The 56,643-nt window shown below is 62.6% G+C and carries 54 protein-coding genes and 1 pseudogene (1 of these 55 only partly in view); 22 read left to right on the forward strand and 33 right to left on the reverse strand.

The window, feature by feature from the left end; translation table 11 throughout:
- Positions 1–89: 89 nt before the first annotated feature.
- The 7 genes and pseudogenes from ABIA96_RS19270 to ABIA96_RS19300 form a co-directional block, all read right to left on the reverse strand.
- A pseudogene (locus tag ABIA96_RS19270) lies at positions 90–857 on the reverse strand (LacI family DNA-binding transcriptional regulator); the annotation flags it as partial.
- A 252-nt stretch (positions 858–1,109) separates the two neighbouring features.
- A complete protein-coding gene (locus ABIA96_RS19275) occupies positions 1,110–2,480 on the reverse strand; it encodes an FGGY-family carbohydrate kinase (protein WP_354138628.1) in 1,371 nt (456 codons plus the stop codon).
- 119 nt (positions 2,481–2,599) lie between these two features.
- Entirely contained in the window at positions 2,600–3,715 is a 1,116-nt protein-coding gene (locus tag ABIA96_RS19280; protein ID WP_354138629.1) for an autoinducer 2 ABC transporter substrate-binding protein, read from the reverse strand.
- Positions 3,716–3,761: 46 nt separating this feature from the next.
- Entirely contained in the window at positions 3,762–4,754 is a 993-nt protein-coding gene (locus tag ABIA96_RS19285) for an ABC transporter permease (protein WP_354138630.1), read from the reverse strand.
- Positions 4,751–5,737 (reverse strand): ABC transporter permease, encoded by a 987-nt coding sequence (locus ABIA96_RS19290; protein ID WP_354138631.1) that lies wholly within the window; start codon positions 5,735–5,737, stop codon positions 4,751–4,753. The genes ABIA96_RS19285 and ABIA96_RS19290 overlap by 4 nt, the downstream gene beginning before the upstream one ends.
- Positions 5,734–7,278, reverse strand: a complete 1,545-nt coding sequence (locus tag ABIA96_RS19295) for a sugar ABC transporter ATP-binding protein (protein ID WP_354138632.1) — start codon at positions 7,276–7,278, stop codon at positions 5,734–5,736. The genes ABIA96_RS19290 and ABIA96_RS19295 overlap by 4 nt, the downstream gene beginning before the upstream one ends.
- A 2-nt stretch (positions 7,279–7,280) precedes the next feature.
- The gene (locus ABIA96_RS19300) at positions 7,281–8,093 is read right to left on the reverse strand and encodes a DeoR/GlpR family DNA-binding transcription regulator (RefSeq protein ID WP_354138633.1); all 813 of its coding nucleotides are present in this window, start codon (positions 8,091–8,093) and stop codon (positions 7,281–7,283) included.
- A gap of 184 nt (positions 8,094–8,277) precedes the next feature.
- On the opposite strand from ABIA96_RS19300, the gene ABIA96_RS19305 reads away from it, so the two are divergent.
- On the forward strand, positions 8,278–10,374 hold the full coding sequence (locus ABIA96_RS19305) for a bifunctional rhamnulose-1-phosphate aldolase/short-chain dehydrogenase (RefSeq protein ID WP_354138634.1): 2,097 nt from the start codon (positions 8,278–8,280) through the stop codon (positions 10,372–10,374).
- Positions 10,371–11,669, forward strand: a complete 1,299-nt coding sequence (gene rhaI / locus ABIA96_RS19310; protein ID WP_354138635.1) for an L-rhamnose catabolism isomerase — start codon at positions 10,371–10,373, stop codon at positions 11,667–11,669. Before ABIA96_RS19305 ends, rhaI begins: the two co-directional genes overlap by 4 nt.
- Before the next feature lie 229 nt (positions 11,670–11,898).
- Here the strand turns inward: rhaI and ABIA96_RS19315 are convergent, their stop codons facing one another.
- The 11 genes from ABIA96_RS19315 to ABIA96_RS19365 all read right to left on the reverse strand — a co-directional run bounded on the left by ABIA96_RS19315 (position 11,899) and on the right by ABIA96_RS19365 (position 22,029).
- Entirely contained in the window at positions 11,899–12,156 is a 258-nt protein-coding gene (locus ABIA96_RS19315) for a hypothetical protein (protein ID WP_354138636.1), read from the reverse strand.
- A 64-nt stretch (positions 12,157–12,220) separates the two neighbouring features.
- A complete protein-coding gene (locus ABIA96_RS19320; RefSeq protein ID WP_354138637.1) occupies positions 12,221–12,487 on the reverse strand; it encodes a twin-arginine translocation signal domain-containing protein in 267 nt (88 codons plus the stop codon).
- Complete coding sequence (locus ABIA96_RS19325; protein ID WP_354138638.1) at positions 12,484–13,068, reverse strand: HdeD family acid-resistance protein; 585 nt, start codon at positions 13,066–13,068, stop codon at positions 12,484–12,486. The genes ABIA96_RS19320 and ABIA96_RS19325 overlap by 4 nt, the downstream gene beginning before the upstream one ends.
- Before the next feature lie 163 nt (positions 13,069–13,231).
- Positions 13,232–16,360 carry an efflux RND transporter permease subunit gene (locus ABIA96_RS19330; protein ID WP_354138639.1) on the reverse strand — a complete coding sequence of 1,043 codons (3,129 nt, stop codon included), beginning with the start codon at positions 16,358–16,360 and terminating at the stop codon, positions 13,232–13,234.
- On the reverse strand, positions 16,357–17,601 hold the full coding sequence (locus ABIA96_RS19335; RefSeq protein ID WP_354138640.1) for an efflux RND transporter periplasmic adaptor subunit: 1,245 nt from the start codon (positions 17,599–17,601) through the stop codon (positions 16,357–16,359). Before ABIA96_RS19335 ends, ABIA96_RS19330 begins: the two co-directional genes overlap by 4 nt.
- A 35-nt stretch (positions 17,602–17,636) precedes the next feature.
- Positions 17,637–18,122, reverse strand: a complete 486-nt coding sequence (locus ABIA96_RS19340) for a DUF992 domain-containing protein (RefSeq protein WP_354138641.1) — start codon at positions 18,120–18,122, stop codon at positions 17,637–17,639.
- Entirely contained in the window at positions 18,123–18,722 is a 600-nt protein-coding gene (locus ABIA96_RS19345; RefSeq protein WP_354138970.1) for a hypothetical protein, read from the reverse strand. It lies immediately after the preceding gene.
- On the reverse strand, positions 18,709–19,839 hold the full coding sequence (locus ABIA96_RS19350) for an AI-2E family transporter (RefSeq protein WP_354138642.1): 1,131 nt from the start codon (positions 19,837–19,839) through the stop codon (positions 18,709–18,711). Before ABIA96_RS19350 ends, ABIA96_RS19345 begins: the two co-directional genes overlap by 14 nt.
- A gap of 41 nt (positions 19,840–19,880) precedes the next feature.
- Entirely contained in the window at positions 19,881–20,120 is a 240-nt protein-coding gene (locus ABIA96_RS19355; protein ID WP_354138643.1) for a hypothetical protein, read from the reverse strand.
- A 27-nt stretch (positions 20,121–20,147) separates the two neighbouring features.
- A complete protein-coding gene (locus ABIA96_RS19360; RefSeq protein ID WP_354138644.1) occupies positions 20,148–21,587 on the reverse strand; it encodes a basic amino acid/polyamine antiporter in 1,440 nt (479 codons plus the stop codon).
- 202 nt (positions 21,588–21,789) lie between these two features.
- Positions 21,790–22,029 carry a DUF6894 family protein gene (locus ABIA96_RS19365; protein WP_354138645.1) on the reverse strand — a complete coding sequence of 80 codons (240 nt, stop codon included), beginning with the start codon at positions 22,027–22,029 and terminating at the stop codon, positions 21,790–21,792.
- Between the two features lie 193 nt (positions 22,030–22,222).
- Here ABIA96_RS19365 and ABIA96_RS19370 point away from each other — a divergent pair, with 193 nt between their 5' ends.
- A complete protein-coding gene (locus tag ABIA96_RS19370) occupies positions 22,223–22,933 on the forward strand; it encodes a Bax inhibitor-1/YccA family protein (protein ID WP_354138646.1) in 711 nt (236 codons plus the stop codon).
- Positions 22,934–22,938: 5 nt separating this feature from the next.
- Here the strand turns inward: ABIA96_RS19370 and ABIA96_RS19375 are convergent, their stop codons facing one another.
- Positions 22,939–23,442 (reverse strand): DUF1269 domain-containing protein, encoded by a 504-nt coding sequence (locus ABIA96_RS19375; protein ID WP_354138647.1) that lies wholly within the window; start codon positions 23,440–23,442, stop codon positions 22,939–22,941.
- Between the two features lie 316 nt (positions 23,443–23,758).
- On the opposite strand from ABIA96_RS19375, the gene ABIA96_RS19380 reads away from it, so the two are divergent.
- Positions 23,759–24,004 carry a DUF3551 domain-containing protein gene (locus tag ABIA96_RS19380; protein ID WP_354138648.1) on the forward strand — a complete coding sequence of 82 codons (246 nt, stop codon included), beginning with the start codon at positions 23,759–23,761 and terminating at the stop codon, positions 24,002–24,004.
- A gap of 165 nt (positions 24,005–24,169) precedes the next feature.
- Here the strand turns inward: ABIA96_RS19380 and ABIA96_RS19385 are convergent, their stop codons facing one another.
- From ABIA96_RS19385 to ABIA96_RS19415, 7 genes are all read right to left on the reverse strand, one after another.
- Complete coding sequence (locus tag ABIA96_RS19385; protein WP_354138649.1) at positions 24,170–25,942, reverse strand: complex I subunit 5 family protein; 1,773 nt, start codon at positions 25,940–25,942, stop codon at positions 24,170–24,172.
- Positions 25,942–26,283: an NADH-quinone oxidoreductase subunit K gene (locus tag ABIA96_RS19390; protein WP_354138650.1), complete on the reverse strand. Its 342-nt coding sequence runs from the start codon at positions 26,281–26,283 to the stop codon at positions 25,942–25,944. The genes ABIA96_RS19385 and ABIA96_RS19390 overlap by 1 nt, the downstream gene beginning before the upstream one ends.
- Before the next feature lie 2 nt (positions 26,284–26,285).
- On the reverse strand, positions 26,286–27,224 hold the full coding sequence (locus ABIA96_RS19395; protein WP_354138651.1) for an MnhB domain-containing protein: 939 nt from the start codon (positions 27,222–27,224) through the stop codon (positions 26,286–26,288).
- Entirely contained in the window at positions 27,221–27,514 is a 294-nt protein-coding gene (locus ABIA96_RS19400) for a cation:proton antiporter (protein WP_354138652.1), read from the reverse strand. The genes ABIA96_RS19395 and ABIA96_RS19400 overlap by 4 nt, the downstream gene beginning before the upstream one ends.
- Complete coding sequence (locus tag ABIA96_RS19405) at positions 27,511–27,801, reverse strand: MrpF/PhaF family protein (protein WP_354138653.1); 291 nt, start codon at positions 27,799–27,801, stop codon at positions 27,511–27,513. The genes ABIA96_RS19400 and ABIA96_RS19405 overlap by 4 nt, the downstream gene beginning before the upstream one ends.
- The gene (locus tag ABIA96_RS19410; protein ID WP_354138654.1) at positions 27,794–28,315 is read right to left on the reverse strand and encodes a Na+/H+ antiporter subunit E; all 522 of its coding nucleotides are present in this window, start codon (positions 28,313–28,315) and stop codon (positions 27,794–27,796) included. Before ABIA96_RS19410 ends, ABIA96_RS19405 begins: the two co-directional genes overlap by 8 nt.
- 233 nt (positions 28,316–28,548) lie before the next feature.
- Positions 28,549–28,746 carry a DUF3551 domain-containing protein gene (locus tag ABIA96_RS19415; RefSeq protein WP_354138655.1) on the reverse strand — a complete coding sequence of 66 codons (198 nt, stop codon included), beginning with the start codon at positions 28,744–28,746 and terminating at the stop codon, positions 28,549–28,551.
- Positions 28,747–29,211: 465 nt separating this feature from the next.
- Here ABIA96_RS19415 and ABIA96_RS19420 point away from each other — a divergent pair, with 465 nt between their 5' ends.
- The 10 genes from ABIA96_RS19420 (at position 29,212) to ABIA96_RS19465 (ending at position 41,382) form a co-directional block, all read left to right on the forward strand.
- A complete protein-coding gene (locus ABIA96_RS19420; protein WP_502918840.1) occupies positions 29,212–30,282 on the forward strand; it encodes an efflux RND transporter periplasmic adaptor subunit in 1,071 nt (356 codons plus the stop codon).
- Positions 30,279–33,365, forward strand: coding sequence for an efflux RND transporter permease subunit (locus ABIA96_RS19425; RefSeq protein WP_354138656.1), 3,087 nt, complete (start codon positions 30,279–30,281; stop codon positions 33,363–33,365). Before ABIA96_RS19420 ends, ABIA96_RS19425 begins: the two co-directional genes overlap by 4 nt.
- Before the next feature lie 227 nt (positions 33,366–33,592).
- Positions 33,593–35,026: a basic amino acid/polyamine antiporter gene (locus tag ABIA96_RS19430; protein WP_354138972.1), complete on the forward strand. Its 1,434-nt coding sequence runs from the start codon at positions 33,593–33,595 to the stop codon at positions 35,024–35,026.
- 25 nt (positions 35,027–35,051) lie between these two features.
- Positions 35,052–36,299, forward strand: a complete 1,248-nt coding sequence (gene arcA / locus ABIA96_RS19435; protein WP_354138657.1) for an arginine deiminase — start codon at positions 35,052–35,054, stop codon at positions 36,297–36,299.
- 109 nt (positions 36,300–36,408) lie between these two features.
- Positions 36,409–36,984 carry a hypothetical protein gene (locus tag ABIA96_RS19440; protein WP_354138658.1) on the forward strand — a complete coding sequence of 192 codons (576 nt, stop codon included), beginning with the start codon at positions 36,409–36,411 and terminating at the stop codon, positions 36,982–36,984.
- Between the two features lie 188 nt (positions 36,985–37,172).
- Positions 37,173–37,985, forward strand: a complete 813-nt coding sequence (locus tag ABIA96_RS19445) for an outer membrane beta-barrel protein (protein WP_354138659.1) — start codon at positions 37,173–37,175, stop codon at positions 37,983–37,985.
- A 14-nt stretch (positions 37,986–37,999) separates the two neighbouring features.
- Positions 38,000–38,257 (forward strand): hypothetical protein, encoded by a 258-nt coding sequence (locus tag ABIA96_RS19450; protein WP_354138660.1) that lies wholly within the window; start codon positions 38,000–38,002, stop codon positions 38,255–38,257.
- 421 nt (positions 38,258–38,678) lie between these two features.
- Complete coding sequence (locus ABIA96_RS19455) at positions 38,679–39,845, forward strand: sensor histidine kinase (protein ID WP_354138661.1); 1,167 nt, start codon at positions 38,679–38,681, stop codon at positions 39,843–39,845.
- 117 nt (positions 39,846–39,962) lie between these two features.
- Complete coding sequence (locus tag ABIA96_RS19460) at positions 39,963–40,592, forward strand: response regulator (protein ID WP_354138662.1); 630 nt, start codon at positions 39,963–39,965, stop codon at positions 40,590–40,592.
- 154 nt (positions 40,593–40,746) lie between these two features.
- Positions 40,747–41,382, forward strand: a complete 636-nt coding sequence (locus tag ABIA96_RS19465; RefSeq protein WP_354138663.1) for a response regulator transcription factor — start codon at positions 40,747–40,749, stop codon at positions 41,380–41,382.
- A 362-nt stretch (positions 41,383–41,744) separates the two neighbouring features.
- Here the strand turns inward: ABIA96_RS19465 and ABIA96_RS19470 are convergent, their stop codons facing one another.
- On the reverse strand, positions 41,745–42,503 hold the full coding sequence (locus tag ABIA96_RS19470) for an SDR family NAD(P)-dependent oxidoreductase (protein ID WP_354138664.1): 759 nt from the start codon (positions 42,501–42,503) through the stop codon (positions 41,745–41,747).
- 165 nt (positions 42,504–42,668) lie between these two features.
- Between ABIA96_RS19470 and ABIA96_RS19475 the strand changes: the two genes are divergently transcribed.
- From ABIA96_RS19475 to ABIA96_RS19500, 6 genes are read left to right on the forward strand one after another with little or no spacing between them, the layout of a single operon-like run.
- A complete protein-coding gene (locus tag ABIA96_RS19475; protein ID WP_354138665.1) occupies positions 42,669–43,934 on the forward strand; it encodes an extracellular solute-binding protein in 1,266 nt (421 codons plus the stop codon).
- A gap of 2 nt (positions 43,935–43,936) precedes the next feature.
- Complete coding sequence (locus ABIA96_RS19480) at positions 43,937–44,878, forward strand: carbohydrate ABC transporter permease (RefSeq protein WP_354138666.1); 942 nt, start codon at positions 43,937–43,939, stop codon at positions 44,876–44,878.
- Positions 44,871–45,719, forward strand: a complete 849-nt coding sequence (locus tag ABIA96_RS19485; protein ID WP_354138667.1) for a carbohydrate ABC transporter permease — start codon at positions 44,871–44,873, stop codon at positions 45,717–45,719. Before ABIA96_RS19480 ends, ABIA96_RS19485 begins: the two co-directional genes overlap by 8 nt.
- Positions 45,720–45,741: 22 nt before the next feature.
- Positions 45,742–46,839, forward strand: coding sequence for a Gfo/Idh/MocA family protein (locus tag ABIA96_RS19490; protein WP_354138668.1), 1,098 nt, complete (start codon positions 45,742–45,744; stop codon positions 46,837–46,839).
- 10 nt (positions 46,840–46,849) lie between these two features.
- A complete protein-coding gene (locus ABIA96_RS19495) occupies positions 46,850–47,494 on the forward strand; it encodes a ThuA domain-containing protein (RefSeq protein ID WP_354138669.1) in 645 nt (214 codons plus the stop codon).
- The gene (locus tag ABIA96_RS19500) at positions 47,491–48,540 is read left to right on the forward strand and encodes a LacI family DNA-binding transcriptional regulator (protein ID WP_354138670.1); all 1,050 of its coding nucleotides are present in this window, start codon (positions 47,491–47,493) and stop codon (positions 48,538–48,540) included. Before ABIA96_RS19495 ends, ABIA96_RS19500 begins: the two co-directional genes overlap by 4 nt.
- A gap of 81 nt (positions 48,541–48,621) precedes the next feature.
- Here ABIA96_RS19500 and ABIA96_RS19505 read toward each other — a convergent pair whose 3' ends face one another.
- From ABIA96_RS19505 to ABIA96_RS19530, 6 genes are all read right to left on the reverse strand, one after another.
- Positions 48,622–49,854 (reverse strand): Zn-dependent hydrolase, encoded by a 1,233-nt coding sequence (locus ABIA96_RS19505; protein WP_354138671.1) that lies wholly within the window; start codon positions 49,852–49,854, stop codon positions 48,622–48,624.
- Positions 49,847–50,632: an ABC transporter ATP-binding protein gene (locus ABIA96_RS19510; protein WP_354138672.1), complete on the reverse strand. Its 786-nt coding sequence runs from the start codon at positions 50,630–50,632 to the stop codon at positions 49,847–49,849. Before ABIA96_RS19510 ends, ABIA96_RS19505 begins: the two co-directional genes overlap by 8 nt.
- The gene (locus ABIA96_RS19515; RefSeq protein WP_354138973.1) at positions 50,629–51,402 is read right to left on the reverse strand and encodes an ABC transporter permease; all 774 of its coding nucleotides are present in this window, start codon (positions 51,400–51,402) and stop codon (positions 50,629–50,631) included. Before ABIA96_RS19515 ends, ABIA96_RS19510 begins: the two co-directional genes overlap by 4 nt.
- 72 nt (positions 51,403–51,474) lie before the next feature.
- The gene (locus tag ABIA96_RS19520; protein ID WP_354138974.1) at positions 51,475–52,419 is read right to left on the reverse strand and encodes an ABC transporter substrate-binding protein; all 945 of its coding nucleotides are present in this window, start codon (positions 52,417–52,419) and stop codon (positions 51,475–51,477) included.
- A 106-nt stretch (positions 52,420–52,525) separates the two neighbouring features.
- A complete protein-coding gene (gene hutC / locus ABIA96_RS19525) occupies positions 52,526–53,254 on the reverse strand; it encodes a histidine utilization transcriptional repressor HutC (protein ID WP_354138673.1) in 729 nt (242 codons plus the stop codon).
- The gene (locus ABIA96_RS19530; protein ID WP_354138674.1) at positions 53,251–54,609 is read right to left on the reverse strand and encodes a formimidoylglutamate deiminase; all 1,359 of its coding nucleotides are present in this window, start codon (positions 54,607–54,609) and stop codon (positions 53,251–53,253) included. Before ABIA96_RS19530 ends, hutC begins: the two co-directional genes overlap by 4 nt.
- Before the next feature lie 99 nt (positions 54,610–54,708).
- On the opposite strand from ABIA96_RS19530, the gene hutI reads away from it, so the two are divergent.
- A complete protein-coding gene (gene hutI / locus ABIA96_RS19535) occupies positions 54,709–55,923 on the forward strand; it encodes an imidazolonepropionase (protein ID WP_354138675.1) in 1,215 nt (404 codons plus the stop codon).
- On the forward strand, positions 55,920–56,643 hold the 5' end (the start) of the coding sequence (hutH, locus tag ABIA96_RS19540) for a histidine ammonia-lyase (RefSeq protein ID WP_354138676.1). It continues 836 nt past the right edge of the window; only the first 724 of its 1,560 coding nucleotides appear in the window; its start codon is at positions 55,920–55,922; its stop codon lies beyond the right edge, outside the window. Before hutI ends, hutH begins: the two co-directional genes overlap by 4 nt.

Here is a 56,643-nt window from a genome sequence, read left to right on the forward strand (position 1 = left end):
TGCGAAGCAGGCAGCGCAACAGACCAACCTATAGGGGGTCAATTTTGGACGCCGATCCCCCGGCTTAGGGGGTCAATATTGCAGGCCGAATGACAGCCGGTGATCGCGCCAAAGGCAGACAGGTCGGAGACGCAAACGGCGGCGTCCACGTGCGGCCATTGCTCAATGAGTTGGACGATGGCCTCGCCGCCCTGTTGCATAGAGATTGGCGGATTGCCGAACGAGATCGTGCGCCCGACCGGCAGGCCGAGTTCCTCGATGGCCCGCTTGTAGCCGAGCCGGCGATCGGCGCCGCGCGTGTCGCGCCTGCTGGCGCCGCCGATGAAGGCAATGTTGCGGTAGCCCTTCTGGTACAGCCGGTGCACGAGCGCGCGCGATGCTTCGGCGTTGGAGAAGCCCACGACGTGGTCGATCGGATCGGCAGGCAAATCCCAGGTCTCGACCACCGGAATGCCAGAGGATTGCAGCATTCGCCGCGCCTTCGGCGTATGCCGGCCGTCGGTGACGATGATCCCGTCGGGCCGGCGCGTCAGCATTGCCCGCACGAGCTGCTCTTCCTTGTCGATATCGTAGTCGGTGTAGCCGAGAAGCATTTGAAGCCCCTGACCCTCGATCGCCTCCGTGATGCCGCGCGCAGTGTCCGAAAAATTGGAGTTGTTGATGGAGGGGATCAGGGCCGCCACGAAGCCGGTCCGCTTCGAGGACAGTGCGCCCGCAGACAGGTCGAGCACATATCCGAGCTCTTCGACAGCGGCGAGGATTCGTTGCCGCGTCTCCTGGGAGACGGCACCATCGCTCTTCAATGCACGCGAGACGGTCATGGCGGAAACACCCGCCCGCGCGGCCACCTCAGCCATGGTTGCTGGCCGCTTGGGCACCCTTCTGGCCGTCGTCCGAGTTCGTTTCATTTCAACGCGATGTTTGCCTGGGGGTGTGGAGACTGCCTCTTTGCCATGGGATTTGGGCAGCCGACGCTCGCGACAGCGAGCGACCTAACTTACGGTATCGATAACAATTTGCCGGGGCAATTATTTTTGACGACTCTTACCGACCTTAGTCCTGCTTTGCTGTATTTTGCTCAAATTGACCGATGATGGATTGGAGCGAAGTTACGATCCAGACATCGGTGAGGGGAGCGCTGCTGTCCACGCGTCACGATGGGCGCCGAGGCGCTCGATTGAGACCGAATCGACGGGAGTCGGGACCGCGATGGGGTACGAGGGTGGCCAATGCGCAATCATTGCGGCACCGCGCGCTGTGCCTGCAGTGTCCCGCGCCGCAAAGACGCGCTGGGTCGGTCGTAACGCGCCGAGCGTCTGACAGAAAGGAAGATTGCCGGCGAAAGTCCCTTCCACAATGAGATCGCCGGTGGTCGCTCCCAAGCGCGTTAGCATCAGATCGCTGACCAGCGCGCAATAGAGCGTTGCAAGCGCCGCCCGATCGCGCGTTGCGACGTCGCCGCGGATGACTCCCCTGGACATCGCATAAGGTCCGCCCTGGCCGGAGAAGCAGGGGAGGGCCATCGCGCCCGAAGCGATGACCCGCTCGATCGCGTCAAGGTCAGGATTGCCGCCGCCGCCCGCGATGGCGGCGTATTCGCGACCGCCCATGAAGCGTCCGCAGGCGATAGGTCGGCCCAGCGCGTCGACGTTGGCGAGCGTGTCGTCGCGAGGATCGAGCTGATCAAGCGAAAGGCCCACGCACATCAAGATAACCCAGGTGCCGGTCGACAAAACCGTGAACGGCGCCTGGCGCGAGACGAGGTAGGGCAGAAGTGAAGCGTTGGAATCGTGGATACCGCAGAAGACCTGCGTTTCAGGCGCAAGCCCGATCAGGGCGGCGATTTCAGGCTGAATCGGGCCGAGCGGATCGAAGGCGCGGCGCAGTGGCGGCAGCAAGTGGTCGACGCCGAGGGCTTTGACAAGGCTTGAGGGCTGTCCCCGCCTTGGCGCCCAGAGATCAGCATGGGCCCCGAGCGTGGTGACTTCGGAGGCCGCGACGCCGGTCAGGCGCCAGGCCCAGTATTGCGGATAGCCGACAAAATGCTTCGCGTCGGCGAACAGGTCGGGACAGCGCCATTTCTGATAGGCGAGTTGCCGACCGAGGTTGAGGCCGCCGGGCAATTTGGGCGACATGCTCTCCGCAAAGGGCGGCCGCAGCGCGGCGTAGTCGGGTTCGACCACCTCCACGCCGGTGAATTCGTAATCCATGACCGGAGCGGCGAGGTCGCTCTCGCCGATCAACGCGCCGGCTGCGCCATGCGCGGTCGGAACGATCGCGCTGATCTGATGCGCGCGTGCGGCCTCACGGAGCGCATCGAGAAAGAAGGTCCACGCGCTCTCAACATCTTCGTGCGGATAGGGTGGGCCCGGCAGGACGCGGTTAGGCGCCGACTTTTCCCAGAGAAGTCGGCCGTCGTCGAACAGGGCAAGCTTTACGTTTGTCTTGCCGATGTCGAGCACTGCAACCGTCTGGCTCATCGTCAGCTACATCTCAACAAGCAACGTCACGAGTGTCATGGCGGGCTTGTCATGGCCATGACGATGAAGGCCTGAAGTGTGTGCCCGGCCGCGTTCTGCGGCCGGGCGACGAGTCCGGATCAGAAGTCGAAATCCTTGATGTTCTGCTTCGTGAAGATGAAGGGCGACCCGAGCAGTACTTCACTGCCATTGACCACGTTTAGCTTGCCGAGTTTGCCAGCCTCGACCGACGTCGCGCCGGGCTTCAGGCTGCCATCGACGACGGCACGCATCACGTAGGTCGCGGCATAGCCGAGATCGACCGGGTTCCACAGCACGACCGACTTGACGCAGTCGGCATTGACATATGGTTTCATCGCGTTGGGCGTGGCGAGGCCGACCACCGCCACCTTGCCGCAGAGCTTGGCCTTGGTCACGGCTTCCGCCGAAGCAGGCGTCGCGACCGAGGTCATGCCGAACAGGCCAGCGAGCTTGTCGCCGTGCTTGTTGATCAGCGTCGTCGCCTGGTTGAAGGACAAATTGTTGTCCTCCTGCGCCTCGACTGTCTCGAGCCATTTCAGCTTGGGATGACACTTCTGCGCGTAGGCCCACATTTCGGCGATCCAGCGCGCCTGGTTCGGCGTCGTGAAGGTCGAGGTGACGATCGCAAAGCTCTTGTCCTCGCCGGCCTCCTTGGCCATCGAGTCGATCATCGCCTTGGCGATGCCGTTGAACTCGGCCTGGTTGACGAACCATTCGCGCGCATCCGGTGTCGAGTTGGCGTCATAGCCGACGACATGGATGCCCTTCGACAGCGCCTTCTTCAGCACCGGCGCGATCGCCACCGGATCGTTGGCGGCGAAGAGAATGCCGTCGACGCCGCTGGTAATGTAATTGTCGATGAACTTGATCTGCTCGTCGATCTTGGCTTCGGTCGGGCCGTCGGTCTTCACCGTGACATTGCCGAGCGCCTTTGCGGCGTCCTGCATTCCTTTCGACGTTGCATTGAAATAACCGATGCCGATCAGCTTCGGTACGTCGACGAGCGTGATCGGTTTGCCGGCCTTGTCGGCCGCATTGGTCGGTCGGCCGCCGTCATAAGGCTTGGCCGCGGGCGCGGCGTTGGCCTCGCCAGCCGAACAGGCAAGCGGATTGACCGGCAGGTCGTCCGCACCGTCCCATCTCTTGTCCGCCGCCGAGGCCGTTCCGGCCAAGAGCGTCGCGCTGAGAAACGCAAAGGCTAATCCGAGCTTCATCTTGTCCTCCCATTTTAAGCCGCTGTTTTCGCGGTCAGACACTCCATCAAACGCCGTCGCGGCGTCGTTGGAGCGAACTCGCCACAAGTGTTGAAAGGATGAGCACCGCGCCGATGACCACGATCGTCGCGTCACCCTTGACGCCGGTCAGGGCCAGCCCGTTTTTCAGGAGCTGGATCATCGCCAGGCCGACCACCGTGCCCCAGATCGTGCCGACGCCTCCGAATATGCTGGTGCCACCGAGCACCACGGCCGCGATCACGTCGAGCTCATAGCCGATCCCCATGTCCGAGCGAGTCGTGGTCACGCGCGAGACGAGAACGCAGGCCGAGAGGCCGGCCATCAACCCCGACAGCGTGTAGATGATCAGCTTTGCGCGATCGACCGGCAAACCGGAAAAGCGCGCGGCGGTCTCGTTGTTGCCCATCGCATAGAGTGTCCGGCCGAAGGTGGTGCGGTCAAGAACGACGGCCGAAATCACGATCGCGATCAGCAAGAGCCAGAGTTGCGCCGGCACGCCGAAGAGGTTTTCCTGTCCGATGAAGTAGAACCATTCCGGATAGCCGCGAACCGAACGTGCCTGGCTGATTCCCTCGGCGAGGCCGCGATAGAGTGCGAGCGTCGCGATGGTCATGATCAGTGGCGGTACTTTCACCCTGGTGATGACGATGCCGTTGACAAAGCCTGCCGCGGCACCGACGAGCAGAGAGAAGCAGATTGCCAGCGGCAGAGGAAAACCGAAACTCTTCCAGGAATAGCCCAGCAGGATCGCGCAGAGCCCGACGATCGAGCCGACCGAGAGATCGATGCCGCCGGTAATGATGATGAAAGTCATCGGCAGCGCGATCAGCCCGACCTCCGTCGTCAGCCTGCCTTGATTGAGCAAATTGTCGATCGTGAGGAAGCGATTGTTCAAGGCGCCGAGCACGATAAGCGCAACGAGAAGGATCGCTGCGAGCATGGTCTCGTGACGCAGCAGCCACCAGGGCATGACGCGCTTGGCGGTTTGGGGAAGAGGGATTTCGCTCATCGCGCTCATGCTCCGGCCATGCGACGGCGCCGCAGAATGTCGGCGATCACGGTCACGAGGATGAGCATGCCCTGGACGGCGCGGATCCAGTAGGGCGAGACGTCGATGAAGACCAGCGCGCTGGCGATCTCGGCGATCAGTACGGCGGCAAGCGTCGAGCCGACCACCGTGCCGACGCCGCCAAGGATGCTGACGCCTCCGACGACCGACGCGGTGATGATCGTCAGCTCGAGATTGGGCGGCACGGTCGACTGGATGACGCGGAGCTGCGTCGCATAGAGCAGGGCGGCTGCTCCGGCGAAGAAGCCGTGCAGCGCGAAGACCATTACAATCGTGCGCGGCTGCGAAATGCCGCAGATGCGCGCCGCTTCGGCGTTGCCGCCGACGGCGTAGATGGCGCGGCCCGAGGCCGAATAGCGCATCCACAACGCTGCCAGGATCGTCACCAGGATCATGAGGAAAACCGGAAACGGCAGCACACCGAAGAGTTCGATATCGGCCAGGTGAAAATTGTCGGGCAGGTCGGTGATCCATTTGCCCCCAGTGGCGCTGATCAGGCCACCTTTGAGGATCGACAGCATGCCGAGCGTAACCACGATTGCCGGAATGCGCAGATAGGCGATGATGGCGCCCTGCAAGGCCATCACCAGGACGCCGGCAACAAGCGCTGCCAACCAGGCGACCACGATCGGTGCACCGTTCACGGCCAGATTGCCGCTGATCGTCGCCAGGACACCGATCAGCGCGCCAACGGAAATATCGATGTTGCCGGAAACGATGACCATCGACATGCCGACTGCCGCGACTGCGATATAGGCGTTGCCGAGCAGCACGTCGGAAAGATTGCGCGCCGCCAGAAAGCGCGGATTGTAAAGACCGACGGCGATGGCGAGACCGATCACCGCGATCGCGAGCAAAGCCTCCTGCGAGGCAAGCACCTTCAACCGCCGCCGCGGGTCAGCCTCGGCGCCGGCCAAGGTCGCTGCCGTCATGCGACTTTCTCCGAGTTGTCATGGCTGCTGCCCATCATCGCTGCGCCGATCGACTCCTGGGTTGCCTTTTCGCGCGAGAATTCGGCAACGATACGACCTTCGCGCATCACGAGGACGCGGTCGCTCATGCCGAGCACCTCTGGCAGCTCGCTCGAAATCATCAGGATGGCGAGCCCCTGCGCCGCGAGCTCGCCCATCAGCCGATGAATCTCCGCCTTGGCGCCCACATCGATGCCGCGCGTCGGCTCGTCGAGGATCAATAGCTTCGGCCCGTTGGCGAGCCATTTGCCGAGCACGATCTTCTGTTGATTGCCGCCGGAGAGCTTGCCGGCGATCTGCTCGAGCGAGCTGGTCTTGACCGCAAAGCGCCTTACGCCGTCGCTGGCCAGCTTGCGCTCGGCGCCACGATCGATGAAGCCGCCGAATGCGACCTTGCCAAGCGCGGCGAGGCTGAAATTCTCGCGCACCGTCATCGGTCGTACCAGGCCTTGCGTGCCACGATCTTCGGGAACATAGGCGACGGCCAAAGACCGTGCCTGCGCCGGCGAGCGGATGTCGACCTTCTGTCCGGAGATCCGGATTTCGCCGCTATCGGCCGGTGTGACGCCGAACACGGTTTGCGCCAGTTCGCTGCGCCCCGAGCCGACGAGGCCGGCAAGGCCGACGATCTCGCCGGCGCGCACCGTGAGCGAGACGTTCTTCGTCAGCGGCCGTCGTTCGAGGTTCTTCACCTCCAGCACCGGCTTGCCGATCGGAACCGTGATCTTCGGGAACAAGCTTTCGATCTTGCGGCCGACCATCAATTGCACGAGCTCTGCCGCATCCGTCTCGGCGATGCACTTGGTCGCGACATGTGCGCCGTCGCGCAGCACGGTGACACGATCGGCGATCGCGAAAATCTCATCGAGCCGGTGGCTGATATAGATCACGGCGACCCCGCGGGCTTTCAGCTTGCGCACGATGTCGAACAGCCGCGTCACGTCGTACTCGGTCAGGGCTGCGGTCGGCTCGTCCATAATTAGGATGCGCGCGTCCTGCGACAGCGCGCGCAGGATTTCGACGCGCTGGCGATTGCCGACGCTGAGCGAGCCGACGATGCGGTCGGCCTCCAGGTCATGAATTTCGAGCGAAGCGAGCAGCGCATTCGTCCTCTCCCGCATCGCTCGCCAGTCGAGCCGGCGGAGGCCAGCGCGCGGCGCATGCCCCATGAAGACATTTTCGGCGACGGTGAGTTCCGGAAACAGCAGCAGCTCTTGATAGATCGTGGCGATGCCGGCGCGCCTCGCATCGTCCGGCCGCGCGAGATCGACCGGCTTGCCGTCGACGATCACTTCGCCGCGATCGGGCGGGAACACGCCGGAGACGATCTTGATCAGCGTCGACTTGCCTGCGCCGTTCTCGCCGAGCAAGGCGTGGACTTCTCCCCTGGCGGCGTCGAACGAGACGCCGGACAGCGCCCGAACGCCCGGAAAGGATTTTTCGATCGCACGTACCGTCAGAAGCGGCGTCGAGGAAATTTCACTGTGCGTGTCCGGTGTCATGGTCACGCCGCCGCATTGGTTTGAGTGCCTGCATCGACGACCACGACGCGGACACCGTTCCCGCGCAGCATCTCGAGTGCGTCGCCTGGCGCATCGGCATCGGTGATCAGCGTATCGATGCGCGAGAGCGGGCAGACGACAAGGCTGCCACGCGAGACGAATTTCGAGGAATCGGCGAGCACGATCAACTTGTCGGCACGCTTCAGCAGTTTCGACTCGGCGCGGGCGAGCAGGGGATCTCCTTCGATCACGCCGAGCGGTCCGATCGAGATCGCACTCATGAACATCCGCGTCGCCGAATAGTGCTGGATCGCATCCTCTTCAAAGGGCGAGACGATCATGCCCTGCTCACGATAGACCTCGCCGCCCGGCAGGGCGACGCGGCATTTCGACGTGTGGATCAGCGTGTCGGCGAGCAGGTAGGAATTGGTCAACACCTTCAGACGGCGCTCGCGCAGATACTCACCCATCTGATACGTGGTCGTGCCACCATTGATGATGATTGTCTCCCCGTCGGCGCAGAGGGCGACTGCCGCTTTGGCAATGACGCGCTTGGCGCCGATGTTGAGCGTCTGGCTGACGTCGAAGGAACGGGTGGCAAGGGAGAGAACGTCGCCCGGTGGGTTGGCGGTTTCCGGCAGGGCTTCGAGTCCGCCGTGCACCCTGATGGCGACCCGTTGCTCGGCGAGCCTGGCGAAATCGCGCCGTATCGAGGCCTCGGAGACGCCGGTCGCGCGGCATGCATCGGCGATGCGCACCAGCGATCGCTCACGCAAGAGTCCCTTGATGACTTGCCAGCGTTCCCGCTCGTGCACGTCGCCCTCCCGTTTGCCCGCAAATAGGTCACGCTCTCGACCAGTGGTCAACTGCAAACCGTCAAATTCGCTCGATATCGTGCTGCATCAATCATATTGCGTCGCGGTGTTGAGTGCCGGTGATTGACCTTGATTGAATCGGTGGCCTAAGCTGTCCGGAGATCAAGCACAGGGAGAATGCCTAATGAGCGAGGTCGCGGCCACGCCCCTGCCAAATCTCTGGGACGACGCGCTCGCCGCCGGGCTCGATGAAGCAGGTCAGTTGCTGTACCGCTCGAACCTGCTCGGCGCCGATCTGCGCATCACCAATTTCGGGGGCGGCAACACCTCGGCCAAAATCGAGATGAAAGACCCGCTGACGCGCGAGAACGTACGCGTGCTCTGGGTCAAGGGTTCAGGCGGCGACATCGGCTCGATGAAGCGCGACGGCTTTTCGACGCTGTACCTCGACAAGCTCGAGAGCCTGAAAGGCCTGTATCGCGGCCTCGCCCATGAGGACGAGATGGTCGCCTTGTTCAATCACTGCACTTTCGATCTCAATCCGCGCGCGACGTCGATCGATACGCCCCTGCACGCTTTCGTGCCACACAGGCATGTCGATCACGTCCATGCCGACGCGGTCATCGCCATCGCCGCTTCGGCAGATGCGGAGCGTCTGACCCGCGAGGTTTTCGGCGGCAAGATCGGTTTCCTGCCGTGGCAGCGCCCCGGCTTTGATCTTGGCCTGAAACTGGGCGAGATGGCCTCGCGTCATCCCGACCAAGTCGGCGTGGTCCTTGGTGGGCACGGTCTCTTCACCTGGGCCGAGACGTCGAAAGCCTGCTACGAGATGACGTTACGCGTGATTCAGCAGGCCGCCGATTGGCTTGCGGCGCATGAGGAGAAGCCGGCTTTCGGCGGTGCCAAGGTCCAAACGGCCTCGTCGGAAAAACGTTGGACGATCGCCGCCAGGCTCATGCCGCTGATCCGCGGCAAGATCTCGGCGGACGAGCGCAAGATCGGCCATTTCACCGATGCCCCGGAAGTGTTGGAGTTCGTCAACTCCAGCGCGCTGACGACGCTGGCGCCGCTCGGGACCTCCTGTCCGGATCACTTTCTGCGCACCAAGATCCGCCCTTTATTGCTGCCCTACGATTCCGTGCGCGACAATCTCGACGAGGTGATCGCAAACCTCGACGACGTTCTCGCCGCTTACCGGCGCGACTACGCGGCCTATTACGACCGCTGCAAACATCCGGACTCGCCGGCCATGCGCGATCCCAACGCGGTCGTGTATCTCGTTCCCGGAATCGGCATGTTCACTTTTGCCAAGGACAAGACGACGGCGCGCGTTGCGGCGGAGTTCTACGTCAACGCGATCAACGTCATGCGTGGCGCCTCGGGTGTTAGCACCTATGTCGGCCTCGCCGAGCAAGAGGCCTTCAATATCGAATACTGGCTGCTGGAAGAGGCCAAGCTCCAGCGCATGCCCAAGCCGAAATCGCTCGCCGGGCGGATCGCCTATGTGACTGGCGGTGCCGGCGGCATTGGCGGGGCGACCGCGCGGCGGCTGCTTGATGACGGCGCTTGCCTTGTCATCGCAGACATCGACGAGAAGGCGTTGAGCGAGCGCGTCGCGACGATTACGAAACGCCATGGCCGCGACGCGGCGATCGGCGTGAAGCTCGATGTGACCGACGAGGCGGCGGTGGTCGCCTCGTTCGAACAGGCGGCGCGCGCCTTTGGCGGCGTCGACATCGTTGTCTCGAATGCCGGGATCGCCTCGGCATCACCGGTCGAGGACACGAGTCTTGGACTTTGGCAAAAGAACATGGACATTCTCGCCACTGGCTATTTCCTCGTCTCGCGCGAGGCGTTCCGGCTGATGCAGCGTCAGAATATCGGCGGCGCCATCATCTTCGTTGCCTCGAAAAACGGTCTTGCCGCTTCAGCCGGCGCTTCGGCCTATTGCGCCGCGAAGGCGTCGGAGATCCATCTCGCCCGCTGCCTGGCGCTGGAGGGCGCGGCGCATGGCATCCGCGTCAACACGGTCAATCCTGACGCGGTGCTGCGTGGTTCGAAGATCTGGGAGGGCGAGTGGCGCCAGCAGCGGGCGGCGTCCAACAAGGTCACGGAAGACCAGCTCGAGGAAGTCTACCGCCAGCGCTCGATGTTGAAACTTTCGGTTTTCCCCGAGGATATTGCCGAGGGTATCTACTTCTTCGCGTCCGACCTTTCGGCCAAATCGACCGGCAACATCCTCAATGTCGACGCCGGCAACGCCCAGGCCTTCACGCGATGAGCACGCCGTTCTCGATCGGCGCGGATTTGATCGCCGAGCAGAACGCGCGGCTCGAAGACGCGACCGCTGAAGACTTCGACGCGCTGAAGCGTGCCCTGGCCCGGCATGGGATCGACGCGGAAGCCGTGGTGCAGAAGGTCATGGCCTTCGGCGTCGCCATTCCGACCTGGGGCGTCGGCACGGGAGGCACGCGATTTGCTCGCTTTCCCGGACCGGGCGAGCCGCGCAATGTCTTCGAGAAGATCGACGATTGCGCCGTGATCCAGCGATTGGCGCGGGCAACCCCGACCATCTCGCCGCACATTCCGTGGGACAAGGTCGACGACTTTGCCGCCTTGCGCGAACAGGCCGCGACGCACGGCCTTGCCTTCGACGCGGTCAATTCCAACACGTTCCAGGATCAGCCGGGGCAGGAGCTTTCATACAAGTTTGGTTCGCTGTCGCATACCGATGCGCGCGTGCGCGCTCAGGCGGTCGCACACAACATCGAATGCATCGAGATTGGCCGCAAGCTCGGCTCGAAAGCGTTGACCGTCTGGATCGCCGACGGCTCGAACTTTGCCGGGCAATCGAATCTGACCAAGGCGCTCGATCGCTATATTGACGCGATGCGCGAGATCGTCACGGTGCTCCCTGCTGATTGGCGGATATTCCTCGAGCACAAGCTTTACGAGCCGGCATTCTACTCGACCGTGATTTCGGATTGGGGTACGAGTTTCGCCGTTGCGCAGGAACTCGGCCGCAAGGCGTATTGCCTCGTCGATCTCGGCCATCATGCGCCGAACGTGAATATCGAGCAGATCGTCGCAAGGCTCGTTCGCTTCGGGAAGCTCGCGGGCTTCCATTTCAACGATTCAAAATATGGCGACGATGATCTCGACAGCGGCTCGGTCGAGCCGTTCCGGCTGTTTCTCGTCTTCAACGAGCTGATCGACGCCGAGCGCCGCAAAGCGGACGGCTTCGCGCCCGCTTATATGATCGACCAGTCGCATAACGTGACCGATCCGATCGAGAGCCTGATGCAATCGGCGATCGAGTTGCAGCGCGCCTATGCACAGGCCCTCATTGTCGATCGCGCGGCGCTCGCAGAGGCGCAACAAGCCAATGACGCACTCGGCGCGCATCTCGAATTGAAACGCGCCTTCACGACCGACGTCTCGCCGCTTCTTGCCGTCGCCCGCCTGCGCGCCGGCGGCGCGATCGCGCCGATCTCAGCCTATCGCGCTTCCAATTATCGCGCGCAAAAGGCGAAGGAGCGTCCGGCCATCGCCGGGACGTCGGCGGGAATTGTCTAAACGATGCGGTAGCTCGTCGATCCGGACAGCGAGTGAGGACCATCCGGCTCGCATGTCCGGATCGAGTTCGGGTCCGCACCGGGTGAGGTCTGGTCAGGGGATCGCGTCGGCCAAGTTGCGCGTCGCACGATCGTGGCGGTCGGATCGATCGATAGCGACACCAGGCAATTCGCGACGACACGTGCTCGCAGCCGTCGACGACGCCTCCAAGCCTCGTCGAGATGGCCTGTCACAGCGGCTCGGCTTCGTCTTCCGCCTTCTTTTTGGCGCGCGCGGGCTCGTCGTATCCCTTACGGCGGCTGTGGTACATCAGAGCCGTCAGGCCGCAACCTGCAACCACCGCCAAAGTCATAGCCACGCCCAGAATAATATTGCCGTAGAGCGGCATTGACGGTGTGGCTTGCCAGACTGCCACGCTGTACCAAAATACGATGATGAGGAGCCCTGCGAGGGCGGCGATCAGGAGCCACTGAGTTTTGTTGCGCACCGTCTGCTCCAGAATCTGAGCCCGCATCCGCAGCCCGTCTGCGGAGGAAGGCATTCACGGCCATCTAAAACCATCGCCAGCCGCAAACACGGCGACCGCGATGCCACCAGCAAACCCATCGGCGCCGGCGCCGGCGCGGCGGAGGCCCCCAAGCGGGGCCCCATTGCGCTTCAGTTACGAAGTCGGGCCGTTTATCGGCAGGTCCGGGATTGGACGCGACCGGCATCGCCTCCGCACCCTCGATGAAATGAACGGCGATCGCGCTGATCGCGGCAGCGGCAACAGCCTTCTGAGCGAGACCAAGGAAATCACGACGGGTCGTAGCGTTCATTGTTGTGCTCCTCTTCGTGTGACAGGGTCGGCTCTCCGCACCGTTTGGAGCGCGTAGAGCAGCCAAGCCAGCCCGTGCGAAATCAGATCAACTCCAAGCAGGAATCCGAGCGCCCAGACGCTGATGGCTGGGAAGCCGAATACGATCAGGAAGCCGGCGAGGAGCCCGATAACGCCAGAAACTAGCATCAGCCAGCCACCCTGTTGCCAATGGGCAAAGCTCAGTACGCACCGGATGATGCCAGACGCCAACAGAACCGCGCCAAGGAGGGAGGTCAGAATGAGGGCACCGGCCGCCGGCTGCGTGAGCAGCAGCAACCCAAACGCAAGATAGAGCGCGCCGAGCAGGATCTGCCACAGGAATCCGCCCCATCCCTTTGTCCAGAAGGCGTGGATGATCTCGAATGCACCGGCAAGGATTGCGGTAAGCCCGATCAGCTTGACGCTGATGATCGTTGCGAACACGACGTCGCCCAGCGCCAGGATGCCGGCCGCGATCATCACGACGCCAAGGAGCGCGCATGTCCATCGGGAAGGAGGACTAAGGGTCTCTACGTGAGAGCTGCTGTCATAGGTGGCCACGCCATCCTCCCGCATTCCGGCGACCGATTCGGTCAGCGCCACGGAAACGCTAGTCGCGGCCGCGCAACGTTGACATCCGATGAAACCCTGAACGTGTCGGCGGGAATATTCGCGGTGTTCCGTAGCCTGCCGGAAGTGCTTCCCGGCGTCCTGGACGCGCGGGTCAACTGGTTCGCGCCGGAGCCGGTCGTGCCTTTATGCGCTCGCGCAGGCGCTGGAACGTCACATAGAGCATTGGCACCATGAAGATTCCGATCGAGCTTGCGCCGAGCATGCCGGCAAAGACGGCGGTTCCGACAGCCCTGCGGCTCAGTTCGGCGGCGCCGGTTGCGAGCACCAGCGGCAGGAGCCCGAGAATGAAGGCAACCGAGGTCATCATGACTGCGCGAAATCGCATATGCGCGCCTTGGAGCGCGGCTTCCGCAAGCTCCGTCCCGGCTTCACGTCGTTCCTTCGCGAACTCCACGATCAGGATGCCATTCTTGGCGGCCAGCGCGATCAGCACCACGAGGCCAATCTGGCCATACAGATCTAGATTGAGGCCGGCGATCTTAATGCCAATATAAGAGCCCAGCACGCCGACCACGACGGACAGCAGCACCGGGATCGGGATCACCGTGCTCTCGTAGAGCGCCACCAGGAACAGATAGGCGAACAGCACGGCGAGCGCGAGCACCACTCCGGTTTGTCCTGCTGCCTGTTGCTCCTGATAGGCGGTTCCGGTCCACTCGAAACTGTAGCCTGCAGGCAGCACGGCGTTGGATATCTCCGCCATCGCCGCGATCGCGGTGCCCGACGAGACGCCTGGCGCCGGGCTGCCATTCACGGTCACTGAGCGATAATTGTTGTAACGGGTAATGACCTGAGGCCCGGTTACGATCTTGATGCCGGCGAGCGACCGCATCGGAACCATCTGACCGGTGCTGTTACGCACATAGATGCGCCAGATATCGGAAAGGTCGGCGCGATCAAGCGCCTCGCCCTGCACGTTGACCTGCCAGGTGCGTCCATAGAGGTTGAAGTTGTTGACGTAGATGCCGCCTAGTGTCGCCTGAAGAGCGGCGAAGATATCGCTGATGGTCACGCCGAGCGCCTGCGCCTTGGGTCGATCGATGTCGAGATAGATCGATGGATTGGTCGCGGTGAAGGTCGAGAACACGCGCGTCAGTCGTGGATCGGCATTGGCCGCTCCTATCAACGCGCCTGTGACACTGGAGATCGCAGCGGGGCTCTGTCCTTCCAGCGCCTGAAGCTGGTATTCGAACCCGCCTGAGGTTGAGAGTCCGATGATCGGCGGCATGTTGAACGGCAGCACGTTGGCCTGCCGGATTTGCGCGCCGGCTGCGTAAGTCTGCCGGATCAAAGCCTGCACTGAATCCGCGGCTGCCTTGCGGTCGGCGAACGGCTTGAGGCGCGTCACGACCAGCGCGCTGTTTGGTTCGGACGCCCCGTCGAGCAGGGAGAAGCCGATAATGGCGAGAACATGGTCGACTGCCGGCATCTGCTTCAGGACGTCCTCGATCTGTCTGGTGACCTCGCTGGTCCGCGCCACCGACGCACCGTCCGGCAGCTGTACCGAGGTGAAGAAGGCACCCTGGTCTTCCTCGGGAAGGAATCCTGTCGGCGTCAGGTGCGACATCCCGAAAATACCGGCTGCGAACACGGCGACCAGTAAAAGCGAGAGACTGGCCATGCGCAGCAGCCGCCGTACGCCGCCGCTATAGCGGTCGCGGATCCAGTCGATGCCGCCAAGAACGCGCCCGATCATGCCGCGCCGGGGGCCGGTATGCCGCAGGAATAGCGCGCACAAAGCGGGCGACAAAGTCAACGCATTCAACGCCGAGATCATCATGGCGGCGCTGATCGTCACCGCAAATTGCCGAAATAACGTCCCGGAGATGCCGGGAATGAAGGCGATCGGAACAAAGACGGAGAGCAGCACCAGCGTGATTGCGATAATCGGCGCCGTAATCTGCGCCATGGCCTTCTTGCTCGCGTCGGCCGGCGAAAGATCCGGTTCTTCTTCCATCACGCGTTCGACGTTTTCAACGACGACGATGGCGTCATCCACGACGATGCCGATGGCGAGTACCATCGCGAGCAGCGACACCGTATTCGCGGAATATCCGAGCATCAGCAGCACGGCGAAGGTGCCGACCAGGCTCACCGGTACGGCAACGGCCGGTATCACCGTGGCGCGAAGGTTGCCGAGGAACAGATAAACCACGATCACGACAAGAACGAAGGCCTCGCCCAGCGTCCGCAGTACTTCCGAGATCGTATCTCGTACAAAGCTGGTGGAATCGTACTGCACGAGGTAGCTCAACCCCGTCGGGAATCGCTTGGAAAGCCGCTGCATCGTGGCCGCGACGGCCTGCGCGGTCGTTACGGCATTGGCGCCCGGCGCCAGATAGATCGCGAGAGGCACCGCTGCCCGCCCGTCGATCCTCGCTTCGCTGTCGAGATTCTGCGCGCCCATCTCGACCCGGGCGACGTCCTTGACGAGCAGCGTCGAGCCGTCCGGGTTGGCGCGCAGCACGATATTGGCGAACTGGTCCACTGTCGCGAGCCTCCCCAAGGTCTGCACGTTGAACTGGAATTGCTGGTCGTCGCTGATGGGACGCGCGCCGATGCGGCCAACGGGGGCCTGGACGCTCTGCGTTCGAATTGCCGCGATCACGTCCGAGGGCGTGAGATTGAGGCTGGTCAGCCGCTGTGTATCGAACCAAATCCGCATCGAGTAGTTCATCTTAGCGAACAGGTGAGCCTGGCCGACACCGGGCGTGCTGGAGATCGCGTCGAGCACGTTAATGATGGCGTAATTGGTGATGAACAGCGGGTCCTGCTGGCCGTCAGCGCTGTAGAGCACCAGGAATTGCAGGATCGCCGACGATTTCTTTTGCACCGTCACGCCCTGCTGCTGCACTTCTGTAGGCAATTGCGACAGCGCGCTCTGCACCCGATTGTTGACATTGACGGTGTTGATATCGGGATCGGTGCCGAGCGCAAACGACACCGTCAGGGTGTAGCTTCCGTCGTTGCTACTGGTTGATTTCATGTAGAGCGCACGATCTACGCCGATCACTTGCGCTTCGAGCGGTTGGGCGACGCTGGTCTCCACGACCTCGGCAGACGCGCCGGGAAAGGTTCCAGCAACCGTGACCTGCGGCGGTACGATGTCCGGAAACTGCGCCACCGGGATCCGCGTCAGCGCGAGCGCGCCTGCGATGGTGATGATGAAGGCGACGACCATCGCAAGTCGAGGGCGATCGATGAAGACGGCGGACATCATGGCTTTTTGTCCTCCGGGCTCGAACCGGTCGAACCGCCATGGTCGGGCTGCGAGGGCGCGTCGCTTGCGCCGGCCTTCATACTCGACAGGATCAGCGCGCTGGCCGGACCCGGTGACACCACCTGACCCGGACGTATCCTTTGCAGGCCTTCCACGATGACTTTGTCGCCGGCGGCGAGGCCACTGATAACGGAGGCAATGGTGGGCGTCGATTGGCCAAGCTGGATACGGCGTTGTTCGGCTTTATCGTCGGTGCCAACGGTGAGGACGTAGTCGCCCTGCTGGTCGGACAGCACCGCCGAACGCGGGACCGCCAACACCTCGATGGGCTGGATGCCTTCCAGCACGACCGTGACGAATTCGCCGTCGGTCAGTTCATGAACGGTCACGCCGGCGGCGGATGGCGCGCGCAGGATCGGGTTAGCGATTGCGCCGCGTACCGTGATCGTGTCGGTATTCTGGGCGATCGTGTTGTCGACAAAATTCAACTTGCCGGACTTGCCATACATGCGGCCATTGGGCAGCCGCAGCCGGATCATCACGGCTTCCAGCCCCCCTTGCGGCCCATAACGTTCGCGCAGTTCGAGGGCTTGGCGCAGCGGCACCGGGAAGGTGACGTACATCGGGTCCTGGCTGACGATCGTGGTCAGTACGCCCGAGCTTGGACCGACGACATTGCCCTCAGTCACGGCCGTACGCCCGACCTTCCCGTCGATCGGCGCGCTGATCATGGTGTAGTCGAGATTGATCTGGGACGCATCGACTTGTGCCTGGGCAGCCTGAACCTGGGCTTCAAGGCTGCGTTGGTTGGCGATCGCCGCGTCATAGGTCGATTGCTGACCGGCTGGCCCACTAAGCAGCGTACGCGCGCGCTCGGCCGTCAGCTTGGCGTTCTCGAGCGTCGCCTGGAGCTGGGTCACCTGCGCCTGCTTCGACGCGAGATCGGCCTCGAACGGGCCGCGCTCGAGTCGGTAAAGCGGGGCGCCCTTCTTGAGCTCGGCACCGTCGACGAACAGCCTCTCCTCCAGAAACGCGGTGACGCGAGCCACGACGTTGACGCGATTGACCGCCTCGATCCGGCCAAGAAATTCACTGCTTTCGGTGATCGGTCGCTTGATCGCTTCGACGACGCCGACAGCAGGTGGGCCGACGGGGGCTGCCTGTGTCCAGCCTGTACCGCCCGCGATGAGTGTCAGCACACTCGCCGCCAGCATCCCGATCGAGATTTTCGCAAGGTTCATTGTGCGCTCCTTGCTCTCGGGCTTGGGACTACCTGCTATCGTCGTCCGCGCGGGCCGAGGGTCAGGTTCGTAATCCCCGCCGCAATGTTCAATCCGATCGATCGCTCAATCGACAGGGGCTGGAGCGCAATCGTTCGGCGAGAGCCTCCAACGAGAACATTTGCTCCGAGACCGGGGCCGAACGCGAGGTTGCCACTCGCACCCACGTAGCTCCCCCGCAGGGTGCCGGGGCCGACGCGCGAGTTCCTCGCGAAGACGGCCCATGAGAGGCTTCCTGCGCTGGTCACGCCAATGTCGAGACCAACCCGTCTGATCCGCCCGTCGTAGACGTACTGCCGAGTCGGGCGTGTTGTCGTGAATACACAACGAAGCTCCTGCGCGGAGCCAAGCACCAGCCCGACGCGTGGTGTGCTGGTGCATATGAGCCGGCCGACTCTGAACGTCTCGGCGCTTGCGGGCAGGGCATCGGCGCATATCAAAGCGGATCCGCAGAGGATCGCGAGAAGCAGGTTAATGCGCATTCAGGCCTCCGTTTGGCTTCCAGTGTTGGCGGGCGAACTCCCTGGGCTGCGGTCCTGGCGAAGCCAGAACGTGATACCGAGGCCGATCAGCAGGACGGCGCCCAACAGGAAGAAAATGATGGATTGCTGCAACCAGGATATCGCCGGAACCGTGACGCCCATCGCAAGGCCGAGGAAGGCAATTTGCGGTGACAAAAGACTGAGGCCGGCGAGGAAGGTCCCCAGTGCAAGCAATGTGAGGAGAACAAGACTGGTCGCTGGCGTCGGCAGCAACTGCTGTACACCGGATACCAGCATGATGTTCATCGAGACCAGAACGGCCACCCAGTGCAGCGCCTGAGTCCAGATCAGCCGCCAGCGGGACTCCTTGCCGACGATCTCCGGCCATTTGTTGATGACACAGACCACGCCGATGGCGAGTGCAAGAAATTCCCAATAGCCAACGAGAGGCTGGTGTGAAGCATTGGTGTAGGCGACGCCCGCAACGGCGAGCACCAGCGCGACAATGTAAGGAAGCTGCTGCCACAAGAAGCGGGTCATCGCCGAATGTGCTGAGAATGGCTCCGCGTCGCCGTTTCGTTCGGCTTCACTTTCGCTCATGGGCCACCTTGCGATCGTTAACCGTTCGCCTGAGGTCATCGCCGAGATAATCCTCGACGTAGAACCTGATGATCGCGACCCGACCGACCGCGACCAGCGGCATGGCGAGCGCGATGCCCATGACGCCGAACAGCGCGCCCAGCAGCACGATCGCGACCAGAGTCCATGCAGGAGGGATTTCGACCGCCTGACGCTGGATCAGCGGGCCGATCATATAGCCCTCGATCGATTGTATGATGGTGTAGACGACGACGGCCCAGATCAATACCGACCCTCCGAGCGGCATCGCGACAAGCGCGATCGGAATTGCGGCGAGGATCGGTCCAAGATACGGGACGAAGTTTGAGAGGCCCGCCTGCAAACCAAGCACGAAGGGGCCGGGCAGCCCGATCAGATAAAGCGCGAGCCAGACGCATAACGTCATCAGGATGATGCGGATCAGTTGCCCGACAAACCACAGTCGTAGGACGTTACCCATCTGGTCCATCACGCCGCGCGTACGGACGCGATAGGATGGCTTCGCGAGCATGACGAGGCTCTCGCGGTGGCTGGTGGGATCAAATGCAAAGAGAATGCCGAGGAATACGATCACCAGCATGCCGGCCAGAAAGCTGGACGCTCCGCCGACGACACGCTGAGCGTGGCTGAAGAAGCGGCCTTGGTCGGAGACCAGCCATTGTGCAAAATCCCGGCCCCATTCTGGACCGAGCAGATCGACGCCATACCTCAGAAAATGCTGCTGCAGGACGTCGAACTGGGTGTCCATGACTTTCAGCAAGAGGCGTGTTTGCTCCGGAAGCTTGCCGGCTCCCCAGATGAGGCCAAGTCCGACCGCGACAGCGAGCAGCAGAAGCACGATTGTCAGCCGCCAGATGCGATTGAGGCGAACGACAGGCGCGATGGCCCTCGCAGCGGCATCCAGAAAAGCCGCAAACAGCACGCCCGCGAAGATGATCAGAAGGCTCGATACCGTCTGCCACACCAGAAAGAGGGCAACGCATATGGCCAGCAAGGCAAGGCCCGTTGCGAGAACGCCGCGCTGCCCATGGGCCACGGCGGGAGCCGCGCTATTCGCGTTCTCGCGCAGTTGCTCTTGTCCTGTGCTCACGTCGCTCATCGGGTAACTCGGCGATTGCAAGAGGGCCGTCGTGTCCGGGCCTAGGTGCGAACACGCCGGCTGCCATAGTGAGGATGCGAGCCGCCGCGATGGCGCCAGTAGCGATGCTTGGTCGGGTTCGTATTGGTATTTGGTGTAGCGGCACCGGTCGGAGGTGTTGCAGCCGCGGGTTTTGGCGCGGATGTGGCTGGGTCGGTCGACTGTGCTTGTGAGAAGCTCGGCTGCGCGGCCACGATCGACCCGATCAGGATCAGAGCGCCGTAAACGGTTCGGACATTCATGTTCGCCTCCATTCGACCCACAACACCTCAGATCGAGATCGCACCGACGGCCAGCGCATACACACCTGCGCAAGCAGCGAGCGCGATCGCAGTAAAGATGATCGCCTCGAACGGCTTGAAGACGGTCTCCTTGCGTTCGCGCTTGGCCAGGAAAAACAGAAACGTTCCCGGCGCGTAAAGTATCGACGACAGCAGGAGAAACGTCGGGCCGCCCGCGTAGATCATGCCGATGGCGTAGAGTGTTGCGATGGCCGAGCGGATCCCGTCGACGGTGCGGGCGCGTTCTCCGGCATGATAGGAGTCGCCGCGATACGCAATCTTGAGACCGTACGCGGCCACCAGGAAGTACGGGATCAGCGTCATCGCGCTTGTCATCTTCAAGGCGAGGGTGAACGCATACTCGGCGAACCAGGTGACGAGAAGAAACGCCTGGATCACGCAGTTGGTCAGCCAGAGGGCGGCGGTGGGGACCTGGTGGGCGTTAACTCTTGCGAGAAAGGAAGGCATCGTGCGATTGACGGCCGCGGAGTGCAGAACCTCGGCCGCTAGCAGCGACCATGACAGGTAGTTTCCAAGAATCGAGATCAGCAGTGCCACGCTGATGAAGATGCTGCCCCAACGCCCCACCATTGCTTCCATTACACCGGCCATTGACGGTGTTGAGAGACCCGAGAGCTCCTGTCGCGTAAGGACGCCGTAGGACAACAGGGTCACCAGAACGAGAAGGCAGAGAACCGACAGGAAGCCGGCGACAGTCGCAAATCCGATGTCGGAGCGGTCGCGGGCATAGCGTGAGTACACGCTCGCGCCCTCGATTCCGACGAAGACGAATACGGTGAGCAGCATGGTGCTTCGAACCTGGCCGAATACCGCCGCCGCGCTCGGCTGCTCCGTTCCCCAGAAATTCTGGGAGATCAGGCCGGAATCGAGGACCATGAATGCCACGCCGATGAAAAGCAGGATCGGGATGATCTTGGCGTAGGTTGCAATCGTATTGAGGGTGGCAGCTCCCTTGATGCCCCGCAGCACCAGGAAATGGACGCCCCACAGCAGGAAGGATGCTGATGCGATGGCTACCGGCGTCGTACCATCGCCGAAGACGGGAAAGAACTGTCCGATTGTCGCCTTGATCAAAATGAGACAGGCCACGTCTGCGAGGCAACATCCGATCCAATAGCCGGCCGCCGAAGCAAAACCGATATAGTCTCCGAACCCTGCCTTGGCGTAGGCGTAGATGCCCGTATCCAGGTCCGGCCTGCGGCGAGACAGCGTCTGGAAAACGAAGGCGAGCATGAGCATGCCGGTGCCGGCAATGATCCAGGCGATCAGCGTTCCGAGCACGCCGGTGGCGCGTCCGAAGGACGCTGGCAGCGCGAAGATGCCGGAACCCACCATCGATCCGACCACGAGCGCGACGAGCGCGCTGCGCGAAAGCTTCTGGTCGACCTCGTTCGACGAAGGGGCCATGAGGAGAATGGCTTTCCGGCGGGAGATGAAGTGGGCGCGGCGGTCGAATTCGAACGAGATAGGCCGGCTGCCCTTGGCGAGAACCTTAGAGGCGGCTTTCCCCCGATGACATCAGGGTTTCTCTGTAGAGGGCAAGGCAGGAAATCGGCGACCGACGTCTCCGGCCTCGGCCCGACTCTGTGGAGCGAGGGCCGCGTGCGCTCTAATGGGGACTTGCCGATCCGGGCGCCGCGGCGCAGGCGATCAATACAAAGCCTGCACGGAAGAACTCGCCGGCTTTCGCCAGTTCTGCCGCGATATGCCTGGCGTGCAGGACCGCTGCTTCCTGGTCCGCAAGCTCATACCCCGTCCCGTCCGGACAGAGGCCGTACTTGTCGGCGATATGAAAGAAGTAGCGCACGCGAACGGAGTAGGCCGGTGTACCGGCGGCTTCCAGTGACAAATGTGTAAGAATTTCGGCAAAAGGGATAAGGGACGCGGTCGCGCCCGCATCGCGTTCGGCAAGCTGCAGAGGATGCGTGTCCCGCGAGGTAAGGTAATGTATCCCCCCGCACTCGGGTGATCATCCGATATTCCCGCTAGAGCCGGATCAATAACCTGTGTTCTTCCTGCGAACAAGCGCGAGGAGGCAGGCAATGTCGAACTATGAACCGAACGCGAGCGTCCCAGGAACCGTTGGCAGCTCGCTCGCGATCGACGCCGGACTGCGCAGCTACATGCTGCGCATCTACAACTATATGGCTGCTGGCGTCGGCCTGACGGCCGTTGTGGCCTGGCTGGCCTATCAACTGATGAGTCCCGCGTTGCTTCAGAGCCCACTGATGTTGGTTTTCATCCTGGCGCCGCTCGGGCTGGTATTTTTCATCGGAGCGCGTATCAATACGCTGTCGGCGGGAACGGCGCGGCTGTTGTTCTTCGTCTATGCCGCACTGGTCGGCGTCTCGCTCTCGACCCTGCTGCACATTTACACCAGCGCCTCGATCACGCGCGTCTTCTTCATCGCGGCCGCGATGTTCGGAGCACTCAGCATCTTCGGCTACTCCACCCGACGGGATTTGTCCGGGCTAGGGAGCTTCCTGTTCATGGGCTTGATCGGCGTCATCGTCGCCAGCCTGGTCAACATCTTCCTGAGGTCGACGGGGCTCGATTGGTTGATCTCGATCGTCGGCGTCGGTGTCTTTGCGGGGCTTACGGCCTACGACACCCAGCGGATCAAGGCGATGTACGACGGCAAAGACGACGAGACCACGGCAGGCCGCAAATCGGTGATCGCGGCGCTGTCGCTCTATCTCAACTTCATCAATCTGTTCATGATGCTCCTGCGCCTGTTGGGCGGGCGCCGGTAGGCGGCTCAAGCCGCCGGACGCTCGGCCGCGGTGGCGAGCGCGTCGCGCAGGATCTTCTCCTTGGTCTCGTCCAGGGACGTCTTCAGCACGACCCCGCCGGCGTCCTTGATCTCGTTGAGCACCTTGTCGGCCGTCATGTTCTTGATCAGGACGAAGAGGGCTGCGTTGCCGGGAGAGAGCGAGGCCGAGAGCTCCTTCACGAACGAGTCGTTGATGCCGAAATCGGACAAGGCGCCTCCCAGGGCTCCGGACGCGGCGCCGAGCGCCACACCGATGATCGGATTGAGGAAGAGGACTCCGATCAAAAGGCCCCAAAAGCTCCCGGAGATCGCGCCTGTCGCCGTGGTGTTGACGAGCTGGTTGAGCTTGACGTTGCCGGTATCGGTCTTCACGGCGATGACGGCGTCGCCGATAGTGATCAAATATTCCTTTTGCAACTTGAGCAGCCGTTGGCGGACGTCTTCGGCCTTTGCTTCGTTCGGATACACGATCGCGACCAGATCGGACATCGAAACCTCCTGGAGCCGTTTCGGCTAGACGGGCGCTGCTGATGGTGCGCTCCAGCGCGACTCTAGCCCGCAAATTCCGCCCTCGGCATCGGAGAAAACCCCGGGGCTCAAGGGATGAATGTTCCGGTGCGCGAAAACCAGGGCGATAATCGCCCGTAGTACGTTCAGCTGGTCCAGTGGATTACGCAGCATCGCTTGTTGACGACGCCTCGCATCAGGTGACTCCCGATCTTCCAACAGGTGAACACCTGATATTCCGATGGGTTGAGATGATTCAATCTGAGGGCGCACTTACACACTTACCCTGGAGAGAAACATGCCGAGGTTTAAGCCATCCGCTTTGCTGGTCCGTGCGCCAATTCGCAAAACCATTATCGCAGCGGCGTTGCTCACGTTCACGGCAACCATGTTCGCTTTTGTGACGCCGGGACAGGCGGCGCGCGAGGTCCAGTGGTGCGCCAAGATCGGTGGTCGAGGGACGCATTGTTCGTATCATACTGAAGAACAATGCCGCGCATCGCTCAGCGGCAGAAGCGGGACTTGCTTCCGCAGGCGGTCGTAAATCGCGCAGCTCTTCCTCAGGTGGTGACTGGCTTGAAAGCGAATTATCCCAATCAGAGTGCGGCGCGGCAGAGATGGACCGCGCCGCACTCACGAGTCGCTGGGCAAGAGCGTCTGCGGATCATTTGATCGCGCATCCTCTAGCGGGATTTGTGCATTCAGGTACTCAATCCGCTCCGAACATTGAAGCGGCGAGCAGCAGCGTCACGGCGAGCATGCAGATGCTGGCCGCGGGCCATTGACGGAGGACGTGATCGCCTCTTTCGACAAGGCTGCCAAACCCCAGACACGCGCGCCGCAAGGGACCGACCACTCTGGTCAAATCCTTCCATGCCATCGTACCGGCCAGCGGATGCGGCCAGGGGCTGAGCAGGATCGCGAGCGCGACACCTCCGAGCACGGTTACGAGCAATTTGACGAGCGCTTCGGCGCCGAACAGTTTCGATTCCACAGCATACGGGATCGGCAGATATGGCTCCCATGGCAGCAGGCCAAGCAATAGCGAGCAGAGCGCCAGGGCAAGCGCCGCCAAATCGCTGCCGCGTGGCGGCCTCGTGGCGAGGGCGACCGGCTGATCCGGAGGCGAAAGCGCGTGGGCAAGTACCAGTACGACATACGCGGCCGTGAACATCCCGCCGACCTGGAGCACGCCAGCCCACCACCACTGTCCCGTCCTCGCCGTCTCCTGGAGCAACAATTCCTTTGCAAGCGACGCACCGCCTGGCTGGATTCCCATCAGTGCGAAGCCGGCTAATGCGAAGGTCATGACGCTCAAGGGCAGAGCGCGTGCGGCGCCGCGGATCCCGGTGATGCGATCATGGCCCAGTCCGGCGTAGATCGACCCGACTGCCATGAACATCGCCGCTTTCGCGGTGGCGTGGGAGATCACCTGAATCAATCCACCCGCCAGGGCCTGTCCGGTCTCGAGCCGGCCCGAGGCATCGAGGGCGAGTGGAAAAAGCAGGAAAAGGTAACCGATCTGGGCCAATGTCGAATATGCGACAAGCAGCTTGAGACGCTCCTGCCGCAGGGCGACGATGCTCCCGACCACTATCGCGCCGGCCCCCAGCGTTGCCAGCAATTGCGCAGCGGCAAAGCCCGGCAGGGCGGCCAGCACGTCGAACCACAGCCGCAGGAGGATGAAGAACGATCCCTTCACGACCAAGCCGGACAGGATCGCGCTCGCTGCGGCCGGGGCGCCGGCGTGAGCGGGCGGTAGCCAGAGGTGCAGCGGAAACAGTGCGGTCTTGGCGAGGAGGCCGGACGTCATCAGAGCCGCCGCAATGAACGCGCCGGGCTCTGCGGAGACGCGATGCGACAGCAGCACGATATCGAGCGTGCCGTAGAGGCCATAGAGCAGCGCCGTGCCCATCAGGTAGAGGACCGACCCGACCAATGCGAACAGAAGATAGCGCAGCGCTGCCTGAAGCGTCTCCGCGCGGCCCTCGAGAGAGACCAGCGGCACCGCTGCGAACGTCAGCAACTCCAGTGCAACGTAGAGACTGAAGAGGTCGCCGGCGACGAAGATGGTGTTCAGCGCTGCCCAGATCGCCAGTAGTAGAACCCAGAATGCAAAGGGTGCGCGCGCATGGCTTGTCGCGGGTCGGAAATCGGATGCGGCATAAACGACGACCGCGCCAATCACGATCGCCGTGGTCGCGAGCATCACCGCTGATAGGCCGTCCGCGCGCAAGGCTACCCCCAGCGGTGGCGGCCAGGCGCCGAGAAGATAGACGAGGAGGCCATCGCCTCGTGGCAAGGCAAGGAGAATGGCCACGGCGATTGCGACTCCGACCGGCACGATGGCGAGGGCGATCTGCCGGACGTAGCGCTCGCCCAGAGCGAACGACAGCAGCACGCCTGCGACTGGTATGACGATCGACAGCACCAGCAGGTGGCCAGCCGCAGTCGTCACCAGCGATGCGGCGGGGGCCAGCATCAACCACCGAACGGATCGGAGCGCGGGTTCGTCGGCGCGTCGCTGCCCAGCATGGTCGAGCCGGCGGTGTGGAACAACCGGAGCAACAAGGCGATCGCCAGGGCTGTTGCGGAGAACGCCACCACCACCCCTGTGATCACCAGGGCCTGTGGCACCGGATCGTTGCCCAGGCCGGCCGCAGCGCCCCTCCGTCCGACGACGCCGAACAGGAGAAACACGCCGCTCCCGAGCAGATTGAATGCGAGTATCTTGCGAAGAGGTTGCGGGTTCGTGATCAGGCCGTAGAGCCCAAGTCCGACCGCAGCAGCGGCGCACAATCCGAACACGTTTACGCCGCTCATGGCTATGCACTCCTTTCGGGGGCACCAGCGAGGAGCAGAGCGAGGGTCGCCGCGATCGTCAGGGTCATCGCGACCTCGACACCGAGAATCAGCGGTTTGGCGAACGCCACCGGATAGGCGAGGAATGCCGATCCAAAGCAAAGCCCACCGATGCCGACAGCGAGAAACAGGGCGGGCCCGGCCACCAGAACGAGCCGCAGCCATCGGCTGCTCACGGGTGGTGTATCTGCCAATCCGGCCATGATGACCAGCAGCCACATTGAGGCGAGCACCGCTCCGCCCTGAAATGCTCCACCGGGGTGATCGGCGCCTGTCCAGAGCATGTAAATGGCGACTACAATGCCCGCAGGAGGCAACAGGCGCGCGAGAAAGGCGAGGACGCCGTTTGGATCAGCTTGGTGGCGCGGTCCCGGCCGACCGCCCCACGCCTGATCCGGCGCGAGCGACCAGACACCAACGATGGCCAGCAGGAGGACGACCTTCTCGAGCATGGTGTCCATCCCGCGAAATGCCATGAGGACATTGGTGACCGGATTGGCCATTCCTGTCGCTCCGGCATTCAAGACGGCGGCGGGCGCGAGCGTGGGTGCCGGATCAGGCAGGTGCAGGATCGCGAGGGCCAGCGCAGCCGAAATCAATGCGGACAATGTGGCCGCGCTCAGACGTACGATACGGCTGGGACGTTCGGCTGCCATCGCCTCGGCATCCCGCAGTCGGGCCGCCGCACCCAGCAACACCACGCCGCCGAGCCCTCCGCCGATCGCGGCCTCTGTCAGCGCAACATCGACCGCGTCGAGACGAACCCAGATCAGCGCAACCAAAAGCCCGTAGGCGACAAAGCCGACGGTGGCCGAATAGGTTTCCGGAACGGCGATGGTCCAGACGGCGAGCCCAAGCACCACGACGGCGAGCGCGATCTCGAAGACCGTGGCAATACTCATGTGGCCGATCCGTTCTGGCGCACCGTGCGCGCGATCAATTGAGAGACAGTTGCGCCCGCGAGCAGTGCGAACATCCAGATGCTGATCAACTTCAGCCCGTCGCGCAGGCTTCCTGCTTGCGGGAGTAAGCCAAGCACAACGAAGCCCAAGCCGAGATTGTCGGCCTTGGTCAGGGCGTGCAGGCGGGTCAGGGTATCGGGGAAACGAAGAAGGCCTACGGTGCCGGCCAGGAAGAAGAATCCGCCCGCCGACACGCAAGCAATCGTCATGATGTCGCCTGCGGCGCTCATTTGTCCCCCGCTGAACTGGCCTCATCGGTCTCGAGGCGGGCAAGCCCCTTTTTGACGAACGCAATGGACGCGAAGGTGGCGAGCAACGCCAGGATCAATGCCACGTCGACGGCTGCCGGCACGCCTGTCACGGTGCCAAGCAGCAGCAGCACGGCAATGCCCGCGGTGCCGATCAATTGCGCCGCCATCATGCGGTCGGCGTCGCCCGGGCCGCGCAATATCGACACCAGGCCGAGCGCCAGTAGCGCCAGGATCAAGCCAACTGCGGCAGTCAGGAACTCAGTCATTGTAGAGGGCTCGAACTAGCGCCGCTTCCTCGGCGGCAAGATCGGCAACGATGGGCTGGGTGACATCGAGGCAATGATAGATGATCTGGCCGTTCTCCTCGCCGGCCGGCACTGTGCCGGGTAACAGGCTGGTCAGTGTCGTGAACACGTTCTGCCGCAAGCCGCGTGGAAGTCGGGTCGGATAGGCGACGAATCCCGGATGCAGTGGCAATCGGGGATTCAGCGCGCGTCCCGCGACGTCTATTCCGGCGACGATGGAATGATACAGGAAAAGCAGCGCCAGACGGGCAATGGCCGGGAGCGACCGCCGCGAGTTGCCTGGCTCGAGCAGGCACAGGCTTGTCCAGGTTGCTGCGGCGATCGCGGCCGCCGCGGCGGGAATATCCGCGGGATCGGCACCGGCGAGCACCAGCCAGAGGCAGAGGAATAGTGCTGCTCGATACATGGCGATCGGCCACGACGGTCCCCCGGTGACGGCCGCGACCCCATCTCGTTCGTCTGAGGACCCTGTCATACCGGTTTCCTCGATCGCTCCGGATTTGCCTCTCGGGGCTCTGCATTGGCTCGAAAATGCGGCCTTGCGGGCGGTGCTACCGCGGGCGGCATCTTCTTCTGCGCGTCATCTGATGCATCGAGCCGCGAACGGGCGTACCGATACATCATCATCCAAAATGGTTCCGATGACGCCCACGAGCGGATCGTCCGGCGCCATCGTTTCGAATAAGATCTCGTGACCCTGCCACGCAACTAGCGCGACACCTGATGCGGGAAGCACGTGCCTCCTCGTCCGCTCCTCGACGCGCGGCACTGCTTCTCGGTGGAATACCTGCAATTGGTCACTCCCTTGAACATAGGGCACCATTGCTGTTGCTGAGCCTGCGCCGGCGATGCCAACGGCGGCAGCGTTCCCCGGACGGCAGTTGCAACTAAGATGAAACTTCGCATTCGCGATCATCCTGCGAGATCATCCTGATCCGACAGTCGGACTTGCACGACCGGACCTGCACGACGTGCCGCATCCCGGAGCGGCGTCACAGCGGACGCCCCTTGGGATTTTTGATGCCGATCAAGCGAAACACGAGCAGAGGGCGCGGCATTATTGCGACCTGCTGGCGTTTCGCCTGACGATTGCATCATGTGTCCTCTGCGAAAGCGGCGATATCGGGTGATTGCCTGATCGGGGATCAGGAATCTCCCAAGGCACGAACCCGTGCGAACCGCGATTATATCCGGATGCATCGGGTAGATTTACCGATGTCCACGACCGGCGCGTCCCGCAAAAATGGCGGCGATGATCGTCGGAAGACCGCGACCGGCGGAAAGCCGATCTGCCAGGCAACGTTCACACCGGGAACGGAAGAGCTCATGTTCACGCGCGGCAGCCATTCCACGTTTAAGCGCATCACGGCTATGGCCATCTTGGCGGTACTCTCTCCGGTGCTGGCAGGCTGCGGGAGAGAGGCAACGAATGAGACTAAGGATACGCCTGCGTCGCGTATCGTGCGCACGACGACCGTCGAAAAACGCAAGATCACGACACCCCTGACGTTCTCCGGGCGGATCGAAGCTGAAGATGAAGTGAATGTTGCATTCCGGATATCCGGGCGGCTGTTGAATAACGACACCAAGATCGGCGATCGGGTCAAGACCGGCCAGGTGCTGGCGCGAGTGGAATCCCAGAACGAGCTGAATGGTTTGCGACAGGCGCAGGCGGCTCTCGCCGCGGCCCAAGGACAGTTGACTCAGGCTCGTAATCACTTCGACCGTCAAGAGACGCTCCTGGCGCAAGGCTGGACCACGCGTGTCAATTACGATGCCGCAACCCAGGCGCAGCAAACGGCGCGGTCGCAGGTCGATGCCGCCGAAGCCGCGCTGAGTGCCGCGCATGACCTCGTCGGCTTCACCGAACTGAAAGCCGATGCCCCGGGCGTGATCACCGCCACCGGTCCGGGAGCTGGCGAAGTAGTGCAGGCCGGACAGATGATCGCGAGGATCGCGCGGCAAGACGGACGCGATGCGGTCTTCGACGTTCCCTCTCAACTGGTCAGATCGGCTTCGGCCGACCCGGAGGTCGAGGTCAGCCTGGCGGATGATCCGACCATCAAGGCCAAGGGGCGCATCCGCGAGGTTGGCGCGCAGGCCAACGCCGTGACCCGGACTTTTGAGGTCAGGGTCGGCCTGACCGACCCACCGCCGGCGATGCGGCTTGGTGCGACGGTCGTCGGGCGGGTGAGCACGAGCGCGGGGCCGATGATCGATATCCCGGCGTCCGCCCTGACCAGGATGAACCAGCGTCCGGCCGTGTGGGTCGTCGATCCGACCGCCAACACAGTTTCAGTGCGCAATGTCGATGTGCTGCGGTTCGACGAAGCCCTGGCGGTGATTTCGCAGGGACTCGATACCGGCGAGATCGTCGTCACCGCCGGGGTCCAGGCGCTTCATCCGGGCCAGAAGGTCCGGTTTCCTGGATCAGAGCAATGAGCGGGATCAATCTGTCCGATTGGGCGCTGAAACATCGCTCGCTGGTCGTCTACATGATGATCATCGCGGTGGTGGCTGGTGGGCTGTTCTATTTCCGCCTGGGTCGGAACGAAGATCCGGCCTTCATCATCAAGACCATGGTCGTCCAGGCCGCCTGGCCGGGCGCGTCCGTGGAGGAAACCATGAAGCAGGTGACGGAGCGCCTTGAGCGCCACCTGCAGGAAACGCCACATCTCGACTTCCTGCGAAGTTTTACGAGGGCAGGGGTTTCGACGGTCTTCGTGAATCTGAAAGGTAGTGCCAGCGCAAGGGAGGTCACCGACACCTGGTACCATGTGCGCAAGTCGATCGGCGACATGCGCCATACGTTACCCGCCGGTGTGATCGGGCCCGGCTTCAACGACGAATTCGGCGATACCTTCGGAATCATCTACGGCTTTACCAGCGACGGCTTCAGCCAGCGTGAGCTCCGCGACCGGGTCGAAGCTATCCGCTCAAGGCTGTTGCTCGTGCCCGACGTTTCGAAGATCGAGCTTCTGGGCGAACAGGACGAGGTGATCTTCGTCGAGTTTTCCACGAAGGAGCTTGCGGCCCTCGGAGTCGATCGATCCGCCCTGATCGCAGCGCTCCAGTCGCAAAACATCGTACACCCGGCCGGAACGATACAGACGAGCGCCGACAGCATCTCGATACGGGTATCCGGCCGGTTTCAGTCGGAACAGGACATCGCCGACATCAACTTTTCCGCGGGCGGGCGAATGCTTCGCCTGAGCGACATCGCGCGGGTGCATCGCGGCTATACCGACCCGCCCCACCCGATGTTTCGGGTCAATGGAAAGCCGGCCATAGGCCTCGCAATCGCCATGCGGGATGGCGGGGACATTCTTGCGCTGGGTGCGAACATCACGAAGGCAATGGCGCAGATTACCGCGGACCTCCCGATCGGTATCGAGCCAAGTCTGGTCGCGGACCAGCCCGTCGTGGTCAACCACGCCATTCGGGAGTTCATGGTCTCGCTGCTTCAGGCGATCGCCATCATCATGGTGGTGAGTTTCATCAGCCTCGGCGTGCGACCCGGTCTGATCATCGCGCTTGCCATACCGTTCACGCTGGCGATCGTTTTGCCGATCATGGGTCTGCTCAGCATCGACATGCAGCGGATATCGCTCGGCGCGCTGATCATCGCACTCGCGTTGCTGGTCGACGATGCGATGACGACGACCGACGCGACCCTCACCAAACTGGCGGAGGGGGCCAGCAAGGTCGAGGCGGCAACCTTCGCCTACCGGACCCATGCGATGGCGATGCTTGCGGGCACGCTGGTAACGATCGCAGGATTCATCCCGGTGGGCTTTGCGGCAAGCTCAGCGGGCGAATACACGTTCTCGCTGTTCGCCGTGGTCACGATCGCGCTGTTGGTGTCGTGGTTCGTCGCGGTCATTTTCACGCCGCTGCTTGGCGCTGCGATCCTCGTCCCGCCCAGGCAGGGCAAGTCGGCCGACCCTGGCAGGATTTTCCGGATGTACCGGAGTTTCCTGACATCGGCGATGCGCGCGAAATGGCTGACCATCGCGATCTCGCTGGCGCTCTTTGTCGCCTCGGTCCTTGCGATGCCGTTGATCCCGCGGCAGTTCTTTCCGTCGTCGGATCGGCCGGAACTGCTGGTCGATGTCAGCCTGCCTCAGAACGCTTCGATCTACGCGAGCGAAGCTGCGGCGAAGCGCCTGGATGGGGCGCTCGCGACCGATCCCGATGTGGCGCGGTGGAGCACCTATGTCGGTCGGGGTGCGATCCGTTTCTATCTGCCCCTCAACGTCCAGCTTCCGAACGATTTCTTCACGCAGACCGTCGTGATCGCGAAGGATGTCGCCGCACGCGAACGCCTGCATATCAAGCTTGAAAAGCTGCTCGCCGAAGAATTTCCCAAGGCCATCGCGTTCGTCTCTCCGCTCGAGCTCGGGCCGCCAGTCGGTTGGCCGATCCAGTATCGGGTCGGCGGGCCCGACGTCGAGCGGGTGCGCGAGATCGCGCTCCAGGTCGGCAAGATCGTCGCGTCCAGTCCGGACACCAAGCAGGTCAATTTCGATTGGATGGAGCCCGACCGACAGGTGCGCATCCGCGTCGACCAGAACGAGGCGCGCCAACTCGGCCTGAGCTCGCAGGCGATCGCGACCGTTCTGAACGCTGTCATCACCGGCACGCCCATCACCCAGGTCCGCGATGATATCTACCTGGTCAACGTGGTGGCCCGCGCGACCGACGAGCAGAGGGTCTCGTTGGACAGTCTGCGCAATCTGCAGGTGGCGCTGCCGGGCGGACAGACTGTTCCTCTCAGCCAGTTTGCGACCTTCGAGTACGACCAGGAATTTCCGCTTATCTGGAGGCGAGACCGCGTTCCGACCTTGACGGTCCAGGCTGCCATCGCCGGTGACAAATTGCCGGAAAGCGTGGTCGCTTCGCTGTCGCCGGCGATCGAAAAATTCCAGAGGACGCTCCCGCCGTCGTACAGCGTGGTGGTGGGCGGGACGGTGGAGGAAAGTCAGAAGTCGCAGGCATCCGTGCTTGCGGTCGTACCGGTGATGCTGTTGGTCATGTTCACCATCCTGATGGTGCAGCTCCAAAGCTTCCCTCGACTGTTCATGGTCTTGAGCGTGGCTCCGCTGGGGCTGATCGGGGTCGTCGCAGCCTTGATGTTGTCCGGGAGGCCGCTTGGCTTCGTCGCCATCCTGGGGGTCCTCGCGCTCCTCGGCATGATCAGCAAGAACGCGGTCATCCTGATCGGTCAGATCGATGCGGAACGCGCCCTTGGCAAGACGCCGTGGGACGCCGCGGTCGACGCCAGCAGCTCCCGGTTCCGACCGATCATGTTGACGGCCGTATCGACCGTCCTGGGGATGATTCCGATCGCGCCGACGGTGTTCTGGGGGCCGATGGCGTTCGCGATCATGGGCGGCTTGCTGGTGGCGACGGTTCTTACGCTGGTCTTCTTGCCGACGATTTATGTCGCGTGGTTCGGCGCGGCTTCGTTGGCCGACGACTCTGCGCTGCGTAAGCTGCCAGAGGGGCAAGGTAAAGCCGGATAGGGGAATCCTCGTCATCGGCTAGGTAGTCAACCCTATGTTCCCTGCAACTCAGGGGGTGCATTCATGACGTTCCAAACAAGGGTGTGATGGCAACGGATTGGTCTTTTTCTCGCCCGGACCGCGACGGTGGCCGGCTAGAAGGTCAGCGCAAACGTCTCTTCGTCGCCGGACACCCGCGAGCGCGATACGCTCGCAGCGAGAGCATTGCCCGTGATGGGGGGACCACAATGAGCGCGAGCGAAGAACAACAAAAGGTGCCGCTGGGCGTCCTCACAGGCATGGTCGTCGGCGGCATGGTCGGCGCGGGGGTGTTCTCGATACCACGCAACTTTGCGCAGGCCACCGGCGTCTACGGAGCGCTCATCGCCTGGGCCATCGCTGGCGCCGGCATGCTGATGTTGGCGTTCGTGTTCCAGACGCTGGCCAATCGCAAGCCGGATCTCGATGCCGGCGTCTATGCGTATGCGCGGGCCGGCTTCGGGCCTTATGTCGGGTTCTTTTCCGCCTTCGGTTATTGGGCCAGCGCTTGCGTCGGCAACGTGTCGTACTGGATCCTGATCAAATCGACTCTCGGCGCATTCTTTCCCGCTTTGGGTCAAGGCAATACACTGACCGCGGTGCTGATTTCCTCGGTCGGGATCTGGCTGTTCCACTTTCTGGTGCTCCGCGGCGTCAAGGAAGCGGCGGCGATCAACAAGGTGGTGACCATTGCCAAGATCATTCCGCTGCTCCTGTTCGTGGTGTTGGCGATCTTCTTCCTCAAGCCCGCCGTCTTCATGGACAACCTTTGGGGCGGCGCCGCCGGCGATTACGGTAACCTCTTCGCGCAGATCAAGGCGACGATGCTGGTGACGGTGTTCGTATTCCTGGGCATCGAGGGCGCAAGCAACTATTCGCGCTTCGCTCAAAAGCGCGAAGACGTGGGTGTCGCCACCGTGACCGGCTTCCTGGGCGTGCTCGCGCTGTTCGCGTCAGTGTCGATCCTGGCCTATGGCATCCTGCCGCGCGCGGAGCTCGCACAACTGCGTCAGCCCTCGGTCGGCGGCGTGCTCGAGGCTGCCGTCGGCCACTGGGGAGCGGTGTTCATCGGCGCCGGCGTGATCGTGTCCGTTCTCGGTGCCTACCTGGCATGGACGCTGATGGCCGCCGAAGTGCTGTCGGTGGCGGCGAAGAAGCGGGACATGCCGGCCTTCCTGGCACGAGAAAATGCCAATCAGGTCCCATCGGCGGCGCTGTTCATGAGTTCACTGCTCGTACAGCTCGTGCTGATCGCCACCCTGTTCTCCGACGACGCCTTCACATTCGCGCTGTCGCTGTGCAGTCACCTGTCGCTGATTCCCTACTTCCTATCGGCGGCCTTTGCGTTGATGCTGGTCTTCCGGAAGGAGACCTACGACAAGAGTCCCGGCGATCTCGGCAAGGACACGGTCATCGCGATCTTGGCGACGATCTACACGCTCTTCCTGCTGTTCGCCGGCGGCATGAAGTTCCTGCTGCTGGGTTTCATCATCTACGCCCCGGGCACGATTCTGTACTACATGACCCGGAAAGAGCAGGGCAAACAACTCTTCACGCCGGCCGAGTGGGTCTTGTTCGCGGTCGCGGTCATCGGATGCATCGTCGGCATTCATGGCCTCGCAACCGGCTACATCAGCATCTAGCGTTCCAATTCGAAAGGAGCTGTCCATGGCGAATTCTCCAGCTTTCGGCGTTCATTCCGAGGTCGGTCAGCTGCGAAAGGTCATGGTGTGCGCACCCGGCCAGGCCCATACGCGCCTGACCCCGTCCAATTGCGATCAGTTGCTGTTCGACGATGTGCTGTGGGTGGACAACGCCAAGCGCGACCACTTCGACTTCGTTACCAAGATGCGCGATCGTGGCGTCGAAGTCGTCGAAATGCACAATCTGCTGGCCGAGACGGTGGCCGTACCCGAAGGCAAGAAGTGGATTCTTGAAAATCAGGTCGTGCCCAACCAGGTTGGCCTCGGCTTCATCGACGAACTCAAGAGCTATCTGGCCGGCCTGGACAATCGAAAGCTCGCGGAAACGTTGATCGGCGGACTGTCGACCCACGACTTTCCCGAGGCGCACGGCGGTGCGGCGCTGCAGATGGTCAAGGAAGCGGCCGGCGCCACCGAGTATCTGCTTCCGCCCCTGCCGAACACCCTGTACACGCGCGATACCACTTGCTGGATCTATGGCGGCGTGACGCTCAACGCGCTCTACTGGCCGGCGCGACATGAGGAGACGATCCTCACGACGGCGATTTACAAATTTCATCCCGACTTCGCCGGCAAGGTCAACGTCTGGTGGGGCGACCCCACGCAGGATCACGGGCTTGCCACGCTGGAGGGCGGCGACGTGATGCCGATCGGTAAGGGGGTCGTGCTGATCGGGATGAGCGAACGCACGTCCCGTCAGGCGATCAGCCAACTCGCGGCGACGCTGTTTGCGAAGAAAGCGGCGGAGCGTGTGATTGTGGCGGCGATGCCCAAGATCCGCGCCGCCATGCATCTCGACACCGTGTTCACCTTCGCTGATCGCGACTGCGTGCTGACCGCGCCCGACTTCATCAATCAGACTCGTACCTACTCCTATCGCCCGAGCAATGCACCGAGCGGCGTCGAATTGCATGCGGAAGAGAAGCCGTTTGTCGGTGTCGTCGAGGAGGCACTGGGTCTCAAGAAACTTCGCGTGGTTGAGGCCGGCGGAAGCGACTATCAGCGCGAGCGAACACAGTGGGACAGTGGCGCCAACCTCGTCTGTGCGTCGCCAGGCGTGGTGTACGCCTACGATCGCAACACCTACACGAACACCCTGCTGCGCAAAGAAGGTATCGAGGTCATCACTATCGTCGGAGCGGAACTCGGCCGTGGTCGCGGTGGCGGCCACTGCATGACGTGCCCGATTATCCGCGATCCGGTGGACTACTAGCAACGAGGCACGCGACTGATTTCATCGGGTACGATTAGTCGTATGCGAATTACCGCAGCGGATTTCCGTAGCTCGGGCATCATCGTCGGCGGCCGTTGGAGTTCGTCACATGCAAACGCTCGCTTTGAACGAGCCGGAGCGTGAGGTAGGCAGAATCGTCATCAGACTTTCGAATTCGCTGCAATTGTTCCACACGCTCGATCCGGCGCCGTTTCGCGAGAAGGAGCTCGCGATTGAGGCGGAGCGATATATCGTCGACCAGGCTGAAGATCTTCCGAAGGCGGTTCCCATCGAGATCGTGATTCATTTGGCCGAGGCTGACTCGTCGGAGGCGATCGCACCGGACCTGGCTCCAGCGGTCGCACAGCATTTCCTGATGCGCGCTCACGAAAAGGCACGAGAACTGCGGGCGCTGTTCAAGTCAGGGCGCCGGTCACTAATCGTTGGCGTTGTGATCCTCTCCAGCTGTTTCGCCGCTGGATGGCTTGCCGGCTTGATCCTTGGAGATGGACCTCTTCCGAATATTGTCAGGGAAAGCTTCTTGATCCTGGGATGGGTGGCGATCTGGAAGCCATCCGAAATCTTTCTGTACGGCTGGCCGACGATTGTGGAGGAGCGACGGCTTTTCGAGCGACTCTCGGCTGCGGCAGTGGTGCTGACCGCCGTTCCGGAGCGACAGCAATGAAGAGGTCCGATGAAGATTGACGCTCAACCGTCTAGGCACAGTGTTGCGCAATCACGGCCCCATTCGTGTGCTCTCCCTGTCACATCGGTTTGCAATCTCCACGAGTTATGGCGGCATTGCTTGACACTCGACAACGCAAGCCTATCGTCCTCGCGTGGCGGGGCAAGGCGACGATCTCGAGGATTCGGATGCGTGTATCTGGATTTCTTTTGCAGACGATTGGACTCTTGGCTTCGACCGCCGCGTTTGGAGCTGATGTCGAACTGAGGGACTTCAAGGCGGATCCCCCGGCGCTGCCAACGCCTTCCTGGAGCGTCGTTGGATCGGTCTCGCCAACCTTTACCGACAACGCCCTGTTCAGCCGCGATAACCGTAAGTCGGACGTCTATTATGAGCCTGATATCAGCGTCAGGTTGGACGGTTATCTGACAAATGACCTGTCCTATCGACTCTATGCCCGCACGCAGTATGAGGCGTTCGCGACGGAGAAGGACGGAAATGCCGCGATCGCGCGCCTGGGTGGGCGCCTGACCGAAAACTGGAACGGTTGGCGGTTCTCCGCCATCTACGAGAACCGCTACGATTTCGATGGCGTCTACCGTGACCTTGCATTCATCTCGCACGACGTGATGGGTTCCGTGGCTCGTGACTTCCAGGTCAATAATGTCACGCTGTCGCCGTTGTTGCTGTTGACGTATCGGTTTTCTGATCTGGCGGAAGCCCGCCGCTGGCGCTTTGACGCGGTCCTCGGCATCGAGGTCAAACTTGATTCAAAATGGTCGATCGTGAGCACGCCGCTTTTCGAAGCCTATTGGTTCACCGACGGATTGAATTCAGGCCGGGAGGACCAGCTCTATTCCGCCGATATCGGTCTGAAGTATAATTTCGCCAGTAATCTGTCGCTGACGACCACCGTGCTGTACGAGGCCCGCACGTCGAACGTTCCGCTCCGCCATTACAGGGATCTTCGGATCGGTCCGCGGCTTGACTTCGCCTTTTGAGAGAGTGCCTGAAAATGCTTGTGAGACGCCTGTTTGTGCTGCTGGGGACGGTTTTCGGGATGATGGCAGCGACCGCCGCGGTGGCGGATCCGCGTGATTCCGTCGAACGAAGCCAGCGCATGGATACCGATGCGCTGAGGGACGATGTTCGGCAAAATCGTCTCCGGGTGCCGTCTCATCCCCTCGTGATTGCACCTGCGCCTGCACCACAGCCCGTTCCGATCTACAAGCGCAAGAAGAAGTCGAGCGCCAGCAGCGGCAGCAATCGCTAGCGTATCTTCGTTCGACAGGATCTGGCGTTGCGGGGACGCGTGGCGTCAACGCACATCGTGGACTTCCCGGGACCTGGCGTGACATCGGTCGGATCCGGTAGACGGAGGTCGCAGCCGCCGGATTTGGCTCGCTGCTTGACGAAAGTTTTAGTCACTATTGTTGCGCTTGAGCGCCGCCGGTCGCGATGAACTGGCACAAACTGCACAGTAATATGCGGAAATTCATGTCAGTCATGCGAGGTTTCCTTCCCTAGGTAATACTATCCTGTGGTTGCGTGGAAAACATGGGTGTATGCTCTGCGTCATTCCCTTAGGGGTGGCGCGCGCGGGTCGGCTCGTCTTGTCGCTACCGAGACCGCTAAGCGGGTAGTTCTTGAAATCGCCTTTAACAGTCGTTTTCAAGAATCGTCTGGGAAGTCAGGTGCGTACCGTGAAACCTTGCAATGCCAACTCGCAGACGCGGCCCAGCATCACGGAACAGCTGATTGTCTCGGAAGCGATCGGCGATGGGCTGGACGGGACCGACTGTGAAGACCTTCTTTTTGCGGTGCGCCCGTTGCGCGGCGGTTTCGCATATGAGGGGATCAATCACGCTTTCGAAGCAGTCCTGGGAATGTCATCGCGCGAGGTGTCGGGTATGGACATCCTCGATTGCATGACAAGTGACGATTCTGGGGCGGTCTGTGAGGGCCTCGAGGCGTGTCTTGCAGAGCGTACCGAGGTCAGAATTCACCACAGCCTGACATTCGGTGGTTTCCATCGGGACGTTGAAACAATCGTCGTTCCGATCCTCGATCCCATCGCGGGTGTCATTGTCCGATTGATCGGTCGTCACCGGATTCTCCCTAAGGAGTTTCCCGATGACGGAGCCGACGAGACCATGGACTTTCGCAGCAGCGTCGGCTTGGCTTCAATTCAGGAAGATATCCAGCGACGGATTGCGTCCGACCTTCATGACTCGACCTGCCAGCATCTGATTGCCGCGAGTCTCGCCATGATGCGTATCCGCACCTGCCCTGGCACGGCCGATGGGCTCGATCGCCTTTGCGACGATGTCGATGCATCGATTGACCAGGCCCTGAGGGAGATTCGCTCTCTCACCTATCTGCTGCATCCGCAGAACCTGATGGCGCAGGGACTGAAGGCGACGATCGAATGCTATGCTTATGGCTTTGCGGAACGTACGTCGTTGCGCGTCGGCATTGATATCGACGCCTCTGTCGACCAGCTCTCTTACGAGAGCCAGCGTTCGTTGCTACGCGTCGTCCAGGAAGGGCTCACGAACATATTCCGCCACGCGAAGGCGACAGAGGTCAAAATTGGTGTCGACGCGGCTAACGGGCAGTTGCGGTTGACGATCAGCGACAATGGGCGTGGCTTTCCAGTCAGTCGCGCGACGGACGGGAACAGCGCGATATCAATGGGGGTCGGTATTCCGGCCATGAGGGCGAGACTTAAACAACTTGGCGGCATCCTTGAGATCCGGTCCGATCCGGAAAGGCTGCACTCCGGCACAACGTTGTGCGCGGTGTTCCCGCATCGTGTTGAAGCGAAGCGACGCAAGCGGCGATTGCCGTTGCAATCATGAGTGCCGGCACGGGCACTCGATAAAAATGACCACGGGTCACTGGTTGCAAGCGGAGTCCGCTGCTCGCCTCCGGCACTCGAAGGCTGAGCACGGAGTTGATGATCGGGAGGTCCTGCTATGAAGCGAATTCTTATTGCCGACGATCACGAAGCAGTCCGTTCGGGCCTCCGTGCGGTGCTCGCGCAACGTGTTGACTGGGAGGTCGTCGCGGAGGCGAGCGACGGCAGCAAGGCAGTCGCCGCGGCGATCGAGAGCCAGCCGCATGTCGCGATCGTCGATTTCTCCATGCCGCGCATGACGGGGGTGGAGGTCGCCCGGCGGATCAAGGAGTACCCGCTCTTGACCGAGGTTCTGATCTTTACCGTGCATAACTCCAGTCTGCTGGCCCAGCAGGCCTATCAGGCCGGCGCGCGGGCATTCCTGGTGAAGTCCGACGCGAACAAACTGCTGCTGGCGGCTGTCGATTCGCTGCTGGTTCACAGGCCATTCTGTGTCAGGAACGCGTCGAACGAGCTTGATCGCGGACCGGCTGACGCCGCGGGCGGACACCAAGGACTTACGCCGCGCGAGAGCCTTGTCGTCAAGCTGGTCGCGGAGGGCTTTAGCAACAAGGGCATTAGCGCCATCCTGAACCTGAGCGTGAAGACGACGGAGGCTCACCGCGCGGCGGCAATGCGAAAGCTCGACGTGAACTCGACCGCTGGTCTGGTCCGATACGCAGTTCGAGCAAGACTGGTCGATGCGTGATCCAGAGTGCGAACGTCGGTACATTCGCCGCGAAACATCAGGGTTTTGTATAATAACGCTCTTGAGGATGGCTGGTAAGATCGGCCCACTTGGCTGCCGGTCATCTCCGTTGATTGCCCGATGAATTCTGGGCCGACATTCGGGAAACGACGCCGTGAAGCGCATCGTGATTGCCGATGATCATGAAGTTGTGCGTTCTGGGCTGCGCGCGATCGTCGACACGCGCTCCGATTGGATCGTCAGTGGAGAGGCAACCAACGGAGAGCAGGCTGTGGCTTTGGCGTTGGAAACGCATCCAGACATCGTAATCGTTGACTATTCGATGCCGCTCATGAACGGAATCGAAGTTAGTCGCCGCCTCAGGTTGATGCATCTGCGTACAGAAGTGCTCATCCTCACGATGCACGAAAGCGAGGAACTCCTGACCGAGGCCATCCTGGCGGGCATCCGCGGCTTCCTCTTCAAGTCGGATGCCAGGAAGCATTTGATTTCGGCGATCGAGGCCTTGCTCGACGGTAGGCCTTACTTCACCAGTGTACTTCTGGAAAAGCTGTTGCATGACTATCAAATCAGTAAGCAGAACAAGTCGGACGTGCTGCTCACCTCACGCGAACAGAGCGTTGTTCAACTCATCGCGGAGGGACATACAAACAGAACGATCAGCGGCATCTTGAAACTGAGTGTGAAAACTGTTGAGACCCATCGTGCCGCAGCCATGCGCAAGCTTGGGATGTCATCGACCGCGGAGCTTGTTCGTTATGCCATCCGCAAGAAACTGGTCGCGCCCTGAGTTGGCAGATAGTTGGGGATGTCGATGGCCAAGCGCCTGTTTGGATTGAACTGCTCAACTGGACAATGATGGACGGGACCGAGGACCCGCTGTCGCTTGCCCGACCGCTATCTTCACCGGTTTGTGCGCCATCCGCGCATCGTTCTGCGCTACCCACGCCAGGGTAAAAAAACGCCTGGCCGCCGTTCGGGCGGTCGCCGACAGGGCGAGCGGCGAAACATCAGGATTGTGCGACGAATCCGCATTTCAGCCGGACAAACCCGTGCTGCGACCGCTAAGTCATTGACTGTGCTTAATCCGTGGCTGGCTCTAAATCAGCGGGTCCGAGGTTCGAGCCCTGGTGCGCCCACCATCTCAAAGCATCAAACCCAGCCACCATCGACGATGTAGTGCTGGGCGGTGCAGGCAGAGGCCTCGTCGGAGGCGAGGAAGACGGTGAATTTCGCGACCTCGTCCGGCGTCAGCCTGCGCTTCAGGCATTGCCGCTGCTGCAATTCGATCTCGCCCGCCGGCGTCATCCATTTCTCGAGCTGGCGCTCGGTCATGATCCAGCCCGGCGCGATTGCATTCACGCGGATGTTGTAAGGACCGTAATCGCGCGCCAGCGAGCGCGTCAGGCCGATCACGCCTGATTTGCTGGCGGTGTAGGCCGCCATGCCGCCTTGTCCTGCAATCCACGACACCGAGCCGAAATTGATGATGGCGCCGGCATTCGCGGCCTTCATGTCCGGCAGTACGGCTTGCGACGCAAAGAACTGGTGCTTCAGATTTACAGCGATGCGGTCGTCCCAATATTCCGGCGTCATCTCCTCGGTCTTGTGCCGCTCGTCATGCGCGGCGTTGTTGACCAGGATGTTGATCGCGCCGTGCGCCTTGCGTGCTTCCGTCACGCCGGCGCGCAGCGCGGGGGTGTCGGTCAGGTCGACGTGCTGGAAATGCGCAGCCAGTCCTCGATCGGATAGCTCGCGCGCCAGGCGCTGGCCTTCGTCGACCTTGATGTCGAAGAACACGACTTTGGATTTCTGCTCCGCGAAGCGCCGCACGATCGCGGCGCCAATTCCCGCCGCACCTCCGGTGATGAGTGCGACCTTGCCGGCGAGGTCGGAATAGATGGCAGCCATGGGCACCTCCCAGTTTGTTGCGGGCGACGCGACAGGCCGCCCCGATTCTTTTGCAGACCTTAACCCTTCCGATATGAGGTCCATAAGGTCAGAATTTTAGTTGCGTACCTCAAAAACTGAAGGCAGGATTGCAGTCAAAGAACAAGACTCGATCGGGAGGGTGTGATGAGGCTGCTCGCCAAGCTGGGACTCGCTGTTGCTGCATGCCTGCTTTGGGCCAATTCCGCGTCAGCCGACACGATCGTGAAATGGCTGCATATCGAGGTCAATCCGGCCCAGGTGAAGATCTGGGAGGAGGTTGCGCGTGCCTATGAGGCGTCGCATCCGGGCGTCAAGGTCGAGATGCAGTTCCTCGAGAACGAGGCCTACAAGGCCAAGCTGCCGACCATTCTGCAATCCAAGGACCGGCCGCACATCATCTACAGCTGGGCCGGCGGGGTGCTGAAGGCGCAGGTTGACGCGGGCGTGCTGGAAGACATCACCGATTCTGTGAGGAGCGGGGGCTACGGCGACACGATTGCACCGGCGGCACTCGCCGCCTTCATCCAGAACGGCCGCGTCTTTGGACTTCCGATCGCGCTGTCGCAGGTCGGCTTCCTCTACAACAAGGATTTGATGGCCAAGGGTAATGTCGATGCAAGCAAGATCAAGACATGGGACGATCTGCTCGGCGCGGTGAAAACGCTGAAGGCCGCGGGTGTTACGCCGATTGTGGTTGGCGGTGCCGACAAATGGCCACTGCATTTCTACTGGACGCATCTCGCAGTGCGCGTCGGCGGCAAGCCGGCCTTCGATGCAGCGCTGAAGGGTGAAAACGGCGGCTTCGCCGGTGAAACTTTTCAGAAATCCGGTGAGCTGTTCAAGCAGCTCGTTGATCTGCAGCCGTTCCAGAACGGCTTCCTTGGCTTCAAGAACCCGCAGGCCGTCGGCTATTTCGGTGACGGCAAGGCTGCGATGATCCTAGCCATCTCGTCCTTCTATCACACCCAGCGCGCGCTCGCCGCCGACAAGATCGGTCTCAGCGACGACAAGCTCGGCTGGTTCGATTTTCCGGTCGTACCCGGCGGCAAGGGTGAGCCGTCAGACACGCTCGGCGGCATCACTGGCTGGCTGATCACCAAGGGGGCGCCCAAGGAAGCCACCGACTTCCTCAAGTTCTTTATCTCCAAGGACGTGCAAGCGCGGCTCGCCGCCGGCAACTTCATCGTTCCCGTCGTCAAGGGCGGCGAGGCCGGCCTCAGCAGCGCCTTCATGAAGCAGATCGCGGCCAATCTGGCGAAGTCCAACTATCATCAGAACTTCTATGACCAGAGCCTCGGCCCCTCGGTCGGTCGCGTCGTCAACGACGTGACCGCGGAGATTGCCGGTGGCAGCATGACCCCACAGGACGCTGCGAAAGCGATCGAAGCGGCGTACAAGCAGGGTAACTGACGGTGGCGCGGCGGATCGCGATCGTGTCGGCGATGGGCGTTGCTGACGAGACGGTCCCGCAGGCCGCGGTCCGCGGCCCGAGCTGGGACGGCCGATTCACCGTCCTGATCCTGTTCCTGCCGCCGGCGCTGCTGTTGTTCACGTTGTTCGTGGTGCTGCCGATCGGCGAGGCGGCCTGGTACTCAGGCTTCAACTGGAACGGTTTTGGCAAGCCGACCAACTGGATCGGCTTCGACAATTATCGCTTCGTGCTGGAGACGCGCGCCTTCTGGCTCGCGCTGCGCAACAACGGGCTGATCATCGCGGTCTCGCTTGCGGTCCAGCTGCCGCTCGCGCTCGCGCTGGCCTTGATGCTCGCCGAGCGCTTTCGCGGCGCGGTGGCGCTGCGCATGCTGTTCTTCATGCCCTATATCCTGGCCGAGATCGCGACCGGGTTGATCTTCAGCTTCGTCTATGACGGCGATTATGGTCTGGTCGCTTCGATCTGGCGTACCTTCGGAGCCGAGCCGCCGCATCTGCTGGCCTCGACCGACACTGCGATGCTGGCGGTACTGATCGTGATCGTCTGGAAATACTTCGGCTTCCACATGATGCTGTTCATCGCTGCGCTCCAGAGCCTCGACAAGAGCCTGGTCGAGGCGGCGCGGATCGACGGCGCAACGCGCTCGCAAGCCCTGCGCCATGTCGTCATCCCCTTGCTCTATCCGACGATCCGGCTCTCCGTGTTCTTCGCCATTGTCGGTTCGCTGCAGCTGTTCGACCTCGTCATGCCGCTGACCCGCGGGGGGCCTGCGGATTCCTCCAACACTATGGTGAGCTTCCTCTACAACAACGGCATCTCGCGCATGCGGGTCGGCTATGGCAGCGCCATCGGCGTCATTCTGTTCGTAATCTGCGTGACCTTTGCCTTCACGTACAAGCGATGGTTCATGCGCGATGAGTAGTGCCGAAACCAACCGCGCGCCGTTCGATCCTGCCGTGCTGTTCAAGACGGTGTTCCTCGCCGTCGTTGCCATCTTCGTGCTGGTGCCGCTGCTCGCGACCTTGCTCGGTGGCTTCAAATCGCTCGGCGAATTGCGCGTGAATCCGTTCGGCTGGCCCACGCACTGGGAATGGCAGAATTATGCCGACATCCTGTTCTCCGGGCGTTACTGGCAACTTCTGCGCAACTCGCTGATCATCTCGACGCTTACGGTGACATTGACCCTGATCACAGCCTCGATGGCGGCGTTCACCTTCGCCCATGTCAAGTTCTACGGCAGCTCGATGCTGCTGAGCTATCTGACGCTCGGCCTGCTGTTTCCGGCCGCGACCGCCGTGCTGCCGTTGTTCATCAGGGTGCGCGATCTCGGACTGCTCGATACTTATTTCGGCGTCGCGCTGCCGCAGGTCGCCTTCAGCCTCGCCATGAGCGTGCTGCTGCTTCGGCGCTTCTTCAAGGATGTTCCCCATGAACTGCTCGAAGCGGCACTGGTCGATGGCTGCAGCTATGTCAAATTCTTCCGCTACGTGACGCTGCCGTTGTCGCGGCCGATCCTGGCGACAGTCGGGACCATCACCTTCGTCAACAGCTGGAACGCCTATCTGCTGCCGCTGGTGATGCTCAACACCGATTCGCTCTATCCATGGCCGCTCGGCATCATGGTCTACCAGGGCGAATATTCGTCCGAATGGCACCTGATCCTCGCCTTCATCACGCTCACCATCCTGCCGACGATCATTCTGTTCCTGCTGGCGCAGAAGCACATCGTCGCCGGCCTCACTGCAGGCGCGGTCAAGGGATGAACGGTACCTTACGGAGATCACAATGAGAAAAGTCGGAATCGGAATCATCGGCTGCGGTGTGATCAGCACCGCATACTTGAAGGCAGCTCAGCGCTTCCCCGTCATGGAGGTCAAGGCGTTGGCGGACATGCGTAGCGATGTCGCCGAGCGCCAAGGCGCCGCCTTCGGGCTGCCGGCGATGCGGGTCGACCAGCTGCTCAAACGCGACGACGTCGAGATCGTCATCAATCTCACCGTGCCGCTCGCCCACACCGATGTCAGCCTTGCGGTGCTGAACGCCGGCAAGCACGTCCACTCCGAGAAGCCGCTCGGCATCAACGTCACGGAAGCGCGCAAGGTGATGGATCTCGCCGCGCAGAAGGGCCTGCGCGTCGGCTGCGCACCCGACACCTTCCTCGGCGGTGGCCACCAGACTGCGCGCAAGCTGATCGACGACGGCGCGATCGGCACGCCCGTGGCGGGCAGCGCCTTCTTTGGCTGCCCTGGCCATGAGCGCTGGCATCCGGCGCCGGGGTTCTATTACTTGCGTGGTGGCGGGCCGATGCTTGACATGGGCCCGTACTACATCACTGATCTCGTCCAGCTGCTCGGCCCGGTCGCGAGCGTGATGGGCTCGACCGCGCGCCCGAAATCCGAGCGTCAGGTCACCAGTCAGCCGATGAACGGCACCTTGATCCCGGTCGAGGTTTCGACCCATGTCGCGGGTACGCTCGAATTCGAGAGCGGGGCGGTGGTCTCGATCGCGATGAGCTTCGATGTGCCGAAGCACCGGCACGCGCCGATCGAGATCTACGGCGACAAGGGCAGCATGCTGGTGCCGGATCCGAACCGCTTCGGCGGCGAGGTGCAGGTCGCGAAGACCGGCGGCGAATGGGAGACGGTGCCGTTGACGCACGGTCATGTCGAAGGCGAGTTTCGTTCCATCGGTGTCGCCGACATGGCCTCCGCCATCCTGAACAACCGGCCGCATCGTGCCAGCGGCGCGCTCGCCTTCCACGTGCTGGAGGTGATGGAGGCGTTCCAGACCTCTGCCGACGAAGGCCGGCGCGTCAAGATCGAGAACCGCGTCGAGCGGCCGGCGATGCTGCCGGCCGGACGTGAAACCGGACAGATCGACTGAGGGAATGACCATGCGCAAGGCACTAATTGTATGGGGCGGCTGGCCGGGACACGATCCCGATCTCTGTGCCTCGATGATCCGCGGCTGGCTGAAGGCGGAAGGCTTTGAGGTCCGGATCGAAACGACGACGGCGGCGTTCGCCGATCCTGCGATCCACGATCTGTCGCTGATCATCCCGATTTACACCATGTCGAAGATCGAGAAGGCGGAAGCGCTCAATCTCTGCGCGGCGGTGTGCAGCGGCGTCGGGCTCGCGGGCCATCATGGCGGTATGGGCGATGCGTTCCGCGATTCCGTCGACTACCAATTCCTGTGCGGCGGCCAGTGGGTCGCACATCCCGGCAACATCATCGACTACAAGGTCGACTTGACGAAGCCGGATGATCCCATCATGAAGGGGCTGAAGAGTTTTGAACATCGTTCCGAGCAGTACTACATGCATGTTGACCCCGCCAACGAGGTGTTGGCGACGACGACCTTTACGGGCAAGCACGCATCCTGGATCGATGGCGTGGTGATGCCGGTGGTCTGGAAAAAGCGATACGGTGCGGGCAGGGTGTTCTATTCCTCGCTCGGCCACCGCGCCTACGAGCTCGATGTCCCGGAGATCCGAACGTTGATGACCCGCGGCATGCTGTGGGCGGCGCGCGAATGACAGCTGGCGCGACGCAGCCGGTCGTTCGCGCCACGCTCGAGGACGTCGCGCGTGCGGCTGGCGTGTCGCTCGCCACCGTCGATCGCGTTGTCAACCGGCGCGAGGGCGTGCGCGCCAAGACCGTGGCGCGTGTCGAGGCCGCCGTCGCCAAGCTCGGGTACCGCGCGGACGTTGCGGCCGCACGGCTCGCACGCGGTCAGAGTTTTCGCTTTGCCTTCGTGCTGCCGTCCGGCAGCAACAGCTTCATGACCAACCTGACTGAGCAGGTCCAGCGCACCGCCGACTGGCTCGCCGGCCAGCGCGGCTTTATCGATATCCTCCATGTCGACGTGTTCGATCCGGATGTTCTGGCCGGTGCGCTGGAAGACCTGTCGCCGGCCTATCAGGGTGTCGCCGTCATCGCGCTCGACCATCCCAGGGTGCGCGCCGCGATCGATGAACTCACCGCGCGCGGCGTGGCCGTGGTAACTCTTGTGTCGGACGCGCCGAGCTCGCGCCGCCTGCATTATGTCGGTATCGACAACCCGGCCGCGGGGCGGACTGCATCAACACTGATGGGACGTTTCCTCGCCGGTCGCGAGGGGACGGTCGCCGTGATCGCGGGATCGCTGTCACTGCGCGATCATACCGAGCGGCAGTTCGGCTTCCACCAGATCCTGTCCAGCGAGTATCCGAACCTGCGCGCGCTACCTGTCATCGAGGGCCGCGACGACAGCGAGCGCACACGGGAGCTCACGGCCGCGCTGCTCGCCCGCCATGCCGATCTCCGCGGCATATACTGCTGTGGCGCCGGAAACCGTGGCATCGCCGATGCGCTCGATGCCTCGGGCCGCGCGCGCGAGGTGGTCTGGATCACCCATGAGCTCACTCAGTACACGCGGCGCTTCCTGGTTCGCGGCACGCTCGATGCCATCATCAACCAGGACCCCGGCCACGAGGCACGGTCTGCGGCGCGCGTTCTGCTCGCGCATTGTTCGGGTGAACCGATCAGCCCGGACCAGGAGCGAATCCGCATCGACATTTTTCTGCGGGATAACCTGCCGTAACGTCGAGCAACTACGCCATGCGCTCACAAAGGGCAAATACGACGTCGTCCAGGAGTTCAGGTCTGGCGGCGGCACGTCGTTCTAGCCACCAAGAATCCGCCGGCAGGCGTCGACGAAGACCTGCGCGCCTGTGACGATGTCGGCATCGGCGGTGTTCTCGGTCCAGTGATGGCTGATGCCGCCGATCGAGGGCACGAACAGCATGCCCGCGGGCATGATGGTCGCGAGCATCTGCGCGTCGTGGCCGGCGCCGCTCGGCATGCGCAGCGATCGTCCGCCGGCCAGTGTCTTGCTCGCAGCGTCGATCGCATCCTGCAAGCGGGAATCCATCATGGCAGGCGCGCCCACGCGGATCCGATCTACCGTCACGGTGCAGGGGCCTTTGGCATTGGCCTCGTCCGCCATCGTCCGCAGCAGCTCCTCCGGCCGCGCGATCACGGCCGGGTTGTCGTCGCGGATCTGGAACAGCATCTCGGCAGCGCCGGGAATGATGCTCGGTGCACCCGGATCGAGCGTGATGCGGCCGGTGGTCCAGACCGTGCGCGGTCCGCAAGCCGCCGGGAAACGTTCGTCGACCGCCACGCAGAATTTCGCCAGCGCCAGGCCCGCGTCCTTGCGCACGGCCATGCGTGTCGTGCCGGCGTGGTTCTGCTCGCCCGCAAAATTGATGCGGTACTGCCAGATGCCGACGATGGAGGTCACGACGCCGATCGCGAGCTTGCCGCTTTCGAGCGTGTCGCCCTGTTCGATATGCGCCTCGAGATAGCCGACGTGCCGTCTCGGCTCGGCGGCGACACGGGCCTGTCCGGCAAGCCCCATGTCGGTCAGCGCGTCGCGCATGGTGCGGCCATTGGTGCGGTCGCGCGCGGCGTCGATCTCCGCTTCGGTCACCTGCCCGACATAGGAGCGCGAGCCGAGGAAGCTGCCGAAATGACCTTCCTCGTCACACCACGCGGCGACTTCGACCGCACCTTTGACCGAGAGATCCGTGTTGAGCACGCGCGCGGCCTCGAGCGCATAGACGACGCCGAGGGGGCCATCGAGCCAACCAGCGTAGTTCTGGCTCTCGAGGTGCGATCCGGCCAGCAATTTCGGTCCGGGCTTTGCACTGGTGCCGAGGACATTGCCGATGCCGTCGATCACGCCCGCGAGTCCGGCCTCGGGTAGCTTCTGCACCAACCAATCCAGCGATTGCTTGTGCGGTTCGGAAAAGGTTGGCTTGTGCACGCCGGTCTTGTAGGTGCCGAAGGCGCGGAGCGCATTGAGATCGGCGAGAACGCGCTCGCCATCGGCACGCGGCTGGGTGTCAGGCATGTTCGGCAACCTTCAGCGCCTCGGTGCGGATCTCCTCGACCAACCGTTCTTTCAGCTGGACGAATTCAGGCGTGGTCTTGATTTTGTAGGAGCGCGGATGCGGCAGGTCGATCGCAATCTCCGCCTTGATCCGGCCGGGACGCGCGCTCATCACGATGACGCGGCTGCCGAGGAAGATCGCTTCCTCGATGTCGTGGGTCACGAACAGAACGGTCTTCTGGTCGCGCTCCCAGATGCCGAGCAGCATTTCCTGCATCAAGGCGCGGGTCTGGTTGTCCAGCGCGCCGAAGGGCTCGTCGAGCAGCAGGATTTTCGGATCGTTGGCAAGCGCCCGCGCAATCGCGGTGCGCTGCTGCATCCCGCCGGAAAGCTGCTTCGGCCAGTGGTTCTCAAAGCCGGAGAGTCCGACCTGGCGGATGAAGGCGTCGGCGATCTTGTTGCGTTCCGCCTCGGACACGCCGCGCTCGCGTAGCCCGAAGGCGATGTTTTCGCGCACGGTGAGCCAGGGGAACAGCGTGTAAGACTGGAACACCATGCCGCGATCGGCGCCGGGGCCGGTGACTTCGCGGCCATCGAGCGTGACGCGCCCGCTGGTCGGACGGTCAAGGCCAGCGACGATGCGCAGCAGCGTGGACTTGCCACAGCCTGACGGGCCGAGGATGGTGACGAAGTCGTTGTTGCCGATGATGAGATCAGCCGGCTCCAGCGCCCTGGTCGGCGCGTTGCCGTGGCGCGCGGGGAAGGTTCGCGAGACCTGCTCGATCTTCAGCGTCGTCATGCGAGCCTCCAGGGGAACAGCCACGCGTTGAACGCCTTGAACAGGAAATCCGAGAGGAGGCCGATCAGCCCGATCACGATAATGCCGAAGATGATCTGACCAGTATTGAGCAGCGCCTGGCTGTCGGTGATCATATGGCCGATGCCGGAGGACGAGCCGATCAGTTCGGCGACGATGACGTAGGTCCAGGCCCAGCCCAGCACCAGTCGCAGGATTTCCGCGATCTCGGGCGCAGAGGAGGGCAGCAGCACGCGGCGGATGATGCCGCGGTCGCTGGCCCCGAGCGTATAGGCCGCCTCGACCAGATCGCGCCGCGTCGTGCCGACGGTGACTGCGATCATCAGGATGACCTGAAACACCGAACCGATGAAAATGACGAGCAGCTTCTGCAGTTCGCCAATGCCGGCCCACAGGATCAGTAGCGGAATGAAGGCGGATGCCGGCAGATAGCGCGCAAAAGAGACGAAGGGTTCAAGGAATGCCTCGACCGGCTTGTAGGCGCCCATCAGAACGCCGATCGGCACCGCGATGATTGCTGCCAGCGTAAAACCGCCAACAACGCGCCAGACGGTCATGCCGATGTCGAACAGGAAGCCCTGTTTGGTGAGCAGGTCGACGCCTTCCTGCACCATGGTCAGCGGGTTGGCGAGGAACACCTTCGACACGTGGCCGCCAAAGGTCGCCCAGGACCAGAGGGCAACGAACACCACGAAGAACGCAAGGCCGTAAGCCACGCGCTGCTTTGACGTCACAGGATCGAGGGGACGCATCAACGGTCTATCCGGGCGATGAACAAGGTTGCCGGTCCCGTCGCGAGACGGGGCCGGCGGCTCTTGAGAGATTTACTTGATGTAGCTCGCGTCGAAGAGGTCCTCGACCTTCGGTACGGCCTTGATGATGCCGATCTCGAGCAGGAGGTCTGCGGCGTCCTTGTTGAAGGCGAGGAAGTCGCCCGCAAAGAACTTTTGGTTCGCAGCCCTGTCCTGCCAGCGCAGATACTTTGCCGAGTTGGCGAACTGCTCGCCGGTCTGCTTCACGTCGGCGCCCATGATCTCATAGGCCTTGGCCTGGTCCTTGGCGATCATGTCGAGCGACTCGAAATAGCTGTTGGCCAGCGCCTGCGCTGCCTTGGAGTTCTCGCTCAGGAACTTCGGCGTGCAGCCGAACGTGTCCATCACGATCGGGTAGTCGAGCGTGGTGGCGATGATCTTGCCCTTGTCGGGCGCGGCGCGCACGGTCGATAGATATGGTTCATAGGTCATCGCGGCATCGTTCTGGCCGGAGACGAACGCCTGCGCGGCTGCGGCCGGCTCAAGGTTGACCACGGTGACGTCCTTCACCGAGAGGCCGTTCTTCTTTAGCATCCAGGCCAGCGCGAAATAGGGCGAAGTGCCGGGCGCGGAGGCCGCAACGGTCTTCCCCTTCAGCTCCTTGATCGACGTGACGTCATTGCGCACAGCCATGCCGTCGGCGCCAAAGCTCTTGTCGAGCTGGAAGATCTGCTTGGTCGCGACGCCGTTGGCGTTCCAGGAGATCCAGGTCTCGACCGTGGTTGCTGCGCACTGCACGTCGCCGGAGGCGATGGCGAGGTGGCGATCTTTCTGCGGGATCTTCTTGATGGTGACGTCGAGGCCGTTCTTCTTGAAGATGCCGGCTTCCTTCGCCAGCGTCAGCGGCGCGAAGCCTGTCCATCCGGAGATGCCGACGCCGACCTTGATGTCGTCGGCGAGCACGGGAGTGGCGGTCGCAAGCGCAATGATTGTCGCAAAAACTGTCGAACTACGCATGATTGTCGTCCTCTTGCCGATCGATGGATTGACGTCCTGTTGATCTCTGTCGGTCTGTGGGAACCATTGCCCGAAGCGCTGCACGATTTGTGCCGACATCGTTCTCTCAGCCTCCCTTGAATCGCGCGACAAGGCGGTGAGAGTCACCGGGATAGAGCAGGCGCACCGCGGTGATGGTGCGCGCGCTGCGCCAGGTATAGCGGTCGATCACGAGGCACGGCGCACCGACGGCGATGTCGAGCGCTTCGGCCGTGCGATCATCCGCGACAATGGCGCTGATCGTATGTTCGGCCTCTGTCCATGGGACATGATGAAGCAGCCACGAGCCGGGCGGCTCGCGTGCAAAATCCGCGGTGGCGGCGTGAGGCACGGACGACAGATCGATCAGCCGATCCTCGACCGCAAAAGGGACGTTGTCAGCGCTGTGGCGGCAGGTGATCGCGACCACCTTGCCGGCTTTCTTGACACCAAGACGCTCGCGATCGGCGGCGGTCGCAGCGCGCCGCTTGCGGCTGATCAACTCGTAGCCGTAACCGCGCCCGAGTGCGATGATCTCGGCCCGGATGTCGGCGATCTTGAGCACCGCCGACTGGTGCTGCGGCCGGCGCACGAAGGAACCGGCGCGCCGCCGGCGCTCGATCAGGTCGGCCTGCGCAAGTTCCGACAGCGCCTTGTTCACTGTCATGCGCGAGCAGCCGTAGCGTGCGACCAGTTCGTGCTCGAACGGAATACGGTGGCCGGGCGGCCATTCGCCGGTCAGGATACGCTTTTCGATGTCAGCGCGGATGCGCTTGTAGAGCGTGGGCTTGTCGGCCGCGTCGGTGGCGAGGCTCATGCGACGAGCCTCCGGACGGTTGCGTTGAACCGCTCGCGCGCGGTCTGACGCAGTTTGTGCCGGCCGCTCTCGACGACCTTGTTGCCACCGGCCCAGACGCAATCGATCGCGCCGTTGCCCGCCGCAAAAATCCAGCCGTCGATGAGTGCATCGCCGCGGCGTCCCGCCAGCGATGGATGTGCAGCGTCGAGCGTGACGATGTCGGCACGCGCGCCCGGGCTAAGGCCGACTGTCGGTTGCGCCAGCGCCCGCGCACCGCCCGCAAGGGCATCGTCGAACAGTGTACGTCCGGTCGAGCGGCCTGCGCCGCGTGAGAGCACGTTGCGCGCGCGATGCTTGAGCCGCTGGCCATATTCGAGCTGGCGTAATTCATCGGCGACGCCGACCAGCACGTTGGAATCAGTACCTATACCAAACGAGCCGCCGGCATCGAGGAACTCGCGCGCCGGAAAGATGCCATCGCCGAGGCTCGCTTCGGTGATGGGGCAGAGGCCGGCCACCGCACCGGTCTTCGCGAACGCACTAACTTCCTCCGCCGTGGTGTGAGTCGCGTGGATGAGGCACCAGCGTTGATCGACAGGCGCGTGCTGCAGCAGCCATTGCACCGGACGCTGCTCCGACCAGGCCAGGCAATCCTCGACCTCTTTCATCTGCTCGGCAGCATGAATGTGCACGGGCCCGCCTTCGGCGAGCGGAATGATGGCCGCGAGCTCGTCCGGCGCGACTGCGCGCAGGCTGTGCGGCGCAATGCCGACATTGGCGCGTGGCAATGTTGCGATCGCCTTGCGCGATGCAGCCATCAGCTTGGCGAACTGATCGACAGAGCAGATGAAGCGGCGCTGGCCGTCATGCGGCGCGGCGCCGCCGAAGGAGCCGTGCGCATAAAAGCTCGGCAACAGTGTCAGGCCGATGCTTGAGGTTTCGGCGGCCTCCGCAATGCGCGCGGCCATCTCGGCGGGATCGGCATAGGGCGAGCCGTCGCGGTCATGATGAAGGTAGTGAAATTCGCCGACGCGGGTAAAACCCTGCTCCAGCATCTCGACATAAAGCAGTGCCGCGACGGCAGCAACGTCATCCGGCGTCATCGCCAGCGCGAAACGATACATCGTCTCGCGCCAGGTCCAGAACGTATCGGTGCTCTCGCCGCGCAACTCCGCAAGTCCCGCCATGCCGCGCTGGAAAGCGTGGCTGTGCAGGCTCGCAAGTCCCGGAAGCGCGATGGCGTGGCGTTCGTCGCTGGCGGTTGGCGCCACGCCTGGCGTCAGCGCTGCGATCGCGCCGGCGGTGATGACCACCTGCACGTCATTGGCCCAGCCCGAAGGCAGGAGCGCGGAGGCAAAATGCAGTCGGGACATGACGACACGCCGGCTGGACAGAACCCCCTCACGATTATATGTCTAGACATATAAGTCAAGCATTCCCAGGGCGCAGGGACTTCGCGAAGGGACAGTGGCATGGCAGAACGCTTGGACCGGATCTGGCACAACGCCCGGCTCGCCACGATGCGGGCCGATCGTCCCGATCTCGGTGAGATCGAGCATGGCGTGATCGCCGCGCGCGGTGGCCACATCGTCTACGCAGGCGCAGAAGCGGATTTTCCGACGGGTGCCGACGCCATCAAGCGGACCGATTGCGAGGGGCGCTGGATCACGCCGGGCCTCGTCGACTGCCATACCCATCTCGTCTATGGCGGCAACCGCGCGCACGAGTTCGAGCTGCGCCTGAAAGGTGCGAGCTACGAGGAAATCGCGCGCGCCGGCGGCGGCATCGTCTCGACGGTGGCCGCGACCCGCAAGGCAAGCGAAACCGAGCTGGTCGCGAGCGCGCTGCCGCGGCTCGATGCGCTGATCGGCGAGGGAGCCACGACGGTCGAGATCAAGTCTGGCTATGGCCTGGACCCTGAGACCGAGATGCGCCAGCTGACCGCCGCGCGCAGCCTCGGCCGTCAGCGGCCCGTTGCAATCCGCACCTCGTTTCTCGGCGCGCATGCACTGCCGCCTGAGGCCGACGGCGACAAGAATCGTTACATCGATCTCGTCTGCAACGAAATGTTGCCCGCCGTCGCTAAGGCCGGCCTTGCCGATGCCGTTGATGCCTTCATGGAGGGCATCGCGTTCTCGGCCCAGCAGACCGCGCGGGTGTTTGAGGCGGCAACGGGGCTTGGGCTGCCGGTCAAGCTACATGCGGACCAGTTGTCAAACCTCGGCGGAGCTTCGCTCGCTGCACAATTCTCCGCGCTCTCGGCCGATCACTTGGAGCATACCGACGAAGCCGGTGCCGCTGCGATGGCCAAGGCCGGCACCGTGGCGGTGCTGCTGCCCGGCGCCTACTACTTCATTCGCGAGACGCAGAGGCCGCCGGTCGATGCGTTCCGCAAGCACGGCGTTCCTATGGCACTGGCGACCGACTGCAATCCGGGCAGCTCGCCGCTGACCTCGCTGTTGCTCGCCATGAACATGGGCGCGACCCTGTTCCGGATGAATGTTGCCGAATGCCTGTCCGGCATCACCCGCGAAGGCGCGCGGGCGCTCGGTGTGCTCGATGGGACCGGCACGCTGGAAGCCGGGAAATGGTGCGATCTCGCGATCTGGGACATCGAGCGGCCCGCCGAGCTCGTCTACCGCATCGGCTTCAATCCGCTGCATCGCCGGGTGTGGAGGGGCCAGTGACCGGGCCAGGCGCAGCGATCGTCGTCAAGCCGGGAACGGTGAGCCTCGACGATCTTGCGTGCGTGCTTGCCGGCGCGCCCGTCGTGCTCGATGCCGCGTTCTGGTCGCGCGTCGATGCGGCTGCAGCGATCGTCGCGAAGGCCGCTGAGGCCACAGCACCCGTCTATGGCATCAACACCGGATTTGGAAAGCTGGCCTCGAAGCGGATTCCGCCGGACCAGACTGCGCTGCTGCAGCGCAACCTGATCGTCTCGCATTGCTGCGGCGTCGGCCCGGCCACGCCGGAGCCGATCGTGCGCCTGATGATGGCGCTGAAGATCGTCTCGCTTGGCCGCGGCGCCTCGGGTGTCCGCCGCGAGGTCATCGAGCAGCTCCAGGCCATGCTGGCGTGGGGCGTGTATCCGCTGGTGCCACAGCAGGGCTCGGTCGGCGCCTCCGGCGATCTCGCGCCGCTTGCGCATATGACGGCGGTGATGATTGGCGAAGGACAGGCGATCGTCGATGGCAAGATCATATCCGGCAGCGAGGCGCTAGCGGCTGCCGGCCTTGCGCCGTTGACGCTCGGCCCCAAGGAGGGGCTCGCGCTGATCAACGGAACGCAGTTTTCGACCGCCTATGCCATTGCCGGTGTGCTGCGCGCATTTAACCTGCTGCGTGCGGCACTCGTCACCGGCGCGCTGTCGGTCGATGCGGCGATGGCCTCGACGGCGCCGTTCCGCC

The organism is Bradyrhizobium sp. LB11.1 (genome assembly GCF_040549385.1).
GTDB lineage: Bacteria > Pseudomonadota > Alphaproteobacteria > Rhizobiales > Xanthobacteraceae > Bradyrhizobium.

What these genes read in the sequence shown, in the direction of transcription:
- ABIA96_RS19415 (WP_354138655.1), bottom strand. Translation starts at nt 28,746, where the DNA reads ATGCGAAGTTTCATCTTAGTTGCAACTGCCGTCCGGGGAACGCTGCCG.
- ABIA96_RS19420 (WP_502918840.1), top strand. Translation starts at nt 29,212, where the DNA reads ATGGCCATCTTGGCGGTACTCTCTCCGGTGCTGGCAGGCTGCGGGAGA.
- ABIA96_RS19330 (WP_354138639.1), bottom strand. Translation starts at nt 16,360, where the DNA reads ATGATGTCCGCCGTCTTCATCGATCGCCCTCGACTTGCGATGGTCGTC.
- arcA (WP_354138657.1), top strand. Translation starts at nt 35,052, where the DNA reads ATGGCGAATTCTCCAGCTTTCGGCGTTCATTCCGAGGTCGGTCAGCTG.
- ABIA96_RS19385 (WP_354138649.1), bottom strand. Translation starts at nt 25,942, where the DNA reads ATGCTGGCCCCCGCCGCATCGCTGGTGACGACTGCGGCTGGCCACCTG.
- ABIA96_RS19515 (WP_354138973.1), bottom strand. Translation starts at nt 51,402, where the DNA reads ATGCGTCCCCTCGATCCTGTGACGTCAAAGCAGCGCGTGGCTTACGGC.
- hutI (WP_354138675.1), top strand. Translation starts at nt 54,709, where the DNA reads ATGGCAGAACGCTTGGACCGGATCTGGCACAACGCCCGGCTCGCCACG.
- ABIA96_RS19355 (WP_354138643.1), bottom strand. Translation starts at nt 20,120, where the DNA reads ATGAATGTCCGAACCGTTTACGGCGCTCTGATCCTGATCGGGTCGATC.
- ABIA96_RS19290 (WP_354138631.1), bottom strand. Translation starts at nt 5,737, where the DNA reads ATGACGGCAGCGACCTTGGCCGGCGCCGAGGCTGACCCGCGGCGGCGG.
- ABIA96_RS19470 (WP_354138664.1), bottom strand. Translation starts at nt 42,503, where the DNA reads ATGGCTGCCATCTATTCCGACCTCGCCGGCAAGGTCGCACTCATCACC.
- rhaI (WP_354138635.1), top strand. Translation starts at nt 10,371, where the DNA reads ATGAGCACGCCGTTCTCGATCGGCGCGGATTTGATCGCCGAGCAGAAC.
- ABIA96_RS19285 (WP_354138630.1), bottom strand. Translation starts at nt 4,754, where the DNA reads ATGAGCGCGATGAGCGAAATCCCTCTTCCCCAAACCGCCAAGCGCGTC.
- ABIA96_RS19450 (WP_354138660.1), top strand. Translation starts at nt 38,000, where the DNA reads ATGCTTGTGAGACGCCTGTTTGTGCTGCTGGGGACGGTTTTCGGGATG.
- ABIA96_RS19350 (WP_354138642.1), bottom strand. Translation starts at nt 19,839, where the DNA reads ATGAGCGACGTGAGCACAGGACAAGAGCAACTGCGCGAGAACGCGAAT.
- ABIA96_RS19375 (WP_354138647.1), bottom strand. Translation starts at nt 23,442, where the DNA reads ATGTCCGATCTGGTCGCGATCGTGTATCCGAACGAAGCAAAGGCCGAA.
- ABIA96_RS19445 (WP_354138659.1), top strand. Translation starts at nt 37,173, where the DNA reads ATGCGTGTATCTGGATTTCTTTTGCAGACGATTGGACTCTTGGCTTCG.
- ABIA96_RS19320 (WP_354138637.1), bottom strand. Translation starts at nt 12,487, where the DNA reads ATGAACGCTACGACCCGTCGTGATTTCCTTGGTCTCGCTCAGAAGGCT.
- ABIA96_RS19460 (WP_354138662.1), top strand. Translation starts at nt 39,963, where the DNA reads ATGAAGCGAATTCTTATTGCCGACGATCACGAAGCAGTCCGTTCGGGC.
- ABIA96_RS19340 (WP_354138641.1), bottom strand. Translation starts at nt 18,122, where the DNA reads ATGCGCATTAACCTGCTTCTCGCGATCCTCTGCGGATCCGCTTTGATA.
- ABIA96_RS19530 (WP_354138674.1), bottom strand. Translation starts at nt 54,609, where the DNA reads ATGTCCCGACTGCATTTTGCCTCCGCGCTCCTGCCTTCGGGCTGGGCC.
- ABIA96_RS19275 (WP_354138628.1), bottom strand. Translation starts at nt 2,480, where the DNA reads ATGAGCCAGACGGTTGCAGTGCTCGACATCGGCAAGACAAACGTAAAG.
- ABIA96_RS19425 (WP_354138656.1), top strand. Translation starts at nt 30,279, where the DNA reads ATGAGCGGGATCAATCTGTCCGATTGGGCGCTGAAACATCGCTCGCTG.
- ABIA96_RS19305 (WP_354138634.1), top strand. Translation starts at nt 8,278, where the DNA reads ATGAGCGAGGTCGCGGCCACGCCCCTGCCAAATCTCTGGGACGACGCG.
- ABIA96_RS19360 (WP_354138644.1), bottom strand. Translation starts at nt 21,587, where the DNA reads ATGGCCCCTTCGTCGAACGAGGTCGACCAGAAGCTTTCGCGCAGCGCG.
- ABIA96_RS19430 (WP_354138972.1), top strand. Translation starts at nt 33,593, where the DNA reads ATGAGCGCGAGCGAAGAACAACAAAAGGTGCCGCTGGGCGTCCTCACA.
- ABIA96_RS19380 (WP_354138648.1), top strand. Translation starts at nt 23,759, where the DNA reads ATGCCGAGGTTTAAGCCATCCGCTTTGCTGGTCCGTGCGCCAATTCGC.
- ABIA96_RS19485 (WP_354138667.1), top strand. Translation starts at nt 44,871, where the DNA reads ATGAGTAGTGCCGAAACCAACCGCGCGCCGTTCGATCCTGCCGTGCTG.
- ABIA96_RS19410 (WP_354138654.1), bottom strand. Translation starts at nt 28,315, where the DNA reads ATGACAGGGTCCTCAGACGAACGAGATGGGGTCGCGGCCGTCACCGGG.
- ABIA96_RS19440 (WP_354138658.1), top strand. Translation starts at nt 36,409, where the DNA reads ATGCAAACGCTCGCTTTGAACGAGCCGGAGCGTGAGGTAGGCAGAATC.
- ABIA96_RS19520 (WP_354138974.1), bottom strand. Translation starts at nt 52,419, where the DNA reads ATGCGTAGTTCGACAGTTTTTGCGACAATCATTGCGCTTGCGACCGCC.
- ABIA96_RS19345 (WP_354138970.1), bottom strand. Translation starts at nt 18,722, where the DNA reads ATGAGCGAAAGTGAAGCCGAACGAAACGGCGACGCGGAGCCATTCTCA.
- ABIA96_RS19510 (WP_354138672.1), bottom strand. Translation starts at nt 50,632, where the DNA reads ATGACGACGCTGAAGATCGAGCAGGTCTCGCGAACCTTCCCCGCGCGC.
- ABIA96_RS19405 (WP_354138653.1), bottom strand. Translation starts at nt 27,801, where the DNA reads ATGACTGAGTTCCTGACTGCCGCAGTTGGCTTGATCCTGGCGCTACTG.
- ABIA96_RS19395 (WP_354138651.1), bottom strand. Translation starts at nt 27,224, where the DNA reads ATGAGTATTGCCACGGTCTTCGAGATCGCGCTCGCCGTCGTGGTGCTT.
- ABIA96_RS19390 (WP_354138650.1), bottom strand. Translation starts at nt 26,283, where the DNA reads ATGAGCGGCGTAAACGTGTTCGGATTGTGCGCCGCTGCTGCGGTCGGA.
- ABIA96_RS19370 (WP_354138646.1), top strand. Translation starts at nt 22,223, where the DNA reads ATGTCGAACTATGAACCGAACGCGAGCGTCCCAGGAACCGTTGGCAGC.
- ABIA96_RS19500 (WP_354138670.1), top strand. Translation starts at nt 47,491, where the DNA reads ATGACAGCTGGCGCGACGCAGCCGGTCGTTCGCGCCACGCTCGAGGAC.
- ABIA96_RS19490 (WP_354138668.1), top strand. Translation starts at nt 45,742, where the DNA reads ATGAGAAAAGTCGGAATCGGAATCATCGGCTGCGGTGTGATCAGCACC.
- ABIA96_RS19505 (WP_354138671.1), bottom strand. Translation starts at nt 49,854, where the DNA reads ATGCCTGACACCCAGCCGCGTGCCGATGGCGAGCGCGTTCTCGCCGAT.
- ABIA96_RS19495 (WP_354138669.1), top strand. Translation starts at nt 46,850, where the DNA reads ATGCGCAAGGCACTAATTGTATGGGGCGGCTGGCCGGGACACGATCCC.
- ABIA96_RS19280 (WP_354138629.1), bottom strand. Translation starts at nt 3,715, where the DNA reads ATGAAGCTCGGATTAGCCTTTGCGTTTCTCAGCGCGACGCTCTTGGCC.
- hutC (WP_354138673.1), bottom strand. Translation starts at nt 53,254, where the DNA reads ATGAGCCTCGCCACCGACGCGGCCGACAAGCCCACGCTCTACAAGCGC.
- ABIA96_RS19400 (WP_354138652.1), bottom strand. Translation starts at nt 27,514, where the DNA reads ATGAGCGCCGCAGGCGACATCATGACGATTGCTTGCGTGTCGGCGGGC.
- ABIA96_RS19475 (WP_354138665.1), top strand. Translation starts at nt 42,669, where the DNA reads ATGAGGCTGCTCGCCAAGCTGGGACTCGCTGTTGCTGCATGCCTGCTT.
- ABIA96_RS19335 (WP_354138640.1), bottom strand. Translation starts at nt 17,601, where the DNA reads ATGAACCTTGCGAAAATCTCGATCGGGATGCTGGCGGCGAGTGTGCTG.
- ABIA96_RS19295 (WP_354138632.1), bottom strand. Translation starts at nt 7,278, where the DNA reads ATGACACCGGACACGCACAGTGAAATTTCCTCGACGCCGCTTCTGACG.